This is a genomic window from Polaromonas sp. AET17H-212 (assembly GCF_002379085.1).
Classification (GTDB): Bacteria; Pseudomonadota; Gammaproteobacteria; order Burkholderiales; family Burkholderiaceae_C; genus Polaromonas.
The window spans coordinates 1-56,145 of the sequence record NZ_NBZW01000028.1 but is presented as its reverse complement, the minus strand read 5'-3'; the positions used below and the strand labels follow the sequence as shown (position 1 = coordinate 56,145).

The following is a 56,145-nucleotide window of genomic DNA, read 5'->3' as shown; positions in this document are numbered from 1 at the left end:
GCCAGCGAGTTCAGGTAACTCAGACCGCCGATATCCTCGGCCTTGCCCAGGTTCTGCAGGTGTTCGTAAACCGTGATCACGTCGGCCGGCTTGGTCGCGTTGATCAGGGCACCGACGGCCGCGTAGATCAGCTTGTGTTCGTAGCGGTAGAAATCCTCATCGACCAGCAGGTCGCCGACCCGGTCCCAGGCGCCGTTGTCCAGCAGCAGGCCGCCCAGTACGCTGGATTCACCCTCCACTGAGTGAGGAGGGATGCGTAACGCGGCGAATTCGTCGATCTGTGGGACTTTCATGGGCGTCTCCAGCGTTTCCCCGATTATTCAGCCTTCAGACGCAGGGACTCCATCCGTTTCAGCCCTGCCCTCGCGACCACCTCCGATACTTCGAGTGTGTCCAGCCAGAGCCGGATCACGGAATTTCGGATCACCGCGGGGCCCTGGGCCACGTGTGGCCCGCCAGCGGCGGGCTGCGCGCTCCCGGCTGACTTGCGTAGCCGCTTGAGGGCCTGGCTGACCGCGTAGTAGACGGAAGTAGGGTCCATCGGAGGAAGGGCCTGAGGGGCAGCGCCTGGTTTAGGCACGCTGGTCCGCCGCGCAACAAAGAGGGGTTCCAGCCAGTCAGGCTGATGCTGGCCAGCGTCGCCGCCCGGTGGCCTGCCTGAACGCTTGGCGAAGAGCGCTGCCCGTGCGCAGACCCACATGAGGACGAGCTCAGCCATGGGTGGCGAGATTTCAAGCTGCCTTCCCACGAGCTGGTCCGACAACATGACTTCGATGAGCAGAGGTTCGGGATTCGATTCAGGATGCTCGATCTGTTGTAGCGAGAGCGGCTTGTTGTCGGTGCGCCGCAGATCCACCCCTCGAAGCGCAATCACCTCCGAAGTAGTTATTCCGGTATCCACCAGGACAGCGAGCATGGCCCGGTCCCGGACATGCCACCAGTCGTTCTCGTTTTTGACCTTGATAATCGTGACCAGCGTTTTTGCCTTGCGCAAGCGCTGGAAGACGGCCGGCTCAAGGACCTGAGATTTTCGGTCGTCCTCGGAAATGGACGGCCTTTGCTCTTCCGGAACGTCAAGGGTGGGGTTGTTGGAGAGCTTTCCCGATGCCACAGCGGAGTGGTAGACGCCCCGCAGGATCCGCCAGTACCGTTGGCGGGTGTAGGAGGACATGTGTGTGGCGCTGAGTGCCTTGCGGCGGCCGGCGCGCTCCGGCGCGGGGCCTTCCAGGAACCGATGGATGGTTGCTGCTGTTGCGGTGTGCCAGGTTTGCCGGTTTTCGCCGAGCCACCAGCACCACGCGTCCCACAAGGTGCGGTAGGCCTTGATGGAGGTGGCGTTCAGCTCCTCCCCCATGCTATCCGTCCAGATTTTGTATGGGTCGTCACCTGCAGATACGTCCACGGCCGGCAGGGGCTGGGCGGTGGTGGTCATTTGGGGTGAAGCACCACGTGGGTGCAGTGAAGTTCGGGTGCCATGATCAAGTCGGAATATGTGAAGTGCCCACAAAACGGGCACCGTTCCACGTTCCGGTCGGGAGCGGAGGTGGGCGGGGCACCGGTGGGGCTCGTGCGGGAGGCTGCCCGCGCCTGGCTCACGTAGGTGCGCCACTTCTCCGGCAGGGAGCAATTCTCAGACGCCGCGGCAAAAAGCGGGCCCATCACGTCGTCGGTCACACCGGGAAGTTCAGTACCCACGGCAGTCACAAAGAAGTTTTTCTCAGGGTTGGCGGCGGCGAACTGCAGGAACTCGGTGACAGAGGATTCGATGCTGGCCAGCGGCAGCGCGGATTTGTGCCTGTCGGTGGTTGGAATGGCGTAGGCGCTTCCAGTCAAACCCTTGGAGGCCCCGTAGGCGGCGCGGAAGTTCACCCGGGCCACGCGCGCGGCGCCCTTGGCGTGACTGCCGCCTTCATCGGAGGCAAATACCCAGATCCATTGCCCGTTTGGAACGCTGGAGGGCGAGTGAAACTTGAATGTCATGTGCAGGGGCCTGTCTTTTGTTGGAATGGGGAGCGAAGGGATCGGGGCACGCGTCACATCACGATCTGGCCAATGCCATCGGCGATGCGCTGAATCATGGGCCGGACGTGCTTGTCCGACAAGCGCATGCCGGCATGCAGCGTCATGGCGGCCTTGGCCAACTCGCCAAGGCAGTCCCAGACTTGCTGCGCGTCGGCCACGCGGCCTTGGACGCGCAATTTGTCGCCTTGAACGAGGTTCGAATCGCAAAGAAGCAAGATCAGCACGGCCAGTTGATCAGGCGTCGGGCGCAGGAAGTGCAGCCAGTAGGGCCAGAAGGTGTGAGCGGCACGCATGAACGTGAAGACTTCCGGAATCTGGTGGACCTCACGCGAGTCACCTGCAAAGCCTGCGAAGACGAGGTCGAGGCGCTGCATGGCGCCGAGACACTTGTCCTGCGTGTCGGACAGGCGCATCAGGCGGTCAACGAAGGCGCCAACGGCGCCGGCTTCGATCTCGTCTCGCTGGATGACGAATTCAATCGGCGCGGCGTTCAATGCGGGCGCTGGCATGGTCGGTACAGGATAGAGGCTCCGATCAAGAATCCATTTGGTGGGCTGGCTAAGTGTGCCGCGAGTTTTGCGCGTTTCGGCCGGCCCAACGGGGTCGTTTTGGCTTGAAAGCATCATGCGCATGAAATCGACCAGGCTGTTAGGGGCATCCCCTAAGGTCAGGTTGTGAACACTATTACGTGGAGAGAAGGGTTTTTGGAAATTCATATCTTCAATCTACACCACGACAAAACCCTGTCAAGCCCCTCTTCCCCCCCCCTTTTTGGTGACTTGTTGCTCCGAATCCGTGTGGCCCCGGCCTCGGCGGCGCGGCCTATGTTTCAGGGGGAAGGAAGGGGGAAAAGAGGTCGACCAAAGGGGGGGATGCACCCGGAATTGTTCAATTTCCATTGTGTATATTCAATATGACCTGCTAAGTATTTGCAGCGGAGTGTTGGGTTTTCTAGGGGCTAGAAAGTCCACAACAAATGGCAGTTTTGGGGGTGTTTTGCTCCATTCGTATTGAATAGAGTCCACAACCGGGCGGGCTGCGCAGGGCTCACGACTCCTCGCCGGGAAAAGTGCCGGCAGGCAGTTGGCCAGGCTCGCGCTGTCTGGTTCAGTGCCTGCCTTTGCTGCCGGCCCGGCGGTGACCATTGCGATTTGACAGAGGGAGTTGCAGCAGTACCATCGAACTAATGAACGCAACTTCTTCAACTATCAACCGCTGTGCGAAAGGGAGCCACTAATGTCTCTTGGAACCAAAGGCGCGGTCGCGGGCGCACTCTACGTTCGGGCCAAACAAGAAAGCGCCAGTCACGACGACGCCCTGACTGAACTGCAGATGCTGGATTTCAAGGCAATCAAGAAACTCACCCACAGACGTTCGGCCAAGGAAGCACTGGGGGAACTCATGAAGGAGGTTCTGGACGAACGACGAGGAAGGAAACCTGTGCGGTTGAGCGATCCGAAGAACAGTGAACTTCGCAACGATGAGTACGTCGAAATTTTCGCCAGGATTGTCGCAAAAGCTGCCGAGCACATTCGCGTGCCCCGAGGCATGACGCTTCTAATCACGGATGAAGAAAAGCAGGAATTCAAGGCGCTTCGCGGCCTTAAATAGGGTTTTCAGTATGTTTGATGGATTTTCCTGGGGCGCCGCCTACGCAATCAATAGCAATCAGAAGGAATTCGAGCGAGAGGCGCGAAGGCTTCGACTGCGAATCGAAGAAAACGACGAACGAGGCGAAGTCGAACGTCTCTTGCAGCAGGGCATGTACAAAACCATGAACGCCCTCATCGAAGAGATCCGTGAGATTGACGAGGGCAGGCTAGCCCCCGACCTGGCCCGTCTCACCTCCAAGACAACCGGCGAACATCGGTTCCATAGGTTTCGGGAAGAAGCGAGTGGTGCATGCTTTCGCATGTCCAAGGGAGAGTTCGAGCTTGAATATAACTGTCGTACTGATCCGCAAGGATCGCTGCCAACAACCATGCATGGCAGCGCGTTGTCAACAAAGCGTGTAAAAGCCAGGCGCAAGCCCGATAGCACGCTTCCCTACTGGATAGTCCCACCGAAGTGAATGACGACCAGCTTTATCTGGTCTCGTTCCGAAACAGTCGTCTTTCTACTCACGGGAGAGATAAAAGCCGCCTTGGTCGCCATTGCGTGCATTTGCTACGAACCCACAGTAGAATCCGCTAACTCACTCCCAAGCCTCGGCCATGGAGCGTTTGCGGATCAAGTGTCCGCCTGCAACCACAGGTCATGACCGCCCCCGGCGAATCGTGGCCCCCTTGAAGCTTTCGCGCCTGATTTTTCTGGCCCTCGATGCGCTCAAGGCGACTTCTTTCCAACATTCAGCCCCAGGGCGACCACGGTCGGCCGCCGGCGTGACGTGCTCAACGTAGCCCCGTCAACGACCCCCCTCCCCTTCAATTCAACGCCTCGGCAAGCCGCCGACGATTCCCTAAGTGCTTTGCCCATCACTCCGCGTGATGCGCTACGGCCGCCGCATTGTTCGCCGCAAAGCACTTGGGGAATCGCATTTGTTCGATTCACACTAAATTTGGAGAGTCTCGCCATGTCCACTCAACGCACTTCACTCGCGTCCACCCCCAACGCTGTTTCCCTCGACACCCTCAGTGGTGCGCAAAAATTCCATGACCGCCAGGCGGAGACGCCGGCACTCGCGCGCGCGGAGGTCGTGGATCGCTTCAGCGACGACCCCGGAACCATCAACCGCATCAAGAAGATCCTCACGACCACGTCGCGGGGAGTTCCCGCCGAATATGAGAACGCCTGGCACTGGGCGGCCGCCTGGGTCGCGGAAAACGGCGTAACGCTACCGCCGGACACCACGGAACTGCGGTCACTGCGCAACTGGTTCTGCTACCAGGTCAACAGCTTCAAAAAGGGTCGGCTGAGCGACATCTCGCGCAGCCTGCTCGAACACTACAACATCGACCTTGCCTTGTACCGCGCACCCAACACCGGCCGCGGCACGATGCTCGACGACGATGCGATGGTCAGTGAGATGCTGAAACTGCATTCCACAACCGGAAGCTTCAACCCCCAGGTCGACGCGGCGCCCGAGCTCCTGGAGTGGCAGCGACGCCTGCTGGAGTGCTTCATTGCCCGGGGGACCTCGGGGAGGATGCGGGCCATCGCGAGCAAACTCCCGGGTTTCAGCTTTGGATCCTGGCTTCGCCCAGGTGAGGCGCCCGTTCCTTCAAGCCAGGACAGCTGGTGGGCGACTGCCAAGGCATTCAAGTTGGCCACGGCCACGTGCCCGGCTTTTCGCGGTGTGATCGATACAAACACCCCGAAGCACCTCGCTACATGGGCATCCGACCAAATCACAGCCGCATCATCCGGCCGCATGAGCCCGCGGCAGCGCGGGGAGCTACTCAGCATTGGGGTCCTCTCAACTCAGGAACACAAACGAAGTGCGGAACGTGCCGAGGCACTGTTGGTCGCTCGCGCAGAACTTGGCGCAGCTAGCCCAAGCCAGCACGATCGGGACTTAAATACCTTTCTGGGAACAGCTTTGCTGGTGCGGCTGATCGGGCGCAACGCCGACCTGAAGGAGATCTACTCAACGCTGGGGATCACACCGATTCAGTATTCCCGCGTGCTCCAAGCGCTAGCTCCGATTCTTGCCCGGATTGCCGCTCTGCAGGACCTCCACCGCCTGAATCTGGCGCGCCAGCTGTACAGGGAAAACGCGTTGGAGTTCAACCGCGCCCGCTCAGGACGTGAGCTGCCCGAGCATGTCTACAAAAACCAGCCGAAGGTAGCGGGTGAGCGACTGAAGGCCCTCGTTGACCTGCTGCTCGAGGCGCGCGAAACACTGCGGGCGGTCAACGTCCGGCAAACAGGCATCAATCGCAAAGGCAACTTGTCAGCGCATTGACGCGCACTCTGGGGAAGGCGCGCCTAGCGGGCGGCAGTAGAATGGCGGTCTGGCGTTGAACGGCGCCAACCGCCCACATGGTGAACTCGCTCCGGCGAGCCGTTTTTCTTCCTCGAACTCAACCTCGACTCCAGCGCGGGGCAAGTGGGCTGCCAGACAGCGCTTAAGGAAGAACGAGATGAGCACCCCCCTTACAGCGACCCTCCTGGCCAACATCAAGCGCGAGGCCAAGCGGCGCGCAAAAGCATCAAGTGCCTCATACAACGCCACTCTCGACGTGGTTGCCCGTGAACTCGGATTTGCAAGCTGGCATGCTGTAACTCAGGGCAGGAATGTGCCTGTGCCGGCGGCTTCGGCGCGCGAACTACCTGTGGACCCCGCTTTGCCGCCGATGTTTGACTTCACCCCCAACGAAGACCGCCCTGAAAGCGAAATTGAGCGATGGTGGCTCAAGCCTTTTGCGGTCACGCGCGGCGACGGAACTTTCGACGTTCGGTGTCTCGACGGAGGTGCCCATGACAGAAGTACCTGGTACGGTACCGCGAAAGATCTCGCAAGCGCGAAGGAGATTGCAGCAGCCAAGTTGGCAAACTGGCTCGAATTCCTCGACCGCCCGATTGTGACCATGGACGCTGATTCCTACTCGCTGACGATCGGTTCACTCCATCCTCGGCTGCCTCGCGCGGTCCTGGCCACATTCGAATCGATGGATCTGCTTCGCGCATGGCTGGCGGAGTGGGAAGAAAACATTGCGACCCACCCTGAACGTACCGCTGCTGCGCTTCAGCTGGCCCGGCAGGTCGTCATAGAGAGCGACGCAGCTGCCATGCGGTGAGCGCGCCCGCCTTGCTGGCCATTTTCTATTGCGGCGCGGTTGGCGTGCGGGAAAATCAAGCTGGCCGCTTCTAGCTGGGCTCTCGCACAACCCCTGACGAAACGGCCCCACCGCCATTTTCGTGCTCGAGAAACTGCTGAAACTTGCGAAGCGCGTCCGGCGAGCCGTCAACCACCCAGGTGTAGTGGCTAAAGGCTGATAAATATTGCTTGGTCCGCGGGACAACAACTGTTCCCCTTCTCACGAGCAGGTCAACGCTTGGGTGATTCAGTGGTAACCTTTGCCGGCCCAAGCACGGGCTGCACTTCGTCATAGCGATAGAAATTCCATGTCCCCTGTCCAATTCATCGCCCTCTGGCAGTCCAACAAACTCACCGAACGCGCCGGGGCCCAGGCCCATTTTGATGATTTGTGTGAGCTGCTTGGCGTTGACAAGCCGCGCGACCCCAACGATTACTGCTTCGAGCGCGGTGCCAAGAAGTCCAGCGGAGGCGATGGCTGGGCCGATGTGTGGAAGCGGGGTTTTTTTGCGTGGGAGAACAAGAAGCCAGGCCGTGACCTCGACAAAGCCCTCAAACAACTCACCGACTACTCCCTGCAACTCGAGAGCCCGCCGCTCTTGGTGGTATGCGACCGCGAGCGCATCATCATCCACACCGCCTTCACCGGCTACCCCGACGAGCCGCGCGAAATACGCATTGAAGAACTGGTGGATGACAGTAAGCGCCAAATCCTCAAATGGGTGTTCACCGACCCGCTGAAGTTGCGGCCTGAAAAATCAACCGCCGCCGTCACCGAAGAAGCCGCCCAGCGTTTTGCCGGACTGGCCGAGGCCATGCGCCAGCGTGGGCAAGACAGCCACAAGGTAGCGCACTTCCTCGTGCAATGCCTGTTCTGCATGTTCGCTGAAGACGAAGGACTGTTGCCCGAAAGAATATTCACGGGCCTGCTTGCGAGCGCAAAAAGTGACGTAGCCAAGGCCGCTAACCGCATTGCTGCCTTGTTCATGGCTATGCAGGAGCCCAAAGGCGCTTACGGCAACGATGACATTGAATGGTTCAACGGCGGCTTATTCCGGCGGGTTGCCGTCCCCGCGCTGACTGCCAGCGATCTTGAAACACTGCGCGCAGCCTCTTCTGACATGGACTGGCGCGCGATTGACCCTACCATTTTCGGCACACTGTTTGAGCGTGGCCTCGGCAGCAGGCGCGCGGCGCTGGGCGCGCACTACACCGACCCCGGCACCATCGCCAAGCTGGTCGAGCCGCTGGTGCGCGAGCCGCTGCTGGCCGAATGGGAGTCCACACGCAAAAAAATCGCGAAGTTCGCACCCAAGTTCGGCATGGTGAAAACGCGCGGCAAGAAATTTCGCTCAAACGACGCACTACAACAGGGCCAAGAACTTTATCAACACTTTCTGCTGCACCTGGCCAACTTTCGTGTGCTCGACCCCGCCTGCGGCAGCGGCAACTTTCTATATCTTGCGCTTAAAGCGCTACGTGACGTGGAAAAGCGCGCTCAAATTGAGGCGCAGGAACTGGGCCTGCAAGCAGAGGTCAGTTTGCAGACCGGTCCGCACAACATACTGGGCCTGGAAATCAATGAGTTCGCCGCCGAACTGGCCCGGGTCACGGTTTGGATTGGCGACATCCAGTGGTCCCGGCAAAACGGCTGGCCTCACAGCTTGAACCCAATTCTGAAGCCACTGGACGGCATTGAAAACCGTGATGCGTTGGTGAATGCTGATGGTAGCCAAGCAGTTTGGCCTGAGGCGGATGTCATCGTCGGCAATCCACCTTTTATCGGCAACAAGAAAATGCGCGGGGAATTGGGCGATGTCTATGTGGACGCGGTGCGCTTAGCCTATCACGACAACAAGCTGGATGGTGCAGACCTTGTTTGCTTCTGGTTCGAAAAAGCAAGAATGCAGATGGAAGCTGGCAAATTGCATGCAGCGGGCTTTGTTTCGACCAACTCCATACGCGGCGGAGCGAACCGCGAGGTTCTCAATCGCATCGTGGAGAAGTCACGCATTTTTCTTGCATGGAGCGATGAAGAATGGTGGGACAACGGCGCTGCCGTGCGTGTGTCCATGACAGGCTTCGGACAAAGCGCCATGAAGCCCATGCTTGATGGGCTTGAAGTCCCGGCCATTCATGCAGACCTGAATGCAGACATCGATGTGACGAAAGCATCAAAAATGCATGAAAACCTGAACAAGTCATTTCAGGGAGTAACGCCATCGGCGGCCGTGAAAAAAAAGCTTCGTGAAAAGCTTGGCCTACCTGATGCCAGCTTCAATTTGGAAGGACGCGAAGCCAGAAGTATATTGCACGAGCCGGCCACGATGAACGGGGAACCTATGGCCGCAGTTGTTCGTCCCTATTTGATTGCGGATGACATCACGTCGCGCCCGCTCGATAGGTTTATCGTCAATTTCGTAGGCCGCGATGAAAAGGCCTCCGCTATGTTTGAGAAACCGTTTGCTGCTATCTCGAATGTGCGCTTGCATCGCCCGCATACAGACCGCTTTAACAATTTCCAGAAGTATCCGTGGTGGCAATTCGCTTGGCCACGGCCGGAGATGTTCGCCGCACTCAACGGACTATCGCGCTACATCTCCATCACGCGAGTATCAAAGCACCATCTCTGCGCCTGGACACAAGCTGCCGTTACACCCGGTGATGCGCTTGTAGTTATCGTCCGTGATGATGACACCACCATGGGAGTGCTTCAATCTCGCATTCACGAAGTTTGGGCTCTAAGGCGAGGCACGAGCTTGGGCGTCGGCAATGACCCGCGGTACACGCACACAACTTGCTTTGAAACTTTCCCGTTTCCCGAAGGCCTGACACCCAACATCCCCGCTACAGATTACGAAGACAATGAAAGAGCAAAGGCCATCGCCGTCGCAGCGATAGAACTCTTCAAGCTGCGTAACCATTACCTGAACCCGCCCGAGTGGACGGAATGGGAAATCACCCCCGAAGAACAAGCCGCCGGTTTTCCCCGGCGCCCCGTGCCCAGGCCCGGCCATGAGGCCGACCTGAAGAAGCGAACCCTCACCAACCTGTACAACGCCCGTCCCTCGTGGCTGGCCCTGGCGCACGAAACGCTGGACCAAGCCGTGGCTGCCGCCTACGGCTGGAGCGACTACACCCCGCAATGGACGGACGAACTAATCCTGCGCCGCCTGCTTACCCTAAACCAGCAACGCAGCGGCAAATAAACCGGGTCTCCGGTGAAAATTGATGTTTTGCGTCGGAAGTCTGGGTAGAAGCCTGCCAATTTGAAGGACCGCAATGAGCCCTTAGCGGCAGTTGCCTCTTCTCCAAAGGCGACATTCGATGGTCAACATCAGCGAGGTGGTCAGCGTTTAGCGGAATGGCGCTGAATGGTCCTCAACAGCTGCAATGACTGCTATCCCGGAAAAAGAATGCCAAAAAAAAGCCCCCTACTTTGCAGTAGGGGGCTCAGGGTTGCCGCTGTGGCAAATTTATTGAAACAGGCTTAACCTGCCTCGGCCGCCATGGTTTGGGTTCCCGCGGCGTCTTTATCAAGATCCAGTTCAGCGTTTATCTCACGCTGCCGTTCGAGCAGTGCCGCCAGGCGGTCCGCATACTCAAACTCCTGGGCCAACAGTTGCTTCGCTGAGGCGAGCTCATTGGTCTTGCGACCGTACTCTGCCCTCAATTCGGCCGAGGCAGTGGTGAAGCGTTTAACCGTCTCCATCACCGCTTTGGCCATCCCGCCGAGGTCGTTCATGTGTGGCCTGTCTACCCGAATTTCCTCCAGGCTATTCGGTCCGACCACATACATGACCGCCTGACACGCAATCTTGGCGTATTCGACTGCGAATCCCCCGATCTTGCCAATATCAATGCTTCCGCCGGCAATGTTGCCGCCCATGTTGGAATGTGCCCGGAAAGCGGCCGCGAGGCCTGTCATCCCGTTTCCAGCTGCATCCACCGCCTTTTGGGCGATGCTGGTAGCCGGAGCGAACACCGTCTTTTCATCGACAGCCATCGCCAACTTGGCGTCTTCTTCAATCGCCGGAATCAATTTGTCGATCCGGGCCAGGCGTGACTTGATAGCTCGCTCACTGCTGCTGGCCCTCCACTGTTGCTCTTCCCACTGGCCCCGGAGCAGCGAGTACTTCTGCACGTCAGCGTCGATCCCGGCTTTTTCCATCACCAGGGGGTTCCCCGATGCGATCGCCTTGATCTCCGCGTACGTCATCGCCGACATCGAGATGTCTTCGATAGTCCTCAATCCCGAGCCGGCCGTCATCACCTGTTCGATGAAGTTGGCCTTGGTATTGAGCAGCTGCCACGAGTACGCGTCAAAACTCCGCTCAGTAACGTACCGCCACAGCTCAATGCTCTCGTTCAGGTTGCCCTGTCGATCACCCCGGCCGTCACGCTGCTCAACATCCGAGGGGACCCACGGCCCGTCCAATTGATGAATCGCTTTCAAACGCATCTGCACGTTCGTTCCTGTACCCATCAGCTTTGTCGAGCCCAACAAGAAGCGCACTGCGCCTCCGCGAACCCGCTCAAACAACTTGGCTCTCGCCTTGTCGCTCGAATGGCTGTGTATGAATTCGACTTCCGCCGCTGGGACGCCCTTCTCTACCAGAAGCCTTTTGACTTCCGCATAGATGTTGAAGCTGGACCCCGTCGGTGTGCCCAGGTCGGAAAAGACCAACTGAGTCACCTTCAGCGCATGCCCCTCGTTCCAGATCCGCACCATGTTGTCCGCTGCAATCGCCAACTTACCTTGTGGGTTCGCTGGCAGAATGGGGTTCACCATTCTTACATCCAACGCGGCTTTGCGGCCGTCATTGGTGACTGCAAGCATGTTGTCGTCTTCGGGTTTAACCGCTCTGTTACGGATCGCATCGGCTCGTTTCACAAGCCCGGCCACAATTTCAAGTAGCTCTGCACTTGGCTTGGCCACCATCGTCTGCGGCTTGCCCCCGACAATCACCGGTGTCGGCAAATTCAACATCCGTTTTGTCCGGATGTCAGCGACCTCTCTGAAGATCGCCATCAGCTCGGGAAGGTTAACGAAACCGCGAGTACCGAGTGTTCATTCGATACCCACTTCCGTCTGGTGCCAACTCAATGCCCGTTACGCTCTCGCCGAAGCTTGCACTCCACGAGTCAAATTCGTACAAGCCGAATTTCTTGAGTGTTTCAGGCTGCAGAAATACCTGGTAGGTATGCATCTCTGCAATCGAATTGGTCAGGAAGGTTGCAGTCGCGAAGACAATGCCCTCCTGCTTTCCCCCTCGCGCAGCCATGATCAGTCTCGTCTTCATGAATGCATCGAACGCTCGTTGTGACGCGACGTTCGGCAACCCTGCAATGCGAGGCATCTTGGAGATTCTCCCCAAATTTTTTACCGAGTGCGCCTCGTCATACATGATCGCGTCGATTCCCAACTCGTCAAACCAGATGCAGTCCACATCCGCTTTTGTCTGAACCATTCGCTCCAAACGGGCTTCATGGTCCTTCATTCGCTTCTCGATCTCCTTGAGAGAACGCTTAGCGCCTGAGTCGGTTGCCATTTGCGCTGACGCGCGTGCTTCCGACAACATCTGCTCAACAAATGTCTGCTGAACCTCTGGTGAAACTGGCAATCTTTCGAAGGTTGCCTGAGTCATGATGATTGCATCCCAGTCCCCTGTCGCGACCCTCGCGCACCAGGTTCTGCGATTCAGCCCATGCAATGTTTCTTTACTTGCCATCAGCACTTTCGCCTGCGGGTACAAGCGAACGAACTCGGCCGTGTACTGCTCCAGGGTTGAGTTTTGAACGACATGGACAGGCTTCACAGCCTTACCCAGCCGCCGCATCTCCATCGAGGCAGCACATAAAACCATCGTCTTGCCAGCGCCAACACAGTGTCCGAGCAACGTATTACCGCTGACAAGGATGCGCCAGATGGCATCTCTTTGATGCCCGTATGGGTCCATCACCAACGACATCCCCTGCAGGAGCAGGTGCGAGCCGTCATATTTCCGTTCGACCAGCTGATTGAACAGATCGTTGTAGATCCGTAGCAACCGGTCGCGCCTGTCGGCGTCCTGGTAGATCCAGACCCGGAACTGATCCCGGATCGCCTGCCATTTCTCTCGCGCGCTAAGTGTGGCCATTCGGTCAACCACACGCTTTCCGTCGCACTCCACCGTGATGGTGGGTGGCTGCTGGTTCAGCGCTGCCTCAATCAACACCAGTGCGCATCGCTTGCTAGTGCCCCATTTCACCGTCTGCAGGATGTTGTCGCCAACAAACTCAACACGCCAGTTCGACGTTTTGAGACTCCACGAAGCCGTAGACGCTTCAAACGAGACGGTAATGTCGCTCGCCTTGGCATTCACTAGCTCGGTTGCAAACTGTTCAATCACATCCACTGGGATCCATGGCGCCCCAAGGCGTGCCTCCACATCCAGCGGTCCAAGGTCACGAGGCAAAACCGCCTCGAGCGCCGGTACGTTCCCCGCATACGCGGGGCCTGCAGCAGCTGCAGCAATCATCTTGTCCCGGATGTGTCCCGAAAGGTACTCATCCGCCGGCACCCACTTCGCGGCCACCGGATCTCGGAACGCCAGTTGCTGTTCGCTCAATTCCTTCACCACTTGCATCACCGGCGTACCGGTGCGAAGCGAAAGGTCCTTGAGAACGATCTGCCCGTATAGAGCAAGACTGATCAGCATGGCGTCCTTGACGTTGTCCACCTTCTCCGGAACCGCTCTGTGTCCCACGGTCCGCATCGAGAAAATGTCGGCCTTCTCAGCCTTACCTTCCTCGTCATTCCAGACCTCCAGAGCCAGCATGACTGGCCAGTCGGGGTCTGCACGCATCAAGCGACTGTTGGCGCTCGTGCTCAGGTAGCCGCAGGCACTGACAAAATTGTCGTATTCACGGTTCAAGTCCTTCTGCAGCTCGGCGAGCCGGACATCGTCTTGCGACCGTGCCTGGTGCGCGATCACGTCGACCACTTTTGACTTCAACCCGATCATCCCGATCAGACGCTTGCGCGCCGTCCCGGTGTACATCGAATCGACATCCAGCAGCTCGGCGCCTTCTGACACACAGATCCTTTCGTCTTTCAGGACGAACGAACCAGGTGAAATGTGCGCATCCAAGCTGTAGCGATTCAGCCCGCTGGGGGCCACGCCTTCCTGGTTTCGTTGATCTGGTTGGTAGACCAGAGCCGGCAGCTTTGCAGTCCTTTCGGACAACGCGGCTTCCAACGCCTCGATGTTTCCATCGAACTTCGGATTCAGGTTGTCGCCGAACTGCCCTGACTCCCATTCCAACAGGCCGACCACATTCTCCGGATGGCGGACGTAGTAGCTGTTGATCTGCGGGTCGTACGTGCAGTTTCCGCGCGACGGGCTGTAATAGCTGGTTGGCTGGCCTGGCTTGAGCATCGTCTCCGTTGCCTTTGCCATTTCAATCCACCCGCCCGCGTTGAAGTCGGGCATCTCACGGCGCTTGAAGACCATGAGATCGGTGACAGCCTCGGTGTTTGCCTGGCCTTTGAACGCCATTGTCGGCAGCCGGTATGCACCGAGCAATTCGGCATGCGCCGCAAGCCACTTGCGATGTGCACTTTTGGTGCTGTCCATCGTGTGACGTGATGTGATCAAAACGATCAGTCCACCGGGGCGCACCAGGTCAACAGCTTTCGCTATGAACCAATTGTGGATGCTCCAGTCCGCGTAGGCAGCGGTAGACGTATCGAGGGACCGGAAGTTGCCAAACGGCACATTGCCAATCACACAGTCCCAAAAAGCCACTGGCAAGTTCGCTTTCTCGAGTGCACAGGACTGAACCTGCACGCCCAAGGGGGCAAAACCTGTCTCCAGCAGCGCTGCGCTGATCGGATCCAGCTCGACTGCACTGATTTGGCTCTTGTTGGCAAGATCTGCCGGCATGCCGGCGAGAAAATGGCCCGGCCCTGCACTTGGCTCGATTACCCTGCCACCCTTGAAGCCCAGGTGGCGCACGATGTCCCATGCGGCGCGGACCAGCGCGGGATCGGTAAAGAACGCCGATGTGATCGACGAACGCATTTGAGTGAATTCTTTCTCACTCGTCAGCTGCTCAAGTTCATCGCGGTAGTGGGCCCAGCCGTGAGGCGTAGAACCATCTGGCGCGAAAACCTTCGCCAAACCACCCCAGCCGCAGTAACGGAGCAGGGAAGCCCTGTCCGCGTCATCGACTGGTCGGCCCGTCGCCTGGATCTCCCGCATGAGCTTGATCGCATTGAGGTTGTCCTCAATGCGGCGCTCCGCGGTCGCTGCAGGCTTAAACGAGTCGGGATCAATTTGAGGCCAGGGAACCTTGCGGTCCGCCCAGTCCTGCTCTTGATCATCCTTGACGCCCCATTCAGCAATCACTTCCGCGAAAGCTGATCTGTCCGTCTGCTCTGTTTCTTCGAGAGGCAAGCCTCCGTCGTCCAGATCTAATGTCGCCATGTCGAGCACGACTTTGGTGACAACTTCGGCAACCTGCGCAATCTCCGTCTTTTTGGACGGGACCACGAAGTCGTCGATGCTGAAACCTGCCAGCCATACGGAGGAATCCGTTGACTGATTTTTGATATGGGAAGTACCCATCGTTTTCTCCAATTCGTTGAGGAATTGCGAGAACGCGACTCTCCCCTTGTGGGAGAAGCGAGTCCCCACAAGGTGGAAATAGTTGTCGGCACGTCCCGCGGACAAAGCCGCCGGAGCGCATCGTGAAAGCCTTGCGGCTCTCATTCGATTTCGTTGGCCTTTCAGCCTTTCCAAATGGCAGCGCATCGCTGGCTGCCATTTAGAAAGGCCCCTGAAGAAGGGGCCCCAATGCGTTTGCATTTGAGTTATGGGGCAAGCCCCGGATCGCGAAACGACTACTGAGTGATCAGCCAGCCGGTGCGGTCGCCATCGTTGACACGCATGAGCGTGAAGCTCTGACGCTTCGGAACGACGGTGTCGCCGTCTGCGTCCACCGTCGAATACGCGAACTCCGCCGGCGCCTCATGACGCCCAGCGCGGGTTGCTGCAGAGATGAGCCCGTCCAGCCGTGCACCCTCCTCCAGGTACAGAGCGTGCGTGCGAATCGCCTTGCTGGGCCATCCGACATGACGCTCGTAGACCTGCGTTTCAATCGCAACCCGCGAGCCACCGAAGTGTTTTCCCGCGAAGGCTGTGACTTCGATAGCTGATCCGCCGCCGATTGCACCGGCTAGGCCGAAGTTTCCCGCATGCGTTCGTACTGTGGGCTTCTGCGCCCGTTGAAGATCGCTGCGTGCCATCACGTCATCCACCTCACCATGCCAGTGAACGACGTGGCCAAGAAGACGATTTGCATCATCAACAGGCCAAGTGCCCTGATCTGGACCGCGTACGCAATCAGGCAGATGTTGGACAACAGCAGGAAGTGCCAACCGTAAGGCGACATTTCGATGTTCAGGCAGAGCAGGACCGCGCCGATCACACCGAATGCAGCTCCTGCCCATTCGGCCCGTTTTGACGAGCGTTTCGTTTGCACGGTGTACGCCGGCAGCGACGGAGCAATGAACCAGCGTTTCAGAGGAAGATACATTGCGCATTCCCTTCCTGAGTGTTCGCCGAAGCCTTCGGAGACTCCGCCGTTGGTTTGACCAGCCATGAATTCAGCTCGGTGAGTTGCTGTTCATCTTTGGCGTCCTGAGCTGCCAGAACGGCCTTCGCCTGGTGGGCGACATGCTCAACTTTTTGCTTTTCGCTATCGCGATGCCGCTTGAACCGATCCGCGACCTTCTTCGCTTCCTTCGCCGCGTCATACCCCGGGATCGAGATAGTGATGCGCCGCTTGCGTTCAAGAATGGGGTCACGACTGTTTTGGATTCCAGCCATATAAAACTCCTAGTTTTGAGCCACGTGGCTCGATTTGTTGGTTTCCCCAGGCAGATCCCCTCACATGCGCGCGCGGACGCGTTCAAGTTGAGATTGGCCGTTTTGGCTGGATTTGCTTGGGTGTGAAGTGACCGTGCCGCTGACAAGCACGCGCTGGGCGAGTTATCAGAGGTGCCCGGTGCCGGGCAGTTGGTCATGCGGCGCCCTGAAGTTGGGCGCCTGCTACATGATGACCATGTAGCGAACGTCAGGCTGGTACTGGACCAGCAAAGGCGAGAATCGCCAATTGGGTGGAATATTAGCTTGCTGCAACTGTTGGGTCAATTGATCGCGACCACCCTACTCGAGCCATCCCGCCCACACAGGCTCAATAGCCCAATACTGCACCATTGCGCGGGATCTCACGCCGAGGCTGCGACCTACCATAGGCGGATGACGAATCCCCCGGACGACCTGCTCAAAGCCTCCTTCTTCGGTCCGTGGGTCCCCGCGCCGGGCCAGCCCGAGCGGGTGCGTCATCACTACATGTCACTGGCCCACTGGTACGAAAGCGTCAAGTTCATGCCGGCAAAGGCCGAGCTCAGGGATAGCGTCCTCTTTTGCCCCTCGGTGAAGGAAGCCCGCAAGTTTGCCAAGGCGCGTCAATCCGACTGGCGAAGTGATTGGAACCTGGTCCGTCATTCGGTCCTGATTGCCGGTCTCGGATTCCTCGCGATTGACCGGCCTGATCTAGGGTTAGAAATGATGGCCAAGGAGAAGCTCCTCGAGCAGCTCAGGGCCATGAAGCTGCCCGATCGCTTTGTAGGCGCCTGCGTCGACCGCTTCATGGAGTGGGCAGCCGGTCCCACGATCGCGTCCTTTGGTGCCAATACGGCCCCTGACAGCGTTGTCGGCCGCAAAATCAGCAAAACGGTGGCCAACAAGCCCAGTTGGACGCTTTTGTCTCTCTGCAATGGCAAAGCGGCATGGCGCCTACATGACTGGGCTTTGGCGCATTACATGCCTGTGCGCTACCTGGGCCAGCCGCTCAGCCGTTTCAGCGCGGAGATGGTTGCGGAGCTGGTCCATGCTTGCGACCAGCTGGTGGTGTTCGAGGTGAAGGGGGGAAGACGAGCAGATGCCGTAATCAAGTTGGCGCGCGCCCAGAAGAAGCCCCTCACTTTGGAACTCTATGACGCCGAAGATCTCGCCGCAAGAAGCCTAACTCAGGATTAACTCCCGATCGGGAGACAATTCTTCGGACATAAAAAAAGCCCGCACAGATGTGCGGGCTTTTTCCTGACGTAGACAACTCAGCGATAGCTGACCGTCTGTGCGTCCATGCTGATTTTTATCACCCGGAACACCCCATTGGTGTTCGAGATGAGCACCTGCTGGTTCGGCGACATTGCCTCGAAAGGCTCAGGCTGAATCACAGTCACAGTGCTGCTGAGGGCACCGGTGGTCGGGTTATACAACCCGATCACCAGTTCCTGGGCACGCGATGAAAACGCGGCGTTTGCCGCGCGTTCACCCACAAACCCGCCGATAGTCGTTCCCAGGACGCTGGCAAATGCCTTGCCCTGCCCGCTGAGTTGATTTCCCATCAGGCCGCCAAGGACACCACCAATCGCCGCACCACCAGTTCGCGTGATGCCTGAGGGCTGCACGAGCTTCATGCTGACCTGCAGGATCACACCCTTCATGGTCGGCGACATCACCTGCGCTTGCGAGCTGGCGTAGACGTTGCCGGACTGTGCTTTTGCCCCTGGCGCGAAACCGAGGACCACAGCAATAGCCGCAACGTAGAGAACAGCCAGAACACGATTGACCAGGCTCATATTTTTGAGGACTTGCATTTTCTTCTCCAGATAAAAATGCAGAAGCCCTCCCGTCAGGGCGGGCCCTGCGGGTTGAAATACCGAGCGAAGCTCGATACGCGGCGTCAAGTGACGCCAATGATTGGCAGCGAAAAGCTGCCCAAAATCTCCAGCCGTACGGCACGGAAGTGCCGAAGAGTTGAAAAAATCAATTCCCAAGTCAGGGAAAGGCCCTGCCTTACGGCAAGATCCCCCGAGTTGAGCTAACGACTAGTCGTTTTCTTGATCTCCAGCGCTCGAGTTCTGATCGAACATGAAGTCATCCTGATAGGCGAGCGAAACGTCCTGTCCAGGTGTTTCGGAATCACCGTCAAGGACGTCGACCGGGCCACCAGCATCTGGCGATCCGTTCGAGGGCCTCAAGAAGAAGCCAAGTCCCATCACGATGAGAAATGCCAGGACGTACATCATGGTGCCCTCCCAGCATGTGCCACATTCGCCTCAGACGAGCTGATCGAAGCCTCCAAGAGGGAGGTAGGTGATATCGAAACGTAAATGCCCATACAACCCCTTGCGGTTTCGTCGGGCACACCCGGAAGGGCTGACCCATCCGGTTTGTTGAAGGCGTGCACAAGGCACGCGAGATGCAAAAATTGCAAAGCAGCTACATTTCACCGCAAATTGCCTTTGGAATCAACAGTTGGTGGTCAGTCGACGTTCTCGAAGGAAATTGCGCGCCATAGGAGCCTCGCACGGGTCTTGGGTAGCGTCCCTAGTCCTCACTCAAGAGGCGAACTCGGGCAGATCCAACGAACATCATGTAAAGGCTTGAGGTGCTGCAGGAGCTTGCATCGCTTCCCGAGACGAGTATTTGGTATGTGCCAGCATCGAGATGTTCCAGGCAGAACCCTGACGGCGTCATATATCCCCCGCCGCCTCCCGCTTGCATGTTATCGGATGCACCACATACGCCCGCGCCCCCGGGGGAAATTAGGGTCACATTAAGTGAAACATATGAACCTGAATATCGGTACGCGTTTGCATCAACGTTAATGCCGTAATACCCGGGTGTGGTTACCGTCAAATATCCAGGTGCTGCATAACAGCCGGAAATTGATTGGTTGGCTGGCGTATATCCAGCAATTGCGTTGGAGCTGAAATTGCTCCCTGCTCTGGTCCAAACATTATTCTTACAAGAATAGACCTCTCCATTGGCAACTTTGGAAACCTGGCCGACTACCGGGCAAAACGTCCCCTTTACGATCGAGTCACTGAGTAGCAGCTTGCCGGCGCTCACGGTCCCGAGCGCTGAAAGGTTTCCACTGTCATCGACCGCCAAGGCGACCCATGAAGTGCCATTGCACGTGTAGACACGCGGTCCCGGGCCCACAGTAGAAGTCATGGCGACACGCGTCTGCCCCACAGAAGCGGCAGCGCAGCTGGGCAAGTCTGCGAAAGTCGCAACCGGATCATCCCAAAATGACGAGCCTTGCGCCTTCCACTGCCCGCTCTGGCAAGAAAGGACCCCGCCGGCAGCGCTCCTGGCCACGGCGCCCAAGCGGGTGCAGGCATCGCCGACAACTTGAATCGAGTTCAACACGAGGGGCGTGTTCATCTCATTGAGCTCTGGACGGCCAGGCACTGCATCGCGGGACAAAAACGCCGTTGAAGTAGCCCCATTTTCAAACCACAGTGCCATCACTGGAGTTCCCGCGGCTAGCCTGACGTTGCCGACAGTCCCGTCACAACGACGGCCAATATTATTGGTCCGGTCGTCAAAGGCTGCAGCTGGGACTTGCCATCCGCCGGAGGCGCCACGAATCACGGCTGGATCTGCATCGTAGACTGCCCCGCCGCTACCCCCGATCATCGAAGCAATTCCACCGAGGCTCAGATCATCTATCGATCGGCCGCCTTCGGAGACCACCAGAGCCTGCAGCCGGCCGGCTGTTGGCTCAAGGACGAGCACGCACATAGTCTGGCCGAAACTGTTCTGCGTGGCGAAATCGGAAGGGAGCGCGCCGGCCGCTACAAGGGTGGCTGCGTCAATCATGGCAGGTGCAGTGTCCGTGGCAACTGCCTGGACCGCTGCATAGTTGTCTTTGATGTATGACTGAGCCGCGTTGCCAAAGCTGCGAACCTGTCCAGCGGCAATTGATGCCTTTGCGTCCTCCGCATACAGATCAGACATCGCCACCAGCCCCGCCGTTGCGGCGGCGATGATCGCCAAGCTCGCGACGACCTCTACAAGGGCAATTCCTGCTTGACGAACCAGCCCGGACCTATTCCTTCCAGTTCGACTCGAAATACGGAAGGCAAACTTCGCAACAGTCACTACTGACATAAATACGCATTCGAATCTGACCCAGCGTAAACGGAAAACTGCCCACTTGGATATGCGCCAGTTCCGCTCGGACAACCACATGCCCCACCAGCTCGTGGGTTGCCAATGTAGCAGCCGACGTAAATGTTCGTGGAGAAGGCGCCGCCGAAAATTACACTCGCATGGCGTCCAATGCTGCGAATGTACACATCGGCAACGTTTGGGGTGCCTGGCTGCCATGAGTTACCGGCTTCATCGACGTACCAACGCCAATTGGTGTCATCGGCCCTAAAGAATCCCCCGTATGATGAGTGCATCATCAACGTCCCCGCGGCATCACCGCCCGCATTCCTGAAATTGACGCCCGCGTAGCTGTTCTTGTCCCCCTGCACCGTTATCGATCCGTAGGTCCCTTGACCTCCGGATCCAATAATCTTCGATGGGACCACGAGATTGCCTGAGTCATTAAAGGAAAGCGCTGCCCAGGATCCACCGATGCAAGAATAGGCACGGGGACCGCCGCCAACTGAAGGGACTTCCACCACTCTGGTATGGCCAACACTTCCAGCGTCGCAGGGCGGGAGGGACGCAAATGTACTTACAGGGTCCTTCCAAAACTCCGACCCACCACCTGCAGCTTTCCATTGGCCGAGCCTGCAGTTCATCACAGCGCCGGTAGAGTCGCGGGCAATGCTTCCAGGACGCGTACACGCGTCGTCAAGGGTGACCACGGAATTTAGAACGAGCGGTGTGTTTAGCTCATTGAGCTCAGGGCGACCGGGAACCGCATCCCGAGCGAGAAAGGCAGACGACGTGTCTCCATTTTCGAACCAAAGGGCCATTGCAGGCGTTCCGGGCGCGATCCGTACATTGCCAGCTGTGCCATCGCACCTGCGACTCACATTGTTCGCCAGGTCGTCAAAAGCGCTGGTCGTTAGCTCCCATCCACCCATAGCGCCCCGGATTGCTGCTGGAGCCGTTGAATACACAGCGCCACCACTGCCGCCAACAATTGCTGAAATCACGCCGAGGGTGAGATCGTCAATCGGCGTTCCGCCCTCAGAAACTACTAGCGCCTGCAGCTTGTTCGCAGTGGGCTCGAGCACGAGGGTACACATGGTCTGCGCGTAGGCATTTCTGCTGGAGAATTCTGCTGTAAGGTGCCCTGATGCAATGAGCGTTGATGCGTCGATCATCGCCGGAATAGTTGGTCCGGCAACTAGCTGGACTGCGGAATAGTTGTCCTTCACATAGGCGCGGGAAGCCTCGCCGAAGGTGCGGAGTTGGGTGGCTGCAATTGTTGCTTTTGTGTCCTGGGAGTACGAGTCTGCAACCATCGCCAAGCCGGCAAAAACACCGGCGAGAATGCCAAGACTTGCCACTACCTCGACAAGGGTCAACCCTTGCTGCGTTCGTCGGGATCCGCACCGCGCCCAGGCACCCCGTTTGTACCCGTGATCCGCAACGCTAAAGTCGTAAGGCCCCCTGAGCATCGAAATTCGACTCAGGTCGGAGGCCAGTTCGCAAAGCACTGAGCGCCTGCTTGACCGTTGTACGCCATGACGAACGTATTCCACCCAACATTGAAAGTGTCGGTACCACTAGTGTGCTGGACCCCGAAGCCTGGCACCCATCCAGAGTCATACCCGAGAGGGGGAATATACATACGCGTGAACGGATCACCATTTCCGTCAACGTAAGCCCAGGCCTGACTTTGCCCAAATTGGTCAACACAAGTGATCTGCTTACCCTTCAGGGGCCCCAGAATTCCACGCACCCCAGTGTTTCCAGTGAGTATCTCGCTCGCCCACTTCCCAACTGAACGAACAAAAATGTCGTTCACGTAGGCCGATCCTGGAGCGGTCTTCGCCGCTGCGTTTGCACCGCCAGCTCCATCGAGCATAAACATGCTCCAATCGTTCGTGCTGACATTGATGCGTCCACTCGAATTCATGCCGGCATTGGTAGCAACTCCAGCCTGGTACGAGTTCCCCTGGTCGTCCACCGACAGTGCGGCCCAGGCTGCACCCGTGCAGGTGTAGGGCCTTGGACCAGATCCGACGCTTGGGTTACTAACAACTCGCGTGTGGCCAGCAGACAAGGCATTACAAGCTGGTAGCGCAGCGTAACTAGGAACTGGATCCTGCCAGTAGGTAGACTGGCTTTTCCAACGACCACCCTGGCATGAAAGGACCAGTCCGGACGTGTCTCTAGCAATAGCCCCGACCACGGTGCAAGCAGCATCCACCACCTGCACAGCATTCATGACCAGCGGGGTATTCATGTGATTGAGTTCCGGACGCCCAGGGACTGCGTCACGCGACAGAAACGCTGAAGAGGTATCGCCGTTCTCGAACCAAAGTGCCATAGCTGGCGTTCCAGGCGCCACACGAACATTGCCAATAGTCGAGTCGCATTTCCGACCGACGTTGTTGGCCAAATTGTCGAACGTGCTGGCGCTTATCTGCCAGCCCCCCACAGCGCCCCGAATCACTGATGGGTCGGAAGAGTAGACCCCTCCGCCGCTTCCTCCAATGACCGCAGCGATAGTTCCCAATGAAAGATCGTCAATCGGCAATCCACCCTCGCTAACGACCATTGCCTGAAGGCGATCAGGGACCGGCTGGAGGATCAACGCACACAGACTCTGGCCAAACCCATTAGTTGCCCCAAATCCGGCCGTCAGATTACCGGCAGCAACTAAGGTTGGCACATCCAGCATGGCCGGCGTTGTCGGGGTCGCAACTCCCCGAACGGCAGAATAGTTGGCCTTAATGTAAGCGTTTGCGGCCTCACCAAAGGTGCGTGTTTGGCTGGCTGCAAGCGCAGACCGGGTTTCATCGCTGAACTGGTCGGTCATCATTGCCAGTCCGGCCAACGTAGCCGCAAGAACTGCAAGCCCGGCCATGACCTCAACAAGCGTTATGCCAGATTGCCTCCTGCTCATCGCACACCCTGCAGGTCAAACATCTTTATGAGCTTTGCTTGGGCAGAGCCCTGGCTTGCGACTGTCTTGAGCGCATCTGCCTTTGCGATTTTCCCTTCCTTGACCAAGCTATGCAGAGACATCGCAAGTGACTGCGACATTCCGCCAACCCTTTCGTCGAGGGCCGCGTTGATTTTTATCGGGCTGTTCAAGAACTCCGAGAAGCTCTGCTTGTGATTGAAAAGTAACTCCGTGGCCACTACTCCCTCACCTTGAGTGGTACCGGGCACCATGCACTGATGAATTACCCCAACCAGCGACGAAGCGAGTGATGCATATTTCGCAGATTCTTCACCCGGAAAGAACGAGACGAGCTTCTGAATCGCACCACTGACGCTACTCGCGTGCAGCGTTGCGATCACAAGATGGCCGGATTCGCCAGCCAGGATGGCGTTCTCGGCCGTATCCCTGTCGCGAATCTCCCCGATGATGATCACGTCAGGACGCTGCCTCATTGCGCCTCGAACACCTTCGTTGTAAGTTGGAATGTCGTGGCCGACCTCTCGCTGGGAGAAAACGGACTTCTTCCGCTTAAACACAAATTCAATGGGATCTTCAATCGTCTCGATGTGATAGTTCCGTGTCTCATTCAGCTGATCGACCAGCGCGGCCATGGTGGTGGTCTTTCCTGCCCCAGTCGCGCCGGAAAGGAGCACCAGCCCTTGTGGGTTCTCGATCATCAGCTTTACCGAGTCCGGCAGCCCGGTATCTTTGAAGTGCATGGGGTCGACGGGGGTCCGACGAATCGCAAGCATCTTCTTCGCCCCTCTGAATGCGAGATACGCCGTAACCCGAAGCCGGAAATTCCCTACGACGTACGGCCGACTGAAACCTCCACGGTGAAGCAACTCAGCCCACTGCGCGTCCATTTGCCACAAAATGAACTCGATGTCTGCCTCCGAATAAGGCGCCCTGTCAAATTTCAACCATCCGTTTGCATTGCGAATCATCACGTCCTCGTCGGCCGTAACGAGCATGTCACTGAATGGCAAAGGACTTGAAACAACGTCGAGGATCTTCGGGAGCGTTTCTTCAGCCTGGCCTGCACGTGGCGCGTCATTCTTCAGCAGCGCAGCAGAAGTTGGCAGGCCGGCGTTGAATACGTCGTTTTCGGAGGGCGTGAAAGTCGAATCCATTATTTTCCCACTATCAAAATTGCACCGTCAGGGACCATTGCCGGGACTGGGATACCAGTTGCGAAGCCTTTAGCACTCACAACGAATCCGGAAGCGTTCCGCCCCACTGTGTACGATGAGAGAGTCTTTCGATACAACTCGTGTAGCAGTTCGGGTGTGTTTGAAGGACTCGATTCATAGACAAACAGCGTCCCGGATGAAACCGTGTTCGTCCAGCGCGGGTTTCGCTGATGCCCCCACAGCGGCGTGAGGGAAGCGTCAGGAAGCGTGCCGGTGGCCGTCGGATTCGCATTGAGATAGTTGATCAGCGATTCACGATATGCCAGTGCAGATGTCGCGCCCACATCTGCGGACGCAAGCGACATCCGTGCTTCCTGCGCAGGTACATAGAGAGCGCTAAGAAGTGCAACCATGGCAACAAAGAACATGCTGACCACTAATGGCATGGCTAAGCAGTCGCTTTTCGCACGCCAAAGAACATTCTGTTCTTCTGCAGCGCCACAGTATTCTTCAGTGCCTCAAAATTGCGTTGGCGGATCGTCGCGCGAATACTTGTCTCGTCTTCGCCAATACAAAATAGGCTTTCAACAACGAGCTGCTTGCGCCTGTCGGTCCGCTCAAGGCGCTGATGTAACACACCGGCCAATCCTGACGCAAGCATGCCCAGAACGTCATCCGCTGAGTTGTTGTCCCCGGTTGCAAGTGCGAACACACGTTGAAGCGCCATGGCACAGTTGTCAGCGTGGGCAGTGCAGATCACAAGCCGGCCATTGATGGATGCCCGCAACGCTTCAATTGCAGTTTCCGAATCGCGTATCTCCCCGAGAAAGATGATGGACGGTGCCCAGCGAACCGCCTGGCGACAGGCATGCCCGAACTCGCCCGGCTGAACCCAGGTCTGGTAGCAAACGCCCAGGCCATGTTGGCCATGAAGCGGCATTTCTGGAGGTTCCTCAACTGTCACAGCCACACCGCCGAACTTACTGATGCGCGAATAGACAGTTGAAGACGCTGTCGTGGTCTTGCCCTGACCGAATGTCCCGCAGAACAGAATAAGCCCCGTCATTCCCGGCCGCATGAGGCTCTCTACAATTGGAACAGGCAAGCCGAGTTCCTCAAGAGGCGTTATCGTCTCGCTCAGTCGGCGCAGGACATACACGCGCTCGCTGATGGTATTCATCAGAGATGCCCGATAGCTGATGCCGGCGTGTCGGATCGGCCAGCCTTCCCTGTCAGGGTTGGCAACGAAATACTTTTCGCAGTCAGTTCTCAGGGCAGCAAGTTCCGGCAAGTCAGCTTCAGGAGGTGGCTCAGGATCTGTCGTCCCAGGCATTCCCGACATCCAGGAACTTGTTTCACCCAGGTACAGGTCAGTAAATGGAATTGAAAGGAGTGCCATAGGTCCCTTTTTCGGTCAGGTGGACTGGAAGATGATCGTGTTGTCGTCAGATGTAGAACACTGAGCTGACGCCGTGTCTGGCGAAATGGGAAACGTCGTTACCGGCGTAGCGGCACCCACCTGCACAGAGTTCCAGCCCTTGGTGCCTGCAAGGACATTCAAGCAAACATCAGTAGGAATTTTGGTAACTGAGATGGTGAACGCCGACACCGCTCCAGTCACTGAAACGGTTCCGCTAAGACCGTGGGTAATTACAGGCGGGGTGCCAGCTGTAACCAGCATCGTCGTCGGCACCTTCTTCGCGTGAACCAGCACCTGGTTCAAATTGGCGCTTCCGTATCCGCCCTGCCCGTAGTAGACAGACTTGGTCGCAGAACGAAGCGCGCTCAAATCAGACATCATCTGAGTTGAAGCCTGCTGCGACGTTGCAGAGTTGTATAGGGACAAAGCAACGCTAACGACGACGGCAAGAATGGAGAGCGAGACGATAGTCTCAATCAACGTCATACCGCCCTGTTTTGCTGATTTGCGATTCCGAATGAATGTCATAAAAATTCCTCTGGTTGGTTAAAAATCGAAATCAAATCGCACTGCGCTGCATGATTTGTGCAAGTTGCAGCATCATTCCCATGAGTCCGGCCACTAGGAAGAGAATGAAGCCGCCAACAACGAGCATGGTCACGATGAACACCACGCCCATGAGGCCCTGTATCCGTTCAACGGACTCGGTGATCCACTCGTTCCCTATAAGCCGAAGGGCTTCCTCGAATCCTGATTTAGTGGAATACACACGTATGTCAGCGTTGATCTCTCTGTCTGGGAATTCATAACCTGTTCGCTCAAGAGAATCTCCGAGGTTGCGACCAGATCTGAGGCCGGCAAGGGCGCCGTCCATCCGCACCCTTGCCCATGCGGAGGCGCCGTCCCCCAGTTGTTGAATAGCCACCTCAAGGCGCACGCCCGCTTGCACTAGCGCGGCGAGAGCGATCAGCCAGGCCGAACCCTGCATGACGCGATAGATGCTGTAAGGTGCAAAACGGTCGAGAGCGACCCGCACGGGAGAATTCCAATTGGGCAGCGAGTAGAAGAATGCGACAACTCCGGCGCAAAAGGAAAAAATGAGCGCTGGGAGCCATGCCCTCACGAAAACTGACAGGTCGATCATTACCCGCGCGACACCAGTCCAGGAGTCGCCCCGCGCGACCTTGGTGAAGGCTGGAATAATCTTGAAGCCGAAGTAATACAACATCACAAATGCGAGGATCAGGATGAAGGCCGGATATGCGATGCCTCCTATTACCGCTCCTTGAATTTGGGCCTTTGCTTTCGCAACGGTCACCACGGACGTCAGCGTTTCAGCCAGTGTTCCCGACTGCTCGCCCGCCATGATCAGCATGTATTCCTCCGTGCTCACCCAAGTGCGCACAGCATCCGAGAGTTTTGCACCGTTCTCAAGGGAGCGAATCCATTCACCTATCGCAATTGATTCCGCCGCTTTCGGCCGTCGCAACCCCCTGATTTCCTCAAGGCCGGCGATCATCGGGATTCCGTCCTTCAGAAGCTTTGCGAGCTTCCGCCAAACACGCTGACGAACCTTAGTTCTGAGCTTGAAGCGGAGTCGGACGTAGCCTGCATCAAAGTCCTCGAAGTTCATGCTTGCTCCAACAAGGCAGGATCCAGCTCAAGCCCCGCGTCGAGGAGTCCGACCACCAACTCCGCTTGGAACGGATCAATCAGGCCCGCGACAATCTTCTCCTTCGCTACATCGAGCATTGTTTTGCCTCCGGTCTCCTTCCAGTAGGCGTAGGCGCGGTCGCGGTCGCCCCGACGGATGTGCATCATCAGCTTCTGGTCGGGCACGATGATTTCAGGCACCACTGTCCGTCCGATCACGCCTGTGTTTTCGCAATGCTTGCAGCCCGGTCCTGCCACGTGAACGTCCTCACACGAACCGAGTCCCATTACCCTCCGCTGCTGAGCGTCGGAGTAGCGGTCCCAAACGTCCTGGATCGAAACCCGGCAATGGGGACAGATGACTTTCACAAGCCTCTGGCAAATTAGGCCTTTAACGATCGAAGGATCAGCCATCAAATTGGGTGGAATCCCGAGGCCTATCAAACGGTCAAAGATGGCGAACACGTTGTTCGCATGAACAGTTGTCCAGACCTGGTGCCCGGTCATCGCGGCCTCAAAGGCAAGCTTGGCCGATGGGGGGTCACGCACCTCTCCGATCATGATGACGTCAGGGTCAAGACGCATCGTCGATTTAATCGCGTTCTGGAAAGCTTCTGACCTCTCGTCGGACGAGGATACATTGGCCACCGGCGTTTGAACGATCCCCGGCATTGGATACTCGGGTGGATCTTCAACCGTGATGATGTGCTTTGCCCCCCTGCTTTCCTGTTGAATTGACAGGAGCACGCGTTGCAGGGTCGTCGACTTCCCCGAGCCGGTGGGGCCAGCGATGATGTTGATCCCCTCCGGCCGCGATTTCATGAATGCGATCAGCTCGCGCTGGTTCTCTGGGTATCCAAGCGCCGCGAGGTCCGTGGCTACGGTTTCGTCCTGGTACAACAAGCGGAGCACCATAAGCATGCCATCGACTTGCGGAGTTGTCGCGATACGTATTCCGTCGAGGCCCGCCGGCAGATTGTCACGCTCGGATATCCGTCCATCCTGCCGCTTGAGGACTTCGAATGTCGCCGCAGAAATGCCCGCCATCGACGTGTATATCGAGGAGCAGAGCAGCTGACCCATGGCCCCTGGGTGCTGTTCTAGCAACTCAAGATCATTGTTGACTCGTATGAAGATCTTTGTCGTTCCCTTGTTTTGCACACGAATGTGAATGTCGGAGGCTTTCCGTTCGGTGGCCCGGCGAAACAAGCTGACCGCGATAGCCTGCATCTCGCTGAGTCCCAAGTCGCGATTTGACTCGTCGTCCTTCTTGTCGAGCTTTCGCTGAATGTCATCCATCGAAACGTCGACCACCTCGAACTTCGCTACCTTAGCTCGCAAGAGCCTCACGTAGCTACAAACCGAGGCATGAAAGGTGTGTTGCTTCGAGACGTACAGGACCGCCGCGCGCTCGTCGAAGAACACTAGCTTTTCAAGGTCGGTTCCACTTGCTGGTGCGTTCATGGTTGACTCTCAGTTGTTTTCAAGCGCAGCGATTTAGCGAATACCGGGGATGTTTCCGCCGGCGTTGAACGGCATCGGGATGGAGCCTCCCCCTGGCATCCCAATGCTCCCCTCGCGAGTTGCCAACGGCGAGTTGCCAAATGCGAGGCGTTGGGGATTTGCGCCCTTCAGATCGGTAAGAACGACCTCGTTAAGAGCAATGGTTTGCACTCGGCGATCACCGATCACGTCTCCCGCGCGCACACGTTGCTCCAGGCCGCCTGGAAAGGCCAGCAAGGCTTCAAGCTTGCCTTTCAGCCCAGCGACTGAAATCACCGATGGCGTTCCAGTTGCGGTACCCAGAGGACTGAAATTGCCACCTTTGTTGCCTGCAATCTCCTTCTGCTTCGCTGCGATCTTCGCTTGCATCTCGAGCTCACTCAGCTGCGCCGCGAGAAGCGTCATGTTCTCGTTGATGGTCTGAATCTGTGCCGCCTTCGCGGCGCTCAGTGGCGAGAAGGGTATAGCTGAAGCCGCCGGTTGGGCTCTGCTCACTGCTTGTTCCGGGGCGCCTGGCTGCGCTTGTGCCGGCGACGGAGCTTGAGGCTGCGGTTGGGGTTGCGGTTGGGGTTGTGCAAATGCGAGCGCTGATGCAAACATGAGCGCGGCAAATGAAACCCGAGTCTTAGGACCTGACATATTGAACTCCTGAAAATTGAAACTGCATCACGCCTGCTTTGTAGGTAAAGCTCAGTTTTTGAAATCTGAGCCCCGGATAAGCCAGCACGGCCGCGGCCTGCACTGGATCCATATTGGTGGTCACCGTTACAGGCATCGCAGCCCAGGACGGAAGCGTTACCATCGCGGCAGGCGGAACCGCTTGCCCGGGAAGCGCCTGCGGCTGGACCGCCTCTTTTGGCGGATCAATTCGAACGGACATTCCGTAGCGGCTTGCTAAGTCGTAGTAGCGCAGCCTCACACCCTCTTGCGCAGGCAGTCTTTCCGCGAAGTCGTTTGAAGACGCGGCGGGTGCAGGTACGGTGATGCTTGCCGCCATTCCGTCAGCCAGAAACCTGGCATCTGGTCGAACTGCCAGAAGGTGACTTATCCAAGCGCGCTCATCCGCTTTGACCCACCGGACGACCAAGCTTCCGCTTTCACAGTCGATCGAAGACAACTGCCAGTTACCGGCGCTAACGCCGGTCTCCCTAAGCGCCTTCGAGCACGCATATGCAAAATCGACCCCATAGGGCATCGCGGGCCATGGTTTGGGAGGCTCTTTTGGGGCCATCCTCTGCCCACGCGCAACTTCTTCTTCCTGGATTCGGAGAGCCTCTGCAGCGGCAGCCTTCTTCTTTGAATACTCTTTCCATGCGTACGTCCCGCCTGCGGCCAAGGCAAGGACAAGTGCTGCTGGGATCAGGGCTTTCTTCCAGGCGATGGAAACCTCGGCCAACGCCCATTTTTTCCTTTGTGCCCAAAGGGCCTGCGGGTTGAAAAAGTACTCGAATTCATGTTCTTTTGAATTCGGGATGCTCCATTCGCCCGGACAGACAATCGTGTCCCAACCACCAAAAGAGACGTGTTGACCAAGAAGGACTCGAATAGCGTCCCGTTCGCCTACCCGGTCACCCTCCGCGAGAATCACCCCGTCCCGGACCTGCACGTACAGGAACGCGTCACCGGTGTCCCCTGGTACCCTGACAGCCGCAAGCAAACTGCGCCCAGCGCCTTTCGCCACAAGGACGTCAGCAATCACGGCCGCCGCAGCGAGCTGTCCGGCCTTAGCGCCATCTGATCGATTGGCGAAGCCAACGTGCACACTTTGGGTGCCACGGATCACTTTGAAATCTGCTTGCGCGGCCAGCGCCAGTGCAGTCAGCTCCTTGACACGCGCGGACCCTGTTTTCATCAACGGGTGCCACTGGAGGCCCGAGACTAGCTCCAGCCGCTTCTTACCCGAGCCAACCTGAATAATTCTCATATCGAAGTTCTGCTTGATTCGAGTTACTGCGAAATAATCGGCTGGATCAGCACGACAAGCAATGTCCGCTTGGTCGCGCCCTCACGGGAGCCGCCCAGCGCCACGTTATCGGGCGTGCCTACTCCACCGGAAACCGCCGAGAGGTTATCCTGGTCGTAACCCGCAACGACGAGAGTTTCTCCAGTCTGGATGCGCACGCGTTGAATGAAGTTGCTCGTGGAGATATCCGGCGCCTGAATGGAGCTGTTCCCCGAGGTGATCGTTGACAGCTTGAGGAGAGACGAAAGATCCAGCGAATACTGGAGCAAGAGTTCCTTGCTGTCGATGATGTGCGGCACGAGGGTCATCGAAAAGCCGGTCTGGATGCTTCCTGGCGTCAGCGCTGTCGTGGCACCAACATTCGCTGTCTGCGTGGTCGAGCTCGAAGCAAGATAGGAGACGCGGCGGCCAACATTTACAGGAGCGGCCTGATTGTTCAGCGTGATTAGCGTCGCAGAGGTCAACTCGCGTACTCGGCCTTGCGTCGACAAAGCTGAGAACATTGCGCTTGACCCGGCCCACCGGCTTGTCGAAGACGCCGGTGCCGAGAGAATCATGTTCCCGGCCCCAGCGGCAAATGGGAACGCAGTTTTCATCGCGAGGGAATACGGGTTCGAAGCAGAGGCAAGATTCGAATACACCGCGTCCCAGTTGACGCCGTAGTTGTCCCCTTCATTGAGCTCCACTGACAGGACGCGCACTTTGACCGTAACCTGACGGTTCAGAGCCTGGTTCTGGCCATTGATGAACTCGCTGACCCGGGCGAGCACTGTCGGTGTGTCGGTGACGGTAATTGTTCCGGTAGCTGGCGATGCGATTACGCGGCCGCCGGTGCCGAGCATCTGTTTGATGCCAGTTTCCAGCGCTGACCACACCGAGAGTCCGGCGAATGCCACTCCGGTGGAATTTGCAGACGCGCCGCTTTGGGTTGCGCCTGTTCCGGTGCTTGCCCCCGCGGAGCCAGACGAGCCATTCGAGTTCGAAGAAGATTCCACCGTGCTGGACAGGCGGGTGTCCCCAGGGAGCGCAGCAATGCGAAACGTCTTCGAGTCCATCAAGAACAGTCGCAGGCTTGAAGAATCTGCCTTCCAGAAGATGCCGTAATAGGCTGTCACCTTGTTCATGAACCCGGTAAGGCTCCCGGAGTAGTTTGCAGAAAACGGTGAATTCACGCCGATCTGCCCATTGTTCGCGGGCGAAGACATACTGCCGGCACCACCGGATGGGTAAATCGCTGGAACAATACTTCCACCAGGCATCCCTGTTGGCATGCCGCCCGGACCTTGAGGAGCTCCCGGCATTCCAGGCATGCCAACCGTGGCAGATGCGACTGGAACATCTGGGGCGATTGAAACCGGGAAGCCCGTGAGCGACGAGATGACACTTGCGACCTCGTTCAAGTTCTGAAAACGCTGGTTGATCTCGATCATCGCGGCATCGGTTTGCTCGTTGGCGGCCCCTCTGTCTGCTCGCTCAATCTTTCGGAGGGCAACCCAGCTTTGCTCAGAGAACGTGATGTTCGAGAACTCCGGTGCCGGCGCTGGCCTTGTAATCAGCTGCAGTGCCTCAGCCTTGGAAGCCTCGACGGCAGGCTTAACTGCCGCAATTTGGGGGTTCAAGCTTGTTGCGCAGCCGGAGACAGCCATCGCCATTGCGAGGAAAAGGGGAGTGAGTTTCATTTTTGAGTCTCCGTAACGCGCACGATGTTGTTGCCGCGATAGAACGTCGCCTTCAGGTTCGCCCGATCGAGATTGGCGGAATCGATGACAATTCCGACCGCTTTGATGAAATCCGAGCTGATCAACACCTTGTTTACTGGGGTGAAGTCAGATGCCTCCCACACCAGTGACCACCCTGCAAGGGCGGCCATTTCATGCAGCTGTGTCGCAACTGACTTGGTCGGCAACAGGTACATGGTCGGATTTGCGTCGACCGGCAACGCCGCTGCGGACGCAAACGGAAGGTCCTGTGCGGATTTGGCCGGTGCAGCACCCTTCGGGACATAGGGGGCATCAACAGTTTTGACTGGCTGGGCCACCGCCACCAGTCCGACCGTCAATAAGATTGCCGCCAACGCGGCCTTGCCTTGATAACTCATTTGCTGACTCCCGTAAAACGGATTACTCGGTTGCTGTAGACGGTGGCCTGGATGTCGTAGCCCTTTCCCTGCAGGCCTGAAACGACTTTTTCCAGGGCCTCCTTCATGGATGCCGACTGCATGAGAGCGTCACCATTGATCGCCGCATCCGAATGCGCCGGTGCGTCCCACACGACCTGATAGTTCGTAGACGCGGCCCAGCGCCGAATCGTGCCGGCCACGGTGAGATCGGACGCCCTGAAGTTGAATCCGTCTGCAGGAACGTCGACCTGCACGGGGATCTGCTGCGCCTGCGGTGCCGCCGCGACCGGGCCAGGCGCCTGTTGCGAGGACCGCTGGAGGATGGCCTGGGCCTGGTCGCGTGTAATGGCACCTGACCTGAACAGTTCGTCCACATTGGCCTTGACATAGGCATGCTTGTTGTCAGCAGCGGCCTCCGCCTTGGGCGTAGGTTGGGCAATGAGAGTTGGGCGCATCGTCTCAATCCGTACATCCGACGGCCAGAGGCGATTCTTTGCCCCGCCCTGGACGCCTGTTTTCAGGACGATCCGATCGGCAGGTACGCCCGCCTTCAACATCGCATCGCGCAGCGCCTGGGCTCTCGCCATGTCAAGGCCTTCTTTGTAGGATTCATCATCGCGGCCAACAATGGTGATCCGTGTCGCAAGCTTTAGCGACTTAGCCAATTGGCTGATCTCTCGCAGCGCTGCGGGACCAACTTTGGGTGAACCGACCGTGAACCAGAGCTGGTGTTCTGAGACTTGACTCTCCCCGCCCTTCCAGGTCACCGCATCGCCCTTCAACGGGGTGGCGTAGCTGTTCGCTTCAAGTGCGTTTGAGCCGAGAAACGCCTGCGCCTTGCCAAGGGATGCGACGAGCTGGACACTTCGGTCTTTGGGATAGCCCCCACCCGTATATTCAGCTTTCATCCCGTTCGGCGCGACGGCGCTAATCTGCGGTACGTCTGCGCGCCCGGCACCCGCATAGACGACTGTCGCTTGTGAGCGTCCAAGCTGCAGGGTGAACCGCCCGCCAATCTCCGCGACCCGAATATATGGCCCTTCCTGTGTCGGCACGAGCAGCCCGATCTGGCCATCCTTGTTCTGGAAGATCGCGGGAACCGCCTCGCCAGCGCGAAACTGGAAGTAGGTAGTTTTGCCATCGTCAAAAACCTGAACCGGAGTTGCCCTCATGGCCCCACTGGTCAGGTAGCTAAAGTCAAACTGCCCCACCCGCTCCGGAGCCGAGCCGATTGCCTGCGGCACTACGGCCAGGAGCGCGGATACCGCCGCGTTGAGCACAAAGAACTGATACCTCATTGCGTCCTACTCCTCATATACGGGCCACTGAATTCCATGTCCTGCTTCACTTCAATGTTGATTCGGGTCCCCTGATCCACTGTGATGGTCGGAGGGATGTTCTTTTGGCGCTCGAGGACTGTCTTGGCCACGTCCACCAGTACCTCCCCTGCAGGAGACTGAGGGGCCTGTCCGCCGTAGATGTTTACGTTGGAGGGCTGCGCTACTTTGTCTGCCGTCCAAGCGATGAATAGGCTGCTTGCGAACATTTGGAAGAAGTGGTTGTCAACGTCACCGGTGATCCCGGATGCGCCGGCGAGGTCTGAGCCCTGAGCTGCGGGAAGGTCAAATCCTTCGCCGTTCGGCATGATCAGTCGCTGAAATGCAAAGAGGACTCGCTCCTGCCCCATCTTGATTCCAGAGCTGTACCGCCCTACAACACCAGTTCCCTTCGGAATTAGCAGGTGCCCGTTTCCGAGGCTGTCATAGATGTCGACAGTGGTGTAGGCAGTGATCTCCCCGGGCAGATCGGAGTTGAGCTTCCGACCAAGCACCGCAGGGATAACCTTGCCCTGATGGAGAGTGAAACGTGAGGCCGTACGGTAGCTCTTGATCGCCTTGTTGGTCTTCTTCTCTTCATCGGCATACTCACTCAGCCACGCCTTATCGGAGGTCCCTGCCCCGGCTGTAGGCGAGCGGGTTTGGGCAGCCTTGAGCGCGGCAAGCTGGCCGGAGCTCATAGTCATCGCGGAACTCGGCGCACGAACCTGCGAGAGAGCCTCAAGGCCAGGCAATGCAATAGAAGTTGGCGCGCGGGGTTTCTCCTGCGGAGCGGGTGCACCTGTGGACGCGGTACTGAACAACCCATAACCTGAGGCACCGCCGCCAGCACTTTGCCCCTCGTTGTCAAAAACCATTGACTTTGAAGACCGCGAGCCGACCTCGGTCTCTACATCACGGTCCACAGCCGCGCTGCCGGCAACAGACGCACCCACACGGGGTTTTACGCCAGTCGCTGCAAATGCTCCTTCGGCGAGCGCTGCATCCGGGTTGTCTCTTCGCAAGTTTGGAGGAACAGGGCTGTTCGTTGGGTTTACCGGCACAGCGGTCCCGGCCGGCCCGTTCCTGCGGGCCTCTATCTCGGTGGCCTGCCGGGCCTTCCGTTCTTCCTCGTCGATTGCAGCCCGGCTACCGGAGTCAGAAGGTTGCGAGTCCGCTTTCTTCTCAGCCGTAGGCTGTTGCGATTGTTGTTTGGTCCCGCCACTGAGAAACAGCGCGCTCACGAAAGTGCCAATCAGCAGAAAAAGGACAATCGCGCCGAGGGTTCCCTTTCGGATGGGGATCCCAGGTTTTGGATCATTGGGATCAATGATCGACTTTGTGCTGCTTGACATCAGCCGCCCTCGCTCGAGCCGATGGAGGTGCCAAAGAATCCGGTCCTGGGCTTATATCTGGTAACACGGACTTCGGCTTTGCCCAACTTCAGGACAGCCACGTCGAGCAAACGCTGGGCAACCATGTAGTCGCCCTTGATGTGATAGTTCACAAGCGCATAGTCTTGCCCCTCGATTACCGCAAAGAGTGCAGGAAGCTCTTGCAGGTCAGCTGGCATCTTGAAATAGGTGAATCGCCCATCATCGAAAACCATCACAGGCCTGAACGCCGCACTTCCACTGGTCGAATAGCTGAAGCTGAGATTCTCGGGCTTGAGCCCGTCGAGTTTGATGGGATCAATGCCGGCGCTGATGCCGAGGGACGCTTCGCCGATGGATGAGGGCTGTGACGCTTGCCTCGCACCCTTCCCAGATGGCAATGGGGTCGCCTCGAGCTGAGCATCCGACTCCAACAGCATGGTGCCAGAGTAGAGCCACGACACACGCTGGTACCACTTCTTCCCATCGCCCGTGGACTTCAGAACGAATTGATACGTGCGTTTGTCGGTAATCACCGACATCGACGTCTCAAGATCTTCGTATTTCGGCTTGATGAACAGGTTCTTGCGATTCTTTGTCGGGGTCAGCTCCCATTGCGCCGTGTCGCCGGCTGCAACAGATTGGAGGGTCTCGTCGGGCGCAAACTGAATGTGCGTCACAGCCTTTGGCTTGGTCAGAACAAGGAATGTGTTGTCCTCGTCATATCCAAACTGGACAAGTCGCGAGTCTCCCGTGAGCGGCGTTGCAATAAGCTCAGCATGCGCCGAGGCGACTCCGAGGCACAAGATAGCTGTGGCCAACGCCACGAGTTGCCTGAATTTCATCGCGCAGCCCTTTCTTCGGCTTCATTGAAGAAAACCACATACATGCCGAGTGGATTGGCCAGTAAATCGGTTTGGTTCTTGGGGGGATCAAGCTGGTAATGCATCGTGAGGCGGAGACGCTTTTCTTTTGGCTCCGAGTCACGTCCGACCCGCTCAGTAGTGGTCAGGAATGCAAAGGCGATTCCCGTCTGGGAGGCATCAACAGAGGAGACCTTTACTTCGCGAATCAGCCCAGGCTCCCGCTGCAGGCGCTCAAAGACGCGCTCGCGTACCCGAAATTCAGTGAACTGGCCAATGGCCTTCTCGCGCGAGCGAACGTTCGCATATTTGAATAGCTCATTGGTTCGTAGTGGGTCCAGTGTGTAGACCGCCTCGATCCAGCGGGAGAGCTCAGCCTGCACAACAGCTATGTTCGGAGTTACCTTCTGCACCTCAATGGGCTTGTTCACCACCCCAGTTCGTGCGTCTACCTCAACCAGCCACGGCCTCACCTCCTTCAAGGGAAGCAGCACGGTCACTGCACCGACCGCCGTCACGGCGAGCAATAATGCGACGAGAGAGAGAATGAACATTCGGTTCGAGGACACCATGCTGCTGCCGTAGATCTCGGCGAACTTGTTCGCGCCGTCCTCAAATGCTGCCACTGGAGTGTTCGGGTGCGACTGGAGCGTTTTCGGTGTGCCGATGGCTATCACGTCGCGGTCCGGGGACGGCTTTCTCTGTAGCGCGGAAAAAATGCCCATTGAATTTGCCCTAAAGTACTGAGCAATGCTAAGGACTCAGGGACATTTCCTTTCCCGCTCAACGCTGCAGAAACGGTGCATTGAGCCAAAATCTCAAGTAGATTTGCCGGCCAGTCGCGCAGGGTAGTAGTTTCTACTTCCAGGGGTGACGCCACGACCGTGCCGGTCTACCGCTCGGGCGATTCGCTGATCCGCGGAGTGCAAAAAAAAGCCTGCAGCGAAGCAGGCAATTGATGGAGAGAGGGAGAGAGTGACCTAAAAAACTATTCGCCAGGCACCCTTAACTGTGGCCCAGGTTAGGAGAATCAATCCAAATGCACCCAGACAGATCAGCACTGGGTGCTCATAAGCATATTTAGTCACTGACACTTCTATTGCAAATAAGGGGTCCGAGTTCGTGAGATTCGACATCGCGACATGGATGGCCTCCCGCTCACCGAGGGACGTTTCACGTCCAAGCGCGTCCTCCATCAGCGCGTACCGCTGGCGTTTGGGCAAGTCCCCAATAGCCTCAAGCCAATTTGCCAAGGTATCCGCACCAGGCTCTTCGACTATGACCTCCTCTGCCGGCATGGCCCGGCCAGCAAAGGCGACGGCAGGATCAATTGCCGACCACGCGCTCATCAACGCGATTCTTTGCTCGTTCGGGAGCACCATGATCTGCTGCAGCTGATCGAGCATCGCTGCAGATCCATGGGTTGGGTTCGTTGGGTTATTGAGCATTGGCACTTTCAAGCATGTTGATCCGTTCAAGTGGGTAGGTTATTCGCCGTCGAGAGCCAAAACCGATGTCCCGGCCGTAGAAGTCCGCTGCTTGCCCGAGCTGGCAACTTGGGTTGACCCACAGGAGTCAAGGGATCCTGGCGACTCCTTATTTCCTTGAACCACTCCCCACGTTCGAAGCACATTCCAGACGAGTCCCGTATACCGTTTGTTGAAGCATGGCGTTGCAGAGTGGTACGCCCCGATCGCGAACCAGGTGTTCCCATACGCCGTTATCTGCTTTTTTAAATGCCATGCCGCGACGTAACTTGCAATGCACCCGTCGAGCAGGTCATCGGGGGCGATTCCGTGTGACTTCAGCTCCTTAAAGTGCATCGAATTGATCTGCGCCATCCCAACGTCAGTTGTCCCGTTTCGATTCTTGTTCATCGCTTTAGGGTTGAAGTTGGATTCCACCTTGAGAATCGCACGCACGATCCACGAGTTCACTCCGTGAAAATCACCGGCCTGTGAAACGCAATCATTGGGTTGAGCTGGTTGACTGATCGGAAACGTTGCCGCCCTTGCCAGCTGAGCACCGGTTGAGGCGTTGCTCGCAAGATCCATTGCTGACGCGTGCGGCGCCCAGAATATGACCTGCATCACTGCAGCGCACGTAGTGAATAACTTTCCCAATTTCATCCTCGATCGCCTAAAACAGTTGTAATTGCAACGTCCACGTCGCTCCGACTAATAACGATCTGGTCCCCGTCAGTTTGGCTTATCGCCCTGTTGACAGCGTGTTGGCAGATTGCCTCTGCATTTGCAATGCTCTGATCGCCCATCAGCTGAACCAGCTCTTCAACGCTGAAATCCGGAGCCATATCTACCTTGCGATGGGCCAGCCAATGCGTAAGGTGTGCCACGAGCTGCGCACCGCTTGGCCTGACAAATTCAACCTTCTCGGTGAAACGTCCGCCACGCAAGAGGGCAGGGTCAATTTGATCGGGGTTGTTCGTTGCCGCAACCCAGAGCACGTCCCGTACCCGGTCGTTCACGCCCTCCATGAGGGTTAGCAGCTTGTTCGTTGCTTCCGTGTTCTGTGAGTATTCCCGCGACCGCAGAAGCTCATCGGCTTCGTCTATAAAGATGAGTGTCGGCCGCAGTTCCTTCGCCTTTGTATAGAGCTTCTCCAGCGCCTTCGGGTCGCGGGCCAAGTCGGCGCCAGTAGCAATCAAGAAGGTCCAGCCAACTTCCTTCGCAAGCGCCTTGCACGCGGCCGTCTTGCCGGTGCCCGGGGGGCCAAAGAAGAGCACTCCAGTCGGAAGGGACCCGCCCAGCCGCTCCACACGAACAGGATCCGCCAGGCGACTGGCGATCATCGCCAGCGCGTTCCTGGTGAAGTCTGGGAACACCATCTCGCTCAGGCTTTTCACATTCTCAGGTTTCGCACCACGCTGCCCCTGAATGCGGCGCAGGGCACTCATGAAGTCATCAAAGGTCAACTGCTCCGTGCGCCCACCGCCACCGACCTTGTCCGCGAGGTAAGAAGGCATTTCCTCCGTAACGGCGAGGATGCGTTTCACAGAAAAGCCGTTCCAGCGAAGCGCCACGCTCCGCAGCACGTCCGGTGATACTTGAGCCGTTGGAGTATGGGCCTTGATTCCGCTCTGGAGCAGCCCCACCCGGGCGTCCTGATCCGGCGGTGAAACCTCAATTTTGAAGTCGAATCGCCCTTCTCGAATAGCGGCGCCGTCAAGCCGGTCCATGTAGTTCGTAGCGGCCACGATCACTACCCGGTGCCTGCGCACGTCAACCAGCAGCGTCAGAAGCGAGTTGACGACATCACTATCCTCCTTATTCTGGCCGGCCGAGTCCCCCCGGGTGGGGAGGAAGCTGTCGATTTCGTCGATGAACAACATGCATGGCTGATTGCGAATCGCCTGGTCGAATGCCGCCTTGATCCGCACTGTGCGTTCCCCGACCCACTGGCTCGCAACATCAGAATGGGTGAGGGTGAGGAATGGCAGCTTCAGTTCCCCGGCCAAGGCCTCTGCGAGCACAGTCTTCCCATTGCCCGGATCGCCTCCGAGCAGGATTCCGTTACGCGGCTTCACCCCTTCGGCCCGCGGGGCAGTGATCGCGTGCCCAGCTGCTAGGAGGCGCTTTTTGAGGTCTGTGTTCCCGTGGATATCCTTGAACGTGAGTTTCGGCACGATCACGCGCGCGACTTCTGGCACTGCGACCTCGCCAGCGTCGTTTTGGGCACGAACCCTAAGTTGAGAAGGCTTGGCCTTGAATCCATAGAGAAACTCGCTCTTAACGAGCCACCACGAGGCAATACCAAGGGCAACGACCGAAGCGAACGGCCAGTAGCGTTCATGCGGGCCATGGTCGGCCAGGGCGAGCCAGATGGCAAACGTTGCCCCATAGAACTTGACCACCCAGGCGCTTGCTGCCGAAAGCCCGACGGAGGCGGTCATTGGAATAGCAACCCCGGCTTCTCCACCGGACCCCAATAAGGCTGTGACGAAGCGGAGTAGATGGAAAGCCAGGAGAAATGCCACTGGGCCGGAGAGGAACAAAAGTCCTCGCGTAGGAAGAACTTGGCCTTTATCACCCAGGCTCCAATCAAACGTCGTCATCGTGCCTTGGAAGGCATTAACGACCCAGGTTAGCCAAATCCCAACAAGTGGAAATACGACAAGCACCACCATCAAGGCGAAGGTAGCGAACATGCCAACTCGACCAGCCGACTCCTGAAGTGCGCCCATCAAGGAAAATTTGGTGTTTCTCATGTTATTCCGTTTCTGTTCTACCAAAAGTATCACAGAAGACACGGCTGTCAAATGCCGTGGCGGACACGCTCACTGGGTTCGCCGAAAGTCATTTTTGTGGGGGCGTCGGTTGCTCCTTGGATGGTGCGTTCGCCCTGTAGGATTTTTGATACGCCCGATTCTGGGAGTTGCTGTTGAAACGAGTAGCGCCAGATGGCACTCCACTTCTCGCGTCACTGGCCCCAAGTGACGATGCACGCTGCGCACCGACAGTGCTGTTGTAGGCTGATGACACACCAGATTTGGCCCCTTGCCCGGCGGCGCCTCCGGCATAGTTCGCAGCGCGTGCACCGGCACTCTGTGTGAGGCCCTTGATCCCACTAAAGCCAGCACCACCAGCACTGCCCTGCAGGAGTCCAGTGGCGATTGAGGGCACCTGGGCCATGAATAGCGCAGCCATCACGGCCAGCAACACCATAAATCCATAAAGCGTTACGTCGGCTGTCAGCGTGTCCATGGAAGCCGTTCCCGCCGAGTCTTTTGCAATCTTTGCCGCGACCTTGGCCAGCGCTTCAAACAGCTTCCCAGTGATCAGGAACATGAATGCTGCAACCAACTTCATCATGCACGCGCCCAAAAGGAATCGGAGCCAGGAATCGAAGACCCATGACATTGGCTTGAATATCAGAAAGGGGACCATGACGGGCGCAAGGCATACGACAAGTTCCACACTAACCATTGCCATAGCCGCGGTGGCCAGAAAAACGCATCCTGCAAGCAGAACCAGGAAAATGGTGACCATTTTCATGATGTTGACAAATATGAAGGATCCGACCATGTACATGATCTTCCCGGAGAGTAGGTCAGCGGCTGACCCATCCGTGGCCGAGCTCGTGTCAGCAATCAAATAGATGCTGTTGAAGATGAGCTTCGTGGAATCCCCAAGAAGGGAAGTTAGGGTACTCACATCGGCCCCCGTGACCGATGAGGCAAGCGAGTCCATCTGGCTTACGATCTGCCGAGCGCCTCCATAGGCTGGATCGATAATCGCAACGACCACACCGGCGCCAACGAAAATCGGAACCCATTCGCCAATCAACTCGCCAATTCCCTTCCCCCCGGCCATGGTCTTGAACGCTCCCCACATCATCCCGATAAAAACGCCCAGCCCGAGGAGTTTGTCACCAAAGGACTTCATCGAAGCATTTGACTTGAGCTTTTGCAAGGCCTGATCTAGCGCCGACGTTATCTCCTGCGCCATCTGTTGCCCAGAAATTCCGCCGGTTGGGACTGTCTGCGCCACAGCCTGGGCGGCTTCCAACTCCGCACCCTCGGCCGGTGGGTTTTGTGCAGCCGTCAGGGTAGCCCCAAGGGCCAACGTCACACAAAGCAACGCGAGCAGAAGGCGTTTCCGCTTGCCGGCAGCTGCAACGTTCGCGGCGAACTGAGCAGCCTTGAAAGCAGCCCTGCCGACCAGCGAGGCAAACCAAAACCGGACTGGGCTTTCGTAAATAGTGTTCACCGCTGCATCATTTCAAGTTGCTGGGCCCGAATCGCCTTCTGTCGCTTCTGGACGAGGTCGAACTCATTTGTCGTCTTGAGCTTGTCGTTGGCAGCATCTACCTTCGCGTCCACGTCACTCTCAGCCCTTGCCATCATGGCGACCATGCGGGCATTCTGTTGGACCAGACGGTTCATCTGGTTGTTCAGTATCTTGATCGACTCGTGTTGCCCTGTTGCCGCCGAAATCGCGCTACCCTGCTCCTGAACGAACTTGTAGTCCTCGTCCACCTGCTCCATTGTTGAACGGGCGGTTTGGATCCTCAACTTTGCACGCTCGTTGCCAAGTCGCGCGTCATTTGCCGTTTTCAGTACGTAGTCCTTCCAGGACATATTCATGAGCTTCGCAGCCATCTGGTTCGAGTCAAGGTTTTGCAACTGGCTCGAAAGACTTCCGGTCAAACCATTGATGGACTGCTGGTAGTTGCGCAAGGTGTTGTAAGCCTTGTTGGCGTCAACAATGTTCCCCGCAAGCACCGCCGGGTCGACTCCCATGGTATTCAGCAATTGGTTTCGATACTGCTCGATTTGCACCATGTGTGCCTGAACTGTGGTCATCGCGGTTTCGGCCGAGTCAATCGAGACTTTCACGAGTTCCCCATTGTTCAGGAGCTGCGTGATCTCCGTGCCGCCGCCGAAGCCAGCGACTGTGCCGGTGTGGGCCGGCAGCGACATGGACGAAACGCCCATAAGAATCAGCAGATGGGCAAGGGGTGTTTTCAATTTATGCAGCAACATGTAGTACCTCTTTCACAAATTTCAGTTCCCAGCCGGGCCCGCCCCGAATGGATGCCTCGATCACGGCCTGCCGCATAGCGGGCTGGGTGGTTGCCTCGTTGATGGCAATGAGTAGCGGAGGCATTTGAGTGCTGACCAGCCGGGTGACTGATGGCTTCACCAGCAAGTAGTCACGCTTCGGAATCGCATGCGCGAGAAGATTGAGCTGGCTCTCATTGATGTCGAATACCTGGCTGTACAGGGCAGCCTGCTGGTGAACAGACGACTTGACTGCCGGCAGGAGGATCTGGCACGGGATGTTTGTAACGAAACTTCCAATGTTCGGGAGCCGAGCAAGTTCGTCCAGCGCTTGGGTCGCGAACATCACAAATGCGCGCTTCTTGCGGAACGTCCTCAACCAGTCTTCCATCTTCGCTGCAAACATCGGGTTTGCCAGCATGTACCAGGCTTCCTCGATATAGATGAGCGTAGGCGTGGTCCCGTCCAACCTGCTTTCGATGTTGTAGAAGGCGTAGTCCATAAATGGACTGGCGAGCTGAGGAGTCTGCAGAATTCCGCCACATTCCATTCCCACCATGCTGGAAAGCTGGAAGTTGTCTTCGTCGTTGTCGAAGTACGGCGCATAGGCACCAGCGCCGGCATCATCGTCGTCGGTTCTGTCCACATAAGGCGCCAGCTTTGCGGCAAGTGTTTGGTCCGCACCGGCGATGAGCGCATACAAGGCTGAGAGGCGCCACCCAGACCGATGGGAACGGCGCAGCCCTTGAATCGCCGTAAAAATTGCCTGCCCTTCAGTTGCCGAGACCTCACTTCCACCGGCTGCAATGAGCACTTCGACCCACTGCCGCAATCTCATGTCGTCGTTCGCATCGAGCATGACCCGAACGGGGTTCATCCCGATCTTCCTGCCGCCCTTGCCACCGAGATCAATGTGCTTCCCGCCCAGGAGCACAGTGGCAATCATGAGCGAGTGGTCCTTGTCGAAGATGAACGTTTGGGACGGCGTGTACTTCTGAAACTGCGAAATCAGAAGGGTCAGAAGTGAGGTCTTGCCCGAGCCGGCGCCGCCGACGATCGCCGTGTGGCCAAGGTCCGTTTCGTGAGGATTGAAGTCGTAGGAGATTCCGTAGGGTGTGACGAACCGGCAGAGTGGAGGAACGTCATAGCCAAGCAGGCGCGAGAAGAATGGGTGCGTCTTTTCCCCTGTCGAAATCGTCCTAATTGGGGCCAGATCGGCCAGATTCGCCGTCGATGCGAGTTTCCACCGCATGATGGCGTTGGCGTTCCCAGGCATCGATGTAAGGAGTGCGGAGATAAGCCCCTGGCGTTCCCGTATGATCGTGTACCCACTTGCGCGCAGATTGCTTGCCATCAGGTCGGCCGCATTCTCAGCCTCCTTCTGGTTGTTTCCGAGTGCCAGCACCGTCATGTTGTAGTAGCCGTAACTCACATTAGAGGCGGTCAGCTCGACCAGTGCCTCCTGTGCATCGTCAGCAAGCTGCAAATTTCCGGTGTTTACCTTGTCGGAGACGGTATCAAGTAGGCGCTCAGCTGCCCTTGTGAGCACAGACTTAACTTCGCTGCGGTAGAACATCTCCGCGTCCTGAATGGCCTTCTCTGCGATCGTCCGATCCATGAAGCGATAGCACTGTATGAGCACATACTCGCAGTCCACCCCCATGAGGCGATCGACGTCTCCGCTGAACGCTTCCTGCGGCGTACCCGTGGTCGACAGTGCGGCTACAAACGTACTTTTGGTCGGCCCCTGGAACTCAATCTGATCGTGCCTTCTGATCAAGGTGTCGGTTGCAAGCGCTGTGTTGAGATAGGTCATGCCCTTGCTGATGCTCACCGGCCCCCGTGGCGAAGCAAGATTTGCCCGTGCGTAGAGCTCACCGAGCATTTCGTCATCGCGCAAGCGCGAGAAACCCAAGTTCAGCTCAACGATCCCCGAGAAGGTATCAAGAATTTTCTCGAATTCGACGGTCATGTCGCTCAACTGGCCGCGCACCCTCGCGACCGCGCCTTTGTCGGTCAGTCGACGTCGAATGAGACCAGAAACGGCGGCGAGAAAATTCCCGTCATTCTCACTTACCTCGCTTCGAATCGCCTCAAAGAAGGCCTCTGAACGGTTCGGGAAATTGAAGGAAAGAAACATGCACTGAGTCACCGCCGCATTTCTTTGCTTCGTACACGCTTTCTCCCACTGCCGATCGATTGCCTGGGCGATTGGGTTCGTGAAGTCGCCGGCCGGATAGCCAGTGACAAAACGGCGCTCCTGAATTGTCCAGAGCGTAATTCGGTCATTCAGCGCCCGAAGTGCCGTTTGGAGCTGGGAAATTCTTTGGTCAACTTCGAAATCCTGCTTACCCTCAACGTCAGACCCCTCGTATGTGTATCCTGCGAGCAGAGACCCGTCCTGGCAAAGCACGAGCCCGGGAGCGACCTGCGTGAACCAGGGCAGCAGCTCCGCAAACGAGCGCGCCGCTTTACGCGGCTTTGTGAATAGATCTTCGAAGGAAACCATGTACGCCTTTTGACAAATTAGAGGGGAAGTCCCCTACCCCAACCCTTCGGCCGGGAACTGGCGTCTTCGAGCCGGGGTGTAGCGTCATAGACGTGCCCCTCGCGCAAGTAGCGCATCAAGATCCCGATGAATTGATCATCACGCTTCGAAAGCCACCTTGCGATCAGGTAGCCAAGGAAGACGATGGGAATGCCCCAGTAGCTTTTGGCTACGATGAGAAATGTGCCGACGAGCGCAAGACCCGCGAAGCTGCTCTTCTCGACCCCCATGATCAAACGGGGCCGGTGTAGGGACTGATGAAAGGGGGACGACCGGGAGGCCATACGGCGTAGCCAGGCGCAGCTTAGGACAAGCAGCTTGGAAGCTGAATGGTCCCGGTGCTCAGCAAGATGGAAACCAGGCCCTGGATGATGCCGAACACAATCGCCACGCTGATCATGCGGCCCCAGTCCATCTTGGTGATCAAGCCGATAACCAGTGTGGCAATGCAGACGACGATGAAAATCAGGATAGCAAGGGGTCCTTTCATCCACATGGCAACTTGACAGCCGACGCCTTCAATAAACGGCATGCTCATTGATTGAGCCATCGCTTCAATGGGAACCGCTGACAAGAGGAAGGCCGCCACCATGGCACATGCGATTGCGACGGACGCATTGTGCTGTCCTTTCGGCGCTGGTGCCTTGAACATGCTGGCGAGGCGGCTGATTGATGCTTTCATTGGGATATCTCCAGGGTTTTCAAAAGGGAAACTGTTAAAAGTGCTCAAGGGAGTAGTCACCACTCGCACGATCGAAACCGTGTAGGCGGCAAACCTCGGAGACGGCGCGCTTACTGCCCTCTCGCTTTATGTAGAACATCCACTGCAACGTGTCGGCGATTGCGACACGGATCGCCTCATGCGGAATGCCCATGTCCGCCATCAGCACGAGGTTCTCCAGTCGGCCGAGCGCGCGACTGGCGCTGTTCGCATGGATCGTTGCCGCGGAGCCTGGATGGCCAGTGTTAGCAGCGTCCATCCAGTCATAGGCTTCGGGTCCGCGAAGTTCACCCACAATCACGCGCTTGGGGGCGTATCGCATTGCTGTTCGAACGGCGCGGCGGGCAGTCATGCCCTGCTCATCGTCACATTCGACCAGGACAGCATTCGGGGAAGTAATCTTGAGTTCGTGGACTGTCTCAATGACGAAGAGCCGCTCCTCCTTTGGAACCATGCTCAATGCCGTGTTCATCAACGTCGTCTTCCCCGACCCGGTGCCGCCCACGATAAGAAAGTTCTCCTTTGCTGCAATGGCTTGCGCCATAAGGTCAGCGTACTTTTCGGAAATCACGCCTGACGCGACATATTCCTCAATGGAAAACACACGGGCGGCATGCCGGCGAATGCACATCGACGGTCCGTTTACGGCGACAGGGGGAAGCAGCGCCTCAATTCGAAAGCCGGGGAGCCTGGCCGACAACACGCGTTGTTTCGATTTTTCCCCCACCTCTTTTTCCATCAACCCGGCGATCAGAGTAATTGCGGCCCGAATATTTGGCGCGCTCAGCTTTACTCGGACCTTTGTGTCCTCGCCGTGCTTGGAGATGAAGACGTCGTCGGGCCCGTTGATCATGATTTCATTGATCTCGCCATCGGCGAAGTACGGCCGTAGGACGTCCAATGTGTCCATCAACTGAGCGAGAACCCGCTGAGTATTCCCAACGCGAGCAACCTCGTTCAAGGATCTGTCGCCGGTGGGGTTCGCATTTTGCATGCACCCTATTCTGTTGATAGACAGGGAATTTCCGTCCCGCTCAACGCATGGAAACTGGCTTGTTGAGCGACCGCGTTATGAGAGCGCCCGGGCTACTTACAGGAAGGACGGCGAATAGGCGCCATGGTTATGAGCGCTCGCCATGCAGCAAGTAGTTATCGCCCTGACTCAATACGCCCGGCCGCCGGCCCGTCAGGTTTGCCCGAGATAGGCGATGACACTTGCCGTTGGAGCGGCAAGGCCAGTTGTCCGAGCCATTTGCCTCAGCGCCCGAAGAGCGGCTGCGTGTTTGATATCAGTACCGAAAGCGGGATGGCAACAATTAAGGCCCAAGCGGGGGCCAGGAGGGGGGAGATGCTGAACGGAACGACTAGGTATACCAGAGGTAAGACGAGCAAGGGGATGACCAGAAGGCTCGCGAGAGCAAAGGTCGCAGGCCTAAGTGCCCCGAACTCAGCACGCTTGATTTTTCTCTGCATAAATCCGTCGTAGACCGCAGCAAATAGAAGAGGAGCAAGGATCACAAACCAGACCATCACTATCGCAAACCGCATCGCCATGACATACGCCTGCAACATCAGTCCCTGCAGATAGCTGTTGTACATGGATGACATGGCTATGCCGACAGGTCCTGCCACCCGTCCCCCAAGGTCGCGGTCTTCCTTTGAATGCTTCAGTCCGTTTGCAGTCTGGGAGATCATCCCGAGGGGAGTTCCAGTGAAGATTCCGGAAGCAAACCCAACAACCCTGACTGCGACAGTTTCCCCCAATGCCTCCCTCGTCTGGTGTATCTCGGATTTTACGAACTGCTCCATACTGGAGCCGGAACGCATCACCGGCCCGAGAAGGAACCCCACGGCGATCACACCGAGCCAAAAGCCAATATGCTGGCTACTTTTGACGGCCATGGTTATCCTCGCGGCGCCAGGAGTTCAAGGTAACCAGCATCGACGGGATCGTCGGTAAGCCGCGCGATTAGGTGGATTCTCAGACCGGCTACTTCTTCCACAGTCGGCTGTTCCGCAACCAGAACGGTCTCCAGCTCCTTCATGCCGTGGGCTAGTGCCCACGAGTGCAGCGGCTCAGAGAAGTACCGCCACCGAAGCAGCTGCCCATCCGTGTTCTCGCCATAGACCGCCAACCGGGCAACCTCTGCAACGCAATTGGCAAGCCAATAGAGATAAATTGCAACAACGCGGCCCTCATACGATTCGCCGCGGCGCACAGCAGCGTCGACCTTCGTAACTGCATTTTCAATCGCACATGCGAGCAGCGAGTCGCCTGCCAATGTTGGCCACATTGGGGTCAGCAGCACACCGAGGCGCTCTGTCGCCGCCCTGAGCTGCGGGTGATGGGTCCAAAGCGAAAGCGCAACAGAAGCGTATGCTTTTCCATCAATGGTCGCATCGAGCCACGCGCCCGGTGAGGTTTGCGAGAGGCCGCTGAGCGGCCAAATACCCGAGCCACCTATACGAACTCCTCCGCCAGAAGTAGCTTTCGAACGATCGAAATTGATCACTTGACTCATTGTTTTTTTACCTTCGCATCTTCGAGGATTACCGGTATCCGGCCTTTGATCAGTTCGCCACGGTTGAATATGCCGATGTAGTGCAGATCCGGTAGTGAGGGTAAAAGACTCTTCGGGAAAATCTCCATGACAACGTCTTCTGCCTTGTCACTCTGGTTGGACGAAAATTCAAGGCCGGCATCTTCTGTTTTGGACCCAATGCCGGAAGAGGAGCTGCGCACAGTAATCGCGGTTTCACCCAACTTGTCAATGATCAGCTTCATGGTGTCCGGATCCTGGGTTGCACCAACGATCATGTTGTTCATGTTGCCGATGAATCGCCTTGCACGGGCTTCGTTCCCACCGAATTTGTCAACAAGGTCAGAGAATGTTTGCCCGAGCGCCCAGATGAAGAAGCCAGCTCCCCGGCCTTTGTTCGCCTGCTGAATCAGCGGCGCGCATGCTGCATCGCCCCACTCGTCGACCACAACATGCACGCGCCGCGGTTCTTCTCCACGATCTGAGTCGAGCCCGTGGTTGTATATCTCTGCAGCCACCGAGGACATCTCGGCAAGGAGCATTGTCGACATTGCCTTTCCGACCGATTCATCTGCCAGGGTATCGGTGCCCATATACAGAATGTGGTTTCCTTCAACGAGACGCTTGCCGTCCATGATTGGCCTTGTGTCGGCAACATCCTCATAGTCAGGGGATAGGAGACCCTTCAAGTCATCCGTCGTGAGCTTGGTCAGCAGGGGGGTGATACTGACGATCATTTTCCCGAACCATTCCTTATTGGCCTCAAGGATGGAAACCAGGCCTCGGACCTCTTCCGGCTTGACAGGAATTCCAAGCTTCTGCGCGTCCTCTGCGGTTTCAGGAACGTCGGATTGGAAAACCTTGATCATCGCGCTCAAGGTCGGCGAGCTTGTTTCAACCGCATTTTTGCTTTGAGGCCGCTTTCCTGCCGCATTCGAGGCATTGATTTCCTTCTCGATTGCTTCAAGGAGCTGGGGGCATTCTTCATTGAAGAACTTCACAAGCACGGCTTCCGCCATCTTCTCGACCGATACCCGCGACTCCATTGCAATTTTTAGTGAGTAGAGGCTGACACGGCGTCCGACATACTTCATGCCGTTGGTGATCCGGTGCACGGCCATCCAGCAGAATTCCTTAAAATTGTCGGCCTCCTGGGCGTCCAAAACCATCGTTATGCGGGACGCAACTTGTGATACCTGATCCCAGTTCTTGATGAGGTCCAGGCGCACGGATTCTGAGGCGAACGCGGGATGAATCATCAGGAACCGCTCAGGGTGCCCAGCAAGCCGCGCGGCCTCGCGGCAGATTTCGCGAAGGTCTCGATCCCCTTTTGGATCAATCACGATGACAGTGTCACCTCGCATCGCAAGCTGGAATATCACCAGCGCGGCCAGACGTGTCTTGATCGCGCCGGTTGTCGCAATAATCGCGCAGTGCCCTTTGAGCGAGTCGAAGGGCAGGAAGATGTCAACCTCCTTCATATCGAGCCCATGGATCCACGGCAGCCCCTTTGCCTTAAATGGGTTTTGCTTCAGCTTCGTCCACTTGATCCACCAAAGGGGCGGGTACACGTCGACAAGATCCCGCTTCATGATTTCGTACGCGCGCTGAGTATGGCGCGGCTCCCATCTATATCCCCAACCGAGCCACAGGTTGTTGCCCATGTCCTTCATCGCCTTTTGAAGGGTGCTTGTTGGAATCACACGCACGTCCTTGCCGGCAAGGGCAAGCTTGTAGTTCAGCAGCCGTCTCGCGCCAACCATCCTCAACATCGCCATCGCTGCGGCCAGCGCCGCAGAAGAGATTAACGTGACGGTGGTTGCGTTGATGATGAGGGCACATAGGGCCATCCAAACCGCGGCTACGAGCCACGCAATAGTGGAACGCGCCTCATAGATCGGCCGCAATAGTTGCTCGAATCTTTGTCCATTTGCCATCTAGAGTCCCAGCTTCTTGCACCCATAGCGCGAAATAACAATTGCCTCGCGCGGTTTCGACGAACCCTCGGGTATCGCGACCTTCATGATTTTGAGACCAGGCGTCGCTGGTGCGGTGTAGACCAGCCCGGCGACGGCGATCTCGTTTACCCAGTCCGGTATGTTGCGAATCATTGAGGACAAGAGTTCAAAGCTGATGGCGGCCCCGTTGTCCGTCATCCGCATCGTCGTACTGTCCTCGCCTCGCTCGCGCCATGTCTTAATTACCTTCCCAAGGAGCTCAACTGAAAGCGGGGTCTTCATCTCCCTGCGGATCTCTTCTGGAACCAGATCGCTGAACTTGATTTCCGGCGCCTCTTTTACCTTCCGCTGGTCCTCAGGGGCGCCGACGGGCACCGACGTTGCGTTTGCCGATGGATTTCGACTAGCATCGCGGGCACCAGTTTTGGAGTCACTGGCCTCCGCCTTTTCGGAAGGCGCGGCTGCCTCCTGGTAGTTCGTGCCTTGATCCGAAATTCGCGCATCGCCCTCCTCACGCTTCGATAGAACGGGCACCGGTGTGCTGGATCCGACTGGCTCATAGTTCAAAATTTCACCGGACTCCTGATCAATGGACGTGCCTTTTGACGAAGGTAGTTGGGGAGCTGCGGCGCCATCATCAGGTTGCACTTGAGGCTGTGCTGCCTGCGCGACTCTGCGTTCCACCACCGCGATTGGGTCGGCCGCGAGTACCGCGACAAGAGTCTTTGGTGGCGACTTCTTGTAGTCGGCCGGGTCATAAGACTCCATCACCGCGAACGGGTTCTTCAGCTTAAACGCCGGGTGCAGATTGCCTTCAAAGTCGACCACCTCGACCTGCCCACTGTCGTCGCCACGCGCCGTGTCAAATATGCCCGCGGCTTTGAGCAGATCGGCCAGGACGGACGGGGAGGATGGCCAGCCCTCGTGGCCGTCAACTTTGCCCTGCTTCACAATATCGTGGCCCGCCTGTGGCCACACCAGGTAGAGCCCGGCAGCGTCCACAATGAACGGGAGGCCGTTGGGCACCCATTTGCCGGCATCCACGAGGGCACGCATCGCACCGACAAGATAGGGCGTTAGGTGGGTGCCGATGGTCAGGCGTCCGTAATTCTCGGGCATGCGGGCCTCTTCTCGAGTCCTCACCTTTTGCCACATCGTGGCGATGACGTCACGGGCAATCTTTGCAGACGTATCAGCTCCGCTGACGACTTCGAATAGATCCCGAATCAGGTGCGTCGAGCCATCCTCCAACCACGCCAGGTTGTCCGGGCCGAGGATCTTGTGGAGAATAGATGCCGTGTACGGCGAAGGGCCAATTTGGCCTTGCTCAGCCTTGTCCTCGGGCCAGAACACATATATCCGGTCGGTGTCACTCGCTAGAGTCCACTCCACAAGGCTCTGATGATGCTTCTGCCATGTTTCGCCGCGAGCATTGGTCACGATCATTCGACCTAAGGGCTTCCCAATCGGATAGAAAAGCGCCGCGGCAAAGCAGAAGTATCGCCATCGTGGCTCTAGCTTGTGCCGCCGCTCGACACTTTCGGCACCGGTAAAGATCCGCCCATCGGAAGCCTGGAAGCTGAGAAACGCCAGCTCGATTGAAGCGCAAAACAGCCCGCCTTCTCCGGAGAAAAGGCCCGACGATGTGGCGGGAAGCGCACTGATGTGTTCTGCGAGTCGCTCGAGGGGTTTGATAAACCTCTGGTCAAAGTGAGCATCACTTGTGGCGGCGTGAAGCTTAAGGCGGCCTAGAATTTGTGAGTTTCCGTTGAGGAGGTATTCGGCATCACGGATCGGCAGTCCCGGATCGTCAGGGGGGTAGATATTTTTCACCCGCGACACAGGTAAGGTCGCCCGAGCAGGCTGGCGGGCAGCGGCGGGAGTGGGTGATGGGCGTCTTAGGAATGTCTTCTGAAACCAGCTCGAAATCATCTATTGATTGTGCTGGGAGCGCGATTTATAGTTCGTCGCTCTACGAGTCGCTTTTAGGCCATTGAGCCTAAAGGATGTTCAATGACTGCCGGATGGACGTAGCGCCTTTCCAGTGCGGTCGGTCTCACTTACGATGCAGCACGTAGCGAATAGCAGTTGTCAGTAGGCTTGCGGCCGAGGAGTTCCGCGAGTTTTCGCCGTGACGATTCGATGCTTTGCTGATGAATGGCGCAGACGGGGCAAGTCGGCCGCACGTTGGATGCCAATGTCCAGACGAACCGCGAAGAGCATTCCTGGCACGTGTGCACGTCGACTACACGATTTCTTACCCCGTCAATTAGCACTACGTAGGTTTCAAACCTCACCCGCGCGTCATCGGGATTCTCGTACAAGGCCGACCTGTACTGAAGGTAGACCTCAATTCTTTTGTCGAGCGCTGCGCCCAAATTTGTCTCGGCCTGAGATGCTGCACCGGGGCCATTGGCGCCATAGTGCAGGTTGACCAAGTAGGCCGCGTCGTACTTATCCACCAATTTGCTCAGGAACCCTTTGGCAGTGTAGGACTGCCCAATCCCCCTCGGCCTTGCTATGTCGCGCCCCATTGCAGCAACGCGCCGGTCCACCGCATCCTTGAGCCGCTGCGGGCGCACGTCAGTGCCAGTAAGCGATTGAATCAGCTGCGTACGCTGGGTGAGTCGGATAAGGACTTCGAAACGCTCTTCCCATCTTGGATCGTCAAAAAGATTCAACCGGTTTCTTGCGGCCAGCGCGCGGCCCATTGCGATATCTTTGCTCATAGTTTGCTTAATGTTCGGCTCGTGACCGATCAGTGGGAAAGCGGGTGATTGCGGCGGGTAGTTGCCGCAAGCACAGTCCGTTCGCGCGAAGTCAGTTTCGACATCGCAGCGATGGTGAAGAATTCATCGGTAGAGGCTGGGATCAAGCCCACGGCCGGATCAGTAGCGACAGCGTAAAGCTCTCTTGGGCTGTGCCGTGAGAAAAAATTGGCCTGGGCCGAATTCAGGTCGTACAAAATGCGCCCCTGCGTATGCGAGGTTCGCAATGCGTCAAGACGGGTGACAAGCGCCAAAGCGGCCTCTTCCAGGCACTCTGCCTCAAAGTTACTCGACGGGAGAGCCTTACGGAAAACACCGTCAGACGACACGACCGGGAGTCGCAAGCTGAACAGTGGCATGCGGCAATCCGCCAGGTCGACCACTTGCTCTTCCGTAAGAACCGAGAGAATTCTGAAAAGCTCGCGCTGCCCTGGGAACCACCGATTCATTATTCGCGGATCGTCGATGGGATCGACGGTGGCAGCTTTCCAGCGCCGCATGAGCGCGAAGGTGTTTTCATCAAGAATGCTTCGCTCAACCGTAGGAAGATGCATCGTCTGCGGGTGAAGCGATGCTCCTGCGAAAGTTGAGTTACTTTTGGTCATAGTTGAAACTGGAACACACAAGCCGCGTGTATTCATTACGGCATCTTCACCCATATTTTTAACCCCTTCGCGTTGAAAAGAAACGAAAATTGCCAACAAATCTCCTTTTGAGCACCGCTTTGGGCTCCTTTTATGGGTAAATCGGCTGTAATCCGTTATAGAGTCAACCTTTTGTACGATGGCGGCGTTGGTTCGGAGTTGTAACGATCTATTCAATGAATTCTTCTTCTGAAACCTCCCCAGACGCTCTCGGGCGCCGGTTTGCCAGCAGACTGCAGGCAATCCTTGACCAAATGCGCTATCCGGCCACTCCCCTTGATCGAGCGCGAATGCTTTCGCAAAATCTCGCCATTGACGAGGGCCTGGCTTCAACCCTCCTCAACGGCCTGATGCTTCCCGACTGGGACCTGTTTCTGGGAATTTGCTCACTTACCAAATGTCAACCTGGATACTTCCTGGATGACTCTCTAAATCAATATCCGCCTGAAACACGCCTTGTCAAGCCACTTACCTCTGGGGAAAACATTGTTGTGCGCATGCCCCCAAGAAAGGGCAGGTCGTGGGGCCCTTCGTCAGCCGAATGGACATACCTCAGATCAAAAGATGCAATGGGTTTTGGAATTCAGACGGACGACTTCGTGGTTAATTTCAGTGGACCAGCCGACGCACAGCATGTGGCTGTCGACAATCTCTACCTGCTAGGGGTCCGGAACCGATATGAAGTTCGGACCTGCATCGAAGTCGCAAATGGGCGTGCCGTGATGGCAGGGCCGCGGGCCAGCACGGACTCGGCTGAATTCCTGATCCTGCCAATAACCAGCGCGTTAACCGTCGACAGCGATCGGATGAATTCTTCCGGAATTCACCATTTCGGGGAGATTGCCTCCCTCCTTCGCAGCCCGGACGGGATGTTGGCCACGCCTCACTGACCAGACCCGCCTCACTGCCGCAACTTGCCGTGCGCGCTGTGGTGGCCAGAGCAATCGGGATAGGGGGTGAGTCATTGTGACTCACTCCCCTCCCACACCACCCGGCATGCGGGTCCGCACCGGGCGGTTGGAATAGTTGAGGTCATGCAGACGGTTGCCCTACTGCACACCTGGTTTCACCGATTCGGGTTCGGCGAGATCGGTTCCCTCGCTGCCACGCCCTTGCAAGCTTCACCTGCTCCGGCATTGTGACGAGCTTCACTTTCGTGAACATCTGAGGCACTCCTATCTCGATAACCGTAAGCGTCTGGCCGTGGCATCTTGAAGCCGATCAAGCTTTATAGGAGCCTCGTGTCCACTTAACTTTAGGTGGACACGTGCACACTATCTCCAATGAAACTGGCGTTCGCGCTCCGCGTCGCCGCAAACACAGCCCCGAGTTCAAG

At 57.3% G+C, this 56,145-nt stretch carries 50 protein-coding genes and 1 pseudogene; 8 read left to right on the top strand and 43 right to left on the bottom strand.

What is annotated here, in order from left to right; translation table 11 throughout:
• The 4 genes from B7G53_RS18375 to B7G53_RS18360 form a co-directional block, all read right to left on the bottom strand.
• Nucleotides 1-293 (bottom strand): DnaB-like helicase N-terminal domain-containing protein (locus tag B7G53_RS18375; RefSeq protein ID WP_303621660.1); only part of this gene is annotated, 293 nt, incomplete at its 3' end.
• A 23-nt stretch (nucleotides 294-316) separates the two neighbouring features.
• The gene (locus tag B7G53_RS18370) at nucleotides 317-1,432 is read right to left on the bottom strand and encodes a hypothetical protein (RefSeq protein ID WP_096670391.1); all 1,116 of its coding nucleotides are present in this window, start codon (nucleotides 1,430-1,432) and stop codon (nucleotides 317-319) included.
• The gene (locus B7G53_RS18365; RefSeq protein ID WP_176491407.1) at nucleotides 1,429-1,980 is read right to left on the bottom strand and encodes an A1S_2505 family phage non-structural protein; all 552 of its coding nucleotides are present in this window, start codon (nucleotides 1,978-1,980) and stop codon (nucleotides 1,429-1,431) included. Before B7G53_RS18365 ends, B7G53_RS18370 begins: the two co-directional genes overlap by 4 nt.
• 53 nt (nucleotides 1,981-2,033) lie before the next feature.
• Nucleotides 2,034-2,738 carry a hypothetical protein gene (locus B7G53_RS18360; RefSeq protein ID WP_141396388.1) on the bottom strand — a complete coding sequence of 235 codons (705 nt, stop codon included), beginning with the start codon at nucleotides 2,736-2,738 and terminating at the stop codon, nucleotides 2,034-2,036.
• A gap of 520 nt (nucleotides 2,739-3,258) precedes the next feature.
• Between B7G53_RS18360 and B7G53_RS18355 the strand changes: the two genes are divergently transcribed.
• The 5 genes from B7G53_RS18355 to B7G53_RS18335 all read left to right on the top strand — a co-directional run bounded on the left by B7G53_RS18355 (nucleotide 3,259) and on the right by B7G53_RS18335 (nucleotide 9,990).
• The gene (locus B7G53_RS18355) at nucleotides 3,259-3,633 is read left to right on the top strand and encodes a hypothetical protein (protein WP_096670387.1); all 375 of its coding nucleotides are present in this window, start codon (nucleotides 3,259-3,261) and stop codon (nucleotides 3,631-3,633) included.
• A gap of 10 nt (nucleotides 3,634-3,643) precedes the next feature.
• Complete coding sequence (locus B7G53_RS18350) at nucleotides 3,644-4,093, top strand: hypothetical protein (RefSeq protein ID WP_096670385.1); 450 nt, start codon at nucleotides 3,644-3,646, stop codon at nucleotides 4,091-4,093.
• Between the two features lie 501 nt (nucleotides 4,094-4,594).
• The gene (locus B7G53_RS18345; protein ID WP_096670383.1) at nucleotides 4,595-5,926 is read left to right on the top strand and encodes a hypothetical protein; all 1,332 of its coding nucleotides are present in this window, start codon (nucleotides 4,595-4,597) and stop codon (nucleotides 5,924-5,926) included.
• Between the two features lie 178 nt (nucleotides 5,927-6,104).
• A complete protein-coding gene (locus B7G53_RS18340; protein ID WP_096670381.1) occupies nucleotides 6,105-6,761 on the top strand; it encodes a hypothetical protein in 657 nt (218 codons plus the stop codon).
• A 328-nt stretch (nucleotides 6,762-7,089) separates the two neighbouring features.
• Nucleotides 7,090-9,990, top strand: coding sequence for a class I SAM-dependent DNA methyltransferase (locus tag B7G53_RS18335; protein ID WP_096670379.1), 2,901 nt, complete (start codon nucleotides 7,090-7,092; stop codon nucleotides 9,988-9,990).
• Nucleotides 9,991-10,271: 281 nt separating this feature from the next.
• On the opposite strand, the gene B7G53_RS18330 is transcribed toward B7G53_RS18335, so the two are convergent.
• The 5 genes from B7G53_RS18330 to B7G53_RS18310 form a co-directional block, all read right to left on the bottom strand.
• The gene (locus B7G53_RS18330) at nucleotides 10,272-11,813 is read right to left on the bottom strand and encodes a helicase-related protein (protein WP_096670377.1); all 1,542 of its coding nucleotides are present in this window, start codon (nucleotides 11,811-11,813) and stop codon (nucleotides 10,272-10,274) included.
• A 13-nt stretch (nucleotides 11,814-11,826) separates the two neighbouring features.
• Nucleotides 11,827-15,393 (bottom strand): hypothetical protein, encoded by a 3,567-nt coding sequence (locus B7G53_RS18325; RefSeq protein WP_141396387.1) that lies wholly within the window; start codon nucleotides 15,391-15,393, stop codon nucleotides 11,827-11,829.
• A gap of 275 nt (nucleotides 15,394-15,668) precedes the next feature.
• Nucleotides 15,669-16,073: a hypothetical protein gene (locus B7G53_RS18320; RefSeq protein WP_096670374.1), complete on the bottom strand. Its 405-nt coding sequence runs from the start codon at nucleotides 16,071-16,073 to the stop codon at nucleotides 15,669-15,671.
• Nucleotides 16,073-16,363: a nicotinamide mononucleotide transporter gene (locus tag B7G53_RS22600; RefSeq protein WP_176491406.1), complete on the bottom strand. Its 291-nt coding sequence runs from the start codon at nucleotides 16,361-16,363 to the stop codon at nucleotides 16,073-16,075. Before B7G53_RS22600 ends, B7G53_RS18320 begins: the two co-directional genes overlap by 1 nt.
• Nucleotides 16,348-16,656, bottom strand: a complete 309-nt coding sequence (locus B7G53_RS18310) for a hypothetical protein (RefSeq protein ID WP_096670370.1) — start codon at nucleotides 16,654-16,656, stop codon at nucleotides 16,348-16,350. The genes B7G53_RS22600 and B7G53_RS18310 overlap by 16 nt, the downstream gene beginning before the upstream one ends.
• Before the next feature lie 432 nt (nucleotides 16,657-17,088).
• Here B7G53_RS18310 and B7G53_RS18305 point away from each other — a divergent pair, with 432 nt between their 5' ends.
• Nucleotides 17,089-17,871 carry a hypothetical protein gene (locus B7G53_RS18305; protein WP_096670395.1) on the top strand — a complete coding sequence of 261 codons (783 nt, stop codon included), beginning with the start codon at nucleotides 17,089-17,091 and terminating at the stop codon, nucleotides 17,869-17,871.
• 77 nt (nucleotides 17,872-17,948) lie between these two features.
• On the opposite strand, the gene B7G53_RS18300 is transcribed toward B7G53_RS18305, so the two are convergent.
• The 4 genes from B7G53_RS18300 to pilV (B7G53_RS18285) all read right to left on the bottom strand — a co-directional run bounded on the left by B7G53_RS18300 (nucleotide 17,949) and on the right by pilV (B7G53_RS18285) (nucleotide 22,178).
• Complete coding sequence (locus tag B7G53_RS18300; RefSeq protein ID WP_096670368.1) at nucleotides 17,949-18,494, bottom strand: hypothetical protein; 546 nt, start codon at nucleotides 18,492-18,494, stop codon at nucleotides 17,949-17,951.
• Nucleotides 18,495-18,725: 231 nt separating this feature from the next.
• Nucleotides 18,726-18,926: a hypothetical protein gene (locus tag B7G53_RS18295; RefSeq protein WP_096670366.1), complete on the bottom strand. Its 201-nt coding sequence runs from the start codon at nucleotides 18,924-18,926 to the stop codon at nucleotides 18,726-18,728.
• A 301-nt stretch (nucleotides 18,927-19,227) separates the two neighbouring features.
• Nucleotides 19,228-20,685 (bottom strand): shufflon system plasmid conjugative transfer pilus tip adhesin PilV, encoded by a 1,458-nt coding sequence (pilV, locus tag B7G53_RS18290; protein ID WP_096670364.1) that lies wholly within the window; start codon nucleotides 20,683-20,685, stop codon nucleotides 19,228-19,230.
• 104 nt (nucleotides 20,686-20,789) lie between these two features.
• A complete protein-coding gene (pilV, locus tag B7G53_RS18285; RefSeq protein ID WP_240523431.1) occupies nucleotides 20,790-22,178 on the bottom strand; it encodes a shufflon system plasmid conjugative transfer pilus tip adhesin PilV in 1,389 nt (462 codons plus the stop codon).
• Nucleotides 22,179-22,685: 507 nt separating this feature from the next.
• Here pilV (B7G53_RS18285) and B7G53_RS23290 point away from each other — a divergent pair.
• The gene (locus B7G53_RS23290) at nucleotides 22,686-22,820 is read left to right on the top strand and encodes a hypothetical protein (protein WP_255250079.1); all 135 of its coding nucleotides are present in this window, start codon (nucleotides 22,686-22,688) and stop codon (nucleotides 22,818-22,820) included.
• 227 nt (nucleotides 22,821-23,047) lie between these two features.
• Here B7G53_RS23290 and pilV (B7G53_RS23285) read toward each other — a convergent pair.
• The 30 genes and pseudogenes from pilV (B7G53_RS23285) to B7G53_RS18135 form a co-directional block, all read right to left on the bottom strand.
• Nucleotides 23,048-23,725: pseudogene (gene pilV, locus B7G53_RS23285) on the bottom strand (shufflon system plasmid conjugative transfer pilus tip adhesin PilV); the annotation flags it as partial.
• On the bottom strand, nucleotides 23,722-24,900 hold the full coding sequence (locus tag B7G53_RS18275; protein WP_096670358.1) for a type IV pilus twitching motility protein PilT: 1,179 nt from the start codon (nucleotides 24,898-24,900) through the stop codon (nucleotides 23,722-23,724). The pseudogene pilV (B7G53_RS23285) and the gene B7G53_RS18275, both read right to left, overlap by 4 nt.
• Nucleotides 24,900-25,328: a type IV pilus biogenesis protein PilM gene (pilM, locus tag B7G53_RS18270; protein WP_255250078.1), complete on the bottom strand. Its 429-nt coding sequence runs from the start codon at nucleotides 25,326-25,328 to the stop codon at nucleotides 24,900-24,902. Before pilM ends, B7G53_RS18275 begins: the two co-directional genes overlap by 1 nt.
• Before the next feature lie 20 nt (nucleotides 25,329-25,348).
• Entirely contained in the window at nucleotides 25,349-26,299 is a 951-nt protein-coding gene (locus B7G53_RS18265) for an ATPase, T2SS/T4P/T4SS family (protein ID WP_096670354.1), read from the bottom strand.
• Nucleotides 26,300-26,314: 15 nt separating this feature from the next.
• Nucleotides 26,315-26,848, bottom strand: coding sequence for a type 4 pilus major pilin (locus tag B7G53_RS18260; protein ID WP_096670353.1), 534 nt, complete (start codon nucleotides 26,846-26,848; stop codon nucleotides 26,315-26,317).
• 31 nt (nucleotides 26,849-26,879) lie between these two features.
• A complete protein-coding gene (locus B7G53_RS18255) occupies nucleotides 26,880-27,953 on the bottom strand; it encodes a type II secretion system F family protein (RefSeq protein WP_096670350.1) in 1,074 nt (357 codons plus the stop codon).
• The gene (locus B7G53_RS18250) at nucleotides 27,950-29,437 is read right to left on the bottom strand and encodes a GspE/PulE family protein (RefSeq protein WP_096670348.1); all 1,488 of its coding nucleotides are present in this window, start codon (nucleotides 29,435-29,437) and stop codon (nucleotides 27,950-27,952) included. Before B7G53_RS18250 ends, B7G53_RS18255 begins: the two co-directional genes overlap by 4 nt.
• A gap of 33 nt (nucleotides 29,438-29,470) precedes the next feature.
• Nucleotides 29,471-29,971, bottom strand: a complete 501-nt coding sequence (locus B7G53_RS18245; RefSeq protein ID WP_096670346.1) for a hypothetical protein — start codon at nucleotides 29,969-29,971, stop codon at nucleotides 29,471-29,473.
• Nucleotides 29,972-30,101: 130 nt separating this feature from the next.
• On the bottom strand, nucleotides 30,102-31,400 hold the full coding sequence (gene pilO2 / locus B7G53_RS18240) for a type 4b pilus protein PilO2 (RefSeq protein ID WP_096670344.1): 1,299 nt from the start codon (nucleotides 31,398-31,400) through the stop codon (nucleotides 30,102-30,104).
• Between the two features lie 23 nt (nucleotides 31,401-31,423).
• Nucleotides 31,424-33,118, bottom strand: a complete 1,695-nt coding sequence (gene pilN, locus B7G53_RS18235) for a PilN family type IVB pilus formation outer membrane protein (protein ID WP_096670342.1) — start codon at nucleotides 33,116-33,118, stop codon at nucleotides 31,424-31,426.
• Complete coding sequence (locus tag B7G53_RS18230; RefSeq protein ID WP_096670340.1) at nucleotides 33,115-33,537, bottom strand: TcpQ domain-containing protein; 423 nt, start codon at nucleotides 33,535-33,537, stop codon at nucleotides 33,115-33,117. The genes pilN and B7G53_RS18230 overlap by 4 nt, the downstream gene beginning before the upstream one ends.
• The gene (locus tag B7G53_RS18225) at nucleotides 33,534-34,856 is read right to left on the bottom strand and encodes a TcpQ domain-containing protein (protein WP_096670338.1); all 1,323 of its coding nucleotides are present in this window, start codon (nucleotides 34,854-34,856) and stop codon (nucleotides 33,534-33,536) included. The genes B7G53_RS18230 and B7G53_RS18225 overlap by 4 nt, the downstream gene beginning before the upstream one ends.
• Entirely contained in the window at nucleotides 34,853-36,229 is a 1,377-nt protein-coding gene (locus tag B7G53_RS18220; protein ID WP_096670336.1) for a TrbI/VirB10 family protein, read from the bottom strand. Before B7G53_RS18220 ends, B7G53_RS18225 begins: the two co-directional genes overlap by 4 nt.
• Nucleotides 36,229-37,092 (bottom strand): TrbG/VirB9 family P-type conjugative transfer protein, encoded by an 864-nt coding sequence (locus B7G53_RS18215; RefSeq protein ID WP_096670334.1) that lies wholly within the window; start codon nucleotides 37,090-37,092, stop codon nucleotides 36,229-36,231. Before B7G53_RS18215 ends, B7G53_RS18220 begins: the two co-directional genes overlap by 1 nt.
• Nucleotides 37,089-37,835, bottom strand: a complete 747-nt coding sequence (locus B7G53_RS18210) for a type IV secretion system protein (protein ID WP_096670332.1) — start codon at nucleotides 37,833-37,835, stop codon at nucleotides 37,089-37,091. Before B7G53_RS18210 ends, B7G53_RS18215 begins: the two co-directional genes overlap by 4 nt.
• 255 nt (nucleotides 37,836-38,090) lie before the next feature.
• Entirely contained in the window at nucleotides 38,091-38,516 is a 426-nt protein-coding gene (locus B7G53_RS18205; RefSeq protein ID WP_096697839.1) for a hypothetical protein, read from the bottom strand.
• Between the two features lie 81 nt (nucleotides 38,517-38,597).
• Nucleotides 38,598-39,239 (bottom strand): lytic transglycosylase domain-containing protein, encoded by a 642-nt coding sequence (locus B7G53_RS18200; protein ID WP_255250077.1) that lies wholly within the window; start codon nucleotides 39,237-39,239, stop codon nucleotides 38,598-38,600.
• The gene (locus B7G53_RS18195; protein WP_255250076.1) at nucleotides 39,236-41,335 is read right to left on the bottom strand and encodes an AAA family ATPase; all 2,100 of its coding nucleotides are present in this window, start codon (nucleotides 41,333-41,335) and stop codon (nucleotides 39,236-39,238) included. Before B7G53_RS18195 ends, B7G53_RS18200 begins: the two co-directional genes overlap by 4 nt.
• Nucleotides 41,336-41,423: 88 nt before the next feature.
• Nucleotides 41,424-42,836 (bottom strand): type IV secretion system protein, encoded by a 1,413-nt coding sequence (locus B7G53_RS18190; RefSeq protein WP_096670326.1) that lies wholly within the window; start codon nucleotides 42,834-42,836, stop codon nucleotides 41,424-41,426.
• Entirely contained in the window at nucleotides 42,833-43,612 is a 780-nt protein-coding gene (locus B7G53_RS18185) for a hypothetical protein (RefSeq protein ID WP_141396385.1), read from the bottom strand. Before B7G53_RS18185 ends, B7G53_RS18190 begins: the two co-directional genes overlap by 4 nt.
• Nucleotides 43,599-46,139 carry a VirB4 family type IV secretion system protein gene (locus B7G53_RS18180; protein WP_096670322.1) on the bottom strand — a complete coding sequence of 847 codons (2,541 nt, stop codon included), beginning with the start codon at nucleotides 46,137-46,139 and terminating at the stop codon, nucleotides 43,599-43,601. Before B7G53_RS18180 ends, B7G53_RS18185 begins: the two co-directional genes overlap by 14 nt.
• 17 nt (nucleotides 46,140-46,156) lie before the next feature.
• Nucleotides 46,157-46,462: a VirB3 family type IV secretion system protein gene (locus tag B7G53_RS18175; RefSeq protein WP_096670320.1), complete on the bottom strand. Its 306-nt coding sequence runs from the start codon at nucleotides 46,460-46,462 to the stop codon at nucleotides 46,157-46,159.
• Between the two features lie 20 nt (nucleotides 46,463-46,482).
• On the bottom strand, nucleotides 46,483-46,860 hold the full coding sequence (locus B7G53_RS18170) for a hypothetical protein (RefSeq protein ID WP_096670318.1): 378 nt from the start codon (nucleotides 46,858-46,860) through the stop codon (nucleotides 46,483-46,485).
• Between the two features lie 34 nt (nucleotides 46,861-46,894).
• Nucleotides 46,895-47,893 carry a CpaF family protein gene (locus B7G53_RS18165; RefSeq protein WP_096670316.1) on the bottom strand — a complete coding sequence of 333 codons (999 nt, stop codon included), beginning with the start codon at nucleotides 47,891-47,893 and terminating at the stop codon, nucleotides 46,895-46,897.
• Nucleotides 47,894-48,156: 263 nt separating this feature from the next.
• Entirely contained in the window at nucleotides 48,157-48,801 is a 645-nt protein-coding gene (locus B7G53_RS18160) for a DUF4400 domain-containing protein (protein ID WP_096670314.1), read from the bottom strand.
• Between the two features lie 2 nt (nucleotides 48,802-48,803).
• The gene (locus B7G53_RS22595; RefSeq protein WP_141396384.1) at nucleotides 48,804-49,421 is read right to left on the bottom strand and encodes a hypothetical protein; all 618 of its coding nucleotides are present in this window, start codon (nucleotides 49,419-49,421) and stop codon (nucleotides 48,804-48,806) included.
• Complete coding sequence (gene traD, locus B7G53_RS18150; protein ID WP_096670310.1) at nucleotides 49,418-51,376, bottom strand: conjugative transfer system coupling protein TraD; 1,959 nt, start codon at nucleotides 51,374-51,376, stop codon at nucleotides 49,418-49,420. Before traD ends, B7G53_RS22595 begins: the two co-directional genes overlap by 4 nt.
• The gene (gene mobH, locus B7G53_RS18145; RefSeq protein ID WP_255250075.1) at nucleotides 51,377-53,230 is read right to left on the bottom strand and encodes a MobH family relaxase; all 1,854 of its coding nucleotides are present in this window, start codon (nucleotides 53,228-53,230) and stop codon (nucleotides 51,377-51,379) included.
• A gap of 227 nt (nucleotides 53,231-53,457) precedes the next feature.
• Nucleotides 53,458-54,126: a hypothetical protein gene (locus B7G53_RS18140; protein ID WP_096670306.1), complete on the bottom strand. Its 669-nt coding sequence runs from the start codon at nucleotides 54,124-54,126 to the stop codon at nucleotides 53,458-53,460.
• A 29-nt stretch (nucleotides 54,127-54,155) separates the two neighbouring features.
• Nucleotides 54,156-54,866, bottom strand: a complete 711-nt coding sequence (locus B7G53_RS18135; protein WP_255250074.1) for a hypothetical protein — start codon at nucleotides 54,864-54,866, stop codon at nucleotides 54,156-54,158.
• Nucleotides 54,867-54,985: 119 nt separating this feature from the next.
• Here B7G53_RS18135 and B7G53_RS22590 point away from each other — a divergent pair, with 119 nt between their 5' ends.
• Nucleotides 54,986-55,699: a hypothetical protein gene (locus tag B7G53_RS22590; RefSeq protein ID WP_141396383.1), complete on the top strand. Its 714-nt coding sequence runs from the start codon at nucleotides 54,986-54,988 to the stop codon at nucleotides 55,697-55,699.
• Nucleotides 55,700-56,145: the final 446 nt, after the last annotated feature.

Excerpts from the sequence above, each read along its gene's own strand:
- B7G53_RS18325 (WP_141396387.1), bottom strand. The coding sequence starts at position 15,393 with ATGGGTACTTCCCATATCAAAAATCAGTCAACGGATTCCTCCGTATGG.
- B7G53_RS22590 (WP_141396383.1), top strand. The coding sequence starts at position 54,986 with ATGAATTCTTCTTCTGAAACCTCCCCAGACGCTCTCGGGCGCCGGTTT.
- pilM (WP_255250078.1), bottom strand. The coding sequence starts at position 25,328 with ATGTTCTTTGTTGCCATGGTTGCACTTCTTAGCGCTCTCTATGTACCT.
- B7G53_RS18225 (WP_096670338.1), bottom strand. The coding sequence starts at position 34,856 with ATGAGGTATCAGTTCTTTGTGCTCAACGCGGCGGTATCCGCGCTCCTG.
- B7G53_RS22600 (WP_176491406.1), bottom strand. The coding sequence starts at position 16,363 with ATGTATCTTCCTCTGAAACGCTGGTTCATTGCTCCGTCGCTGCCGGCG.
- B7G53_RS18365 (WP_176491407.1), bottom strand. The coding sequence starts at position 1,980 with ATGACATTCAAGTTTCACTCGCCCTCCAGCGTTCCAAACGGGCAATGG.
- B7G53_RS18255 (WP_096670350.1), bottom strand. The coding sequence starts at position 27,953 with ATGAACTTCGAGGACTTTGATGCAGGCTACGTCCGACTCCGCTTCAAG.
- B7G53_RS18215 (WP_096670334.1), bottom strand. The coding sequence starts at position 37,092 with ATGAAATTCAGGCAACTCGTGGCGTTGGCCACAGCTATCTTGTGCCTC.
- B7G53_RS18295 (WP_096670366.1), bottom strand. The coding sequence starts at position 18,926 with ATGATGTACGTCCTGGCATTTCTCATCGTGATGGGACTTGGCTTCTTC.
- B7G53_RS18250 (WP_096670348.1), bottom strand. The coding sequence starts at position 29,437 with ATGAACGCACCAGCAAGTGGAACCGACCTTGAAAAGCTAGTGTTCTTC.
- B7G53_RS18205 (WP_096697839.1), bottom strand. The coding sequence starts at position 38,516 with ATGCTCGATCAGCTGCAGCAGATCATGGTGCTCCCGAACGAGCAAAGA.
- B7G53_RS18220 (WP_096670336.1), bottom strand. The coding sequence starts at position 36,229 with ATGTCAAGCAGCACAAAGTCGATCATTGATCCCAATGATCCAAAACCT.
- B7G53_RS18320 (WP_096670374.1), bottom strand. The coding sequence starts at position 16,073 with ATGGCACGCAGCGATCTTCAACGGGCGCAGAAGCCCACAGTACGAACG.
- B7G53_RS18355 (WP_096670387.1), top strand. The coding sequence starts at position 3,259 with ATGTCTCTTGGAACCAAAGGCGCGGTCGCGGGCGCACTCTACGTTCGG.
- B7G53_RS18345 (WP_096670383.1), top strand. The coding sequence starts at position 4,595 with ATGTCCACTCAACGCACTTCACTCGCGTCCACCCCCAACGCTGTTTCC.
- B7G53_RS18275 (WP_096670358.1), bottom strand. The coding sequence starts at position 24,900 with ATGGATTCGACTTTCACGCCCTCCGAAAACGACGTATTCAACGCCGGC.
- B7G53_RS18330 (WP_096670377.1), bottom strand. The coding sequence starts at position 11,813 with ATGGCGATCTTCAGAGAGGTCGCTGACATCCGGACAAAACGGATGTTG.
- B7G53_RS18370 (WP_096670391.1), bottom strand. The coding sequence starts at position 1,432 with ATGACCACCACCGCCCAGCCCCTGCCGGCCGTGGACGTATCTGCAGGT.
- B7G53_RS18180 (WP_096670322.1), bottom strand. The coding sequence starts at position 46,139 with ATGGTTTCCTTCGAAGATCTATTCACAAAGCCGCGTAAAGCGGCGCGC.
- B7G53_RS18310 (WP_096670370.1), bottom strand. The coding sequence starts at position 16,656 with ATGGCTGGAATCCAAAACAGTCGTGACCCCATTCTTGAACGCAAGCGG.
- B7G53_RS18210 (WP_096670332.1), bottom strand. The coding sequence starts at position 37,835 with ATGGGCATTTTTTCCGCGCTACAGAGAAAGCCGTCCCCGGACCGCGAC.
- B7G53_RS18160 (WP_096670314.1), bottom strand. The coding sequence starts at position 48,801 with ATGGCCGTCAAAAGTAGCCAGCATATTGGCTTTTGGCTCGGTGTGATC.
- B7G53_RS18140 (WP_096670306.1), bottom strand. The coding sequence starts at position 54,126 with ATGAGCAAAGATATCGCAATGGGCCGCGCGCTGGCCGCAAGAAACCGG.
- B7G53_RS18170 (WP_096670318.1), bottom strand. The coding sequence starts at position 46,860 with ATGAAAGCATCAATCAGCCGCCTCGCCAGCATGTTCAAGGCACCAGCG.
- B7G53_RS18165 (WP_096670316.1), bottom strand. The coding sequence starts at position 47,893 with ATGCAAAATGCGAACCCCACCGGCGACAGATCCTTGAACGAGGTTGCT.
- B7G53_RS18265 (WP_096670354.1), bottom strand. The coding sequence starts at position 26,299 with ATGGCACTCCTTTCAATTCCATTTACTGACCTGTACCTGGGTGAAACA.
- traD (WP_096670310.1), bottom strand. The coding sequence starts at position 51,376 with ATGGCAAATGGACAAAGATTCGAGCAACTATTGCGGCCGATCTATGAG.
- B7G53_RS18300 (WP_096670368.1), bottom strand. The coding sequence starts at position 18,494 with ATGCAAGTCCTCAAAAATATGAGCCTGGTCAATCGTGTTCTGGCTGTT.
- B7G53_RS18350 (WP_096670385.1), top strand. The coding sequence starts at position 3,644 with ATGTTTGATGGATTTTCCTGGGGCGCCGCCTACGCAATCAATAGCAAT.
- B7G53_RS18175 (WP_096670320.1), bottom strand. The coding sequence starts at position 46,462 with ATGGCCTCCCGGTCGTCCCCCTTTCATCAGTCCCTACACCGGCCCCGT.
- B7G53_RS23290 (WP_255250079.1), top strand. The coding sequence starts at position 22,686 with ATGCTCCAATCGTTCGTGCTGACATTGATGCGTCCACTCGAATTCATG.
- B7G53_RS18305 (WP_096670395.1), top strand. The coding sequence starts at position 17,089 with ATGACGAATCCCCCGGACGACCTGCTCAAAGCCTCCTTCTTCGGTCCG.
- B7G53_RS18260 (WP_096670353.1), bottom strand. The coding sequence starts at position 26,848 with ATGACATTCATTCGGAATCGCAAATCAGCAAAACAGGGCGGTATGACG.
- B7G53_RS18360 (WP_141396388.1), bottom strand. The coding sequence starts at position 2,738 with ATGAATTTCCAAAAACCCTTCTCTCCACGTAATAGTGTTCACAACCTG.
- B7G53_RS18230 (WP_096670340.1), bottom strand. The coding sequence starts at position 33,537 with ATGAGTTATCAAGGCAAGGCCGCGTTGGCGGCAATCTTATTGACGGTC.
- pilO2 (WP_096670344.1), bottom strand. The coding sequence starts at position 31,400 with ATGAGAATTATTCAGGTTGGCTCGGGTAAGAAGCGGCTGGAGCTAGTC.
- pilN (WP_096670342.1), bottom strand. The coding sequence starts at position 33,118 with ATGAAACTCACTCCCCTTTTCCTCGCAATGGCGATGGCTGTCTCCGGC.
- B7G53_RS18185 (WP_141396385.1), bottom strand. The coding sequence starts at position 43,612 with ATGTTGCTGCATAAATTGAAAACACCCCTTGCCCATCTGCTGATTCTT.
- B7G53_RS18200 (WP_255250077.1), bottom strand. The coding sequence starts at position 39,239 with ATGAAATTGGGAAAGTTATTCACTACGTGCGCTGCAGTGATGCAGGTC.
- B7G53_RS22595 (WP_141396384.1), bottom strand. The coding sequence starts at position 49,421 with ATGAGTCAAGTGATCAATTTCGATCGTTCGAAAGCTACTTCTGGCGGA.
- B7G53_RS18335 (WP_096670379.1), top strand. The coding sequence starts at position 7,090 with ATGTCCCCTGTCCAATTCATCGCCCTCTGGCAGTCCAACAAACTCACC.
- B7G53_RS18340 (WP_096670381.1), top strand. The coding sequence starts at position 6,105 with ATGAGCACCCCCCTTACAGCGACCCTCCTGGCCAACATCAAGCGCGAG.
- B7G53_RS18195 (WP_255250076.1), bottom strand. The coding sequence starts at position 41,335 with ATGAGAAACACCAAATTTTCCTTGATGGGCGCACTTCAGGAGTCGGCT.